The organism is Bacteroidota bacterium (assembly GCA_016718825.1).
In the GTDB taxonomy this organism is placed as follows: Bacteria; Bacteroidota; Bacteroidia; order J057; family JADKCL01; genus JADKCL01.
This window is the reverse complement of the sequence record JADKCL010000021.1, coordinates 1-57,671: the sequence shown is the minus strand read 5'-3', so window position 1 is coordinate 57,671 and position 57,671 is coordinate 1. Positions and strand designations below refer to the sequence as shown.

At 50.6% G+C, this 57,671-nt stretch carries 38 protein-coding genes and 1 pseudogene (1 of these 39 running past the window's edge); 24 read left to right on the top strand and 15 right to left on the bottom strand.

The features are described 5' to 3' along the window. On the top strand, positions 1-661 hold the 3' portion of the coding sequence (locus IPN95_19910) for a hypothetical protein (protein ID MBK9451632.1). It extends 278 nt beyond the left edge of the window; only the last 661 of its 939 coding nucleotides appear in the window; its start codon lies off the left edge, out of view; its stop codon occupies positions 659-661. Positions 662-894: 233 nt separating this feature from the next. Here IPN95_19910 and IPN95_19905 read toward each other — a convergent pair whose 3' ends face one another. Both IPN95_19905 and IPN95_19900 read right to left on the bottom strand, forming a co-directional pair. Beyond that, positions 895-2,523, bottom strand: a complete 1,629-nt coding sequence (locus tag IPN95_19905; GenBank protein ID MBK9451631.1) for a prolipoprotein diacylglyceryl transferase — start codon at positions 2,521-2,523, stop codon at positions 895-897. An 88-nt stretch (positions 2,524-2,611) separates the two neighbouring features. Next, the gene (locus tag IPN95_19900) at positions 2,612-3,925 is read right to left on the bottom strand and encodes a hypothetical protein (GenBank protein ID MBK9451630.1); all 1,314 of its coding nucleotides are present in this window, start codon (positions 3,923-3,925) and stop codon (positions 2,612-2,614) included. 216 nt (positions 3,926-4,141) lie between these two features. On the opposite strand from IPN95_19900, the gene IPN95_19895 reads away from it, so the two are divergent. From IPN95_19895 to IPN95_19855, 9 genes are all read left to right on the top strand, one after another. Beyond that, positions 4,142-4,633, top strand: a complete 492-nt coding sequence (locus tag IPN95_19895) for a MarR family transcriptional regulator (protein MBK9451629.1) — start codon at positions 4,142-4,144, stop codon at positions 4,631-4,633. Between the two features lie 10 nt (positions 4,634-4,643). After that, entirely contained in the window at positions 4,644-7,040 is a 2,397-nt protein-coding gene (locus IPN95_19890; protein MBK9451628.1) for a 3-hydroxyacyl-CoA dehydrogenase/enoyl-CoA hydratase family protein, read from the top strand. Between the two features lie 106 nt (positions 7,041-7,146). Next, positions 7,147-8,319, top strand: a complete 1,173-nt coding sequence (locus tag IPN95_19885) for an acetyl-CoA C-acyltransferase (GenBank protein MBK9451627.1) — start codon at positions 7,147-7,149, stop codon at positions 8,317-8,319. Positions 8,320-8,423: 104 nt separating this feature from the next. Further along, on the top strand, positions 8,424-10,220 hold the full coding sequence (locus tag IPN95_19880) for an acyl-CoA dehydrogenase family protein (GenBank protein ID MBK9451626.1): 1,797 nt from the start codon (positions 8,424-8,426) through the stop codon (positions 10,218-10,220). A 153-nt stretch (positions 10,221-10,373) separates the two neighbouring features. After that, positions 10,374-10,526 (top strand): hypothetical protein, encoded by a 153-nt coding sequence (locus IPN95_19875; GenBank protein MBK9451625.1) that lies wholly within the window; start codon positions 10,374-10,376, stop codon positions 10,524-10,526. Between the two features lie 345 nt (positions 10,527-10,871). Continuing rightward, positions 10,872-12,176: a hypothetical protein gene (locus IPN95_19870; protein ID MBK9451624.1), complete on the top strand. Its 1,305-nt coding sequence runs from the start codon at positions 10,872-10,874 to the stop codon at positions 12,174-12,176. Continuing rightward, a complete protein-coding gene (locus IPN95_19865; GenBank protein MBK9451623.1) occupies positions 12,176-13,087 on the top strand; it encodes a PKD domain-containing protein in 912 nt (303 codons plus the stop codon). Before IPN95_19870 ends, IPN95_19865 begins: the two co-directional genes overlap by 1 nt. A 128-nt stretch (positions 13,088-13,215) precedes the next feature. Next, a complete protein-coding gene (locus IPN95_19860; GenBank protein ID MBK9451622.1) occupies positions 13,216-14,238 on the top strand; it encodes a T9SS type A sorting domain-containing protein in 1,023 nt (340 codons plus the stop codon). Between the two features lie 119 nt (positions 14,239-14,357). Next, positions 14,358-16,064, top strand: a complete 1,707-nt coding sequence (locus IPN95_19855; protein ID MBK9451621.1) for a T9SS type A sorting domain-containing protein — start codon at positions 14,358-14,360, stop codon at positions 16,062-16,064. A gap of 39 nt (positions 16,065-16,103) precedes the next feature. Here the strand turns inward: IPN95_19855 and IPN95_19850 are convergent, their stop codons facing one another. Beyond that, positions 16,104-17,531 (bottom strand): T9SS type A sorting domain-containing protein, encoded by a 1,428-nt coding sequence (locus IPN95_19850; GenBank protein MBK9451620.1) that lies wholly within the window; start codon positions 17,529-17,531, stop codon positions 16,104-16,106. A gap of 8 nt (positions 17,532-17,539) precedes the next feature. Next, complete coding sequence (locus tag IPN95_19845; GenBank protein ID MBK9451619.1) at positions 17,540-19,843, bottom strand: hypothetical protein; 2,304 nt, start codon at positions 19,841-19,843, stop codon at positions 17,540-17,542. 417 nt (positions 19,844-20,260) lie between these two features. Here IPN95_19845 and IPN95_19840 point away from each other — a divergent pair, with 417 nt between their 5' ends. Further along, positions 20,261-22,705 (top strand): hypothetical protein, encoded by a 2,445-nt coding sequence (locus tag IPN95_19840; GenBank protein ID MBK9451618.1) that lies wholly within the window; start codon positions 20,261-20,263, stop codon positions 22,703-22,705. A 3-nt stretch (positions 22,706-22,708) separates the two neighbouring features. Here IPN95_19840 and IPN95_19835 read toward each other — a convergent pair whose 3' ends face one another. The 6 genes from IPN95_19835 to IPN95_19810 form a co-directional block, all read right to left on the bottom strand. Next, positions 22,709-22,873: a hypothetical protein gene (locus IPN95_19835; protein ID MBK9451617.1), complete on the bottom strand. Its 165-nt coding sequence runs from the start codon at positions 22,871-22,873 to the stop codon at positions 22,709-22,711. 489 nt (positions 22,874-23,362) lie between these two features. Beyond that, positions 23,363-24,733, bottom strand: coding sequence for a hypothetical protein (locus tag IPN95_19830; protein ID MBK9451616.1), 1,371 nt, complete (start codon positions 24,731-24,733; stop codon positions 23,363-23,365). A gap of 405 nt (positions 24,734-25,138) precedes the next feature. Next, complete coding sequence (locus tag IPN95_19825) at positions 25,139-25,339, bottom strand: hypothetical protein (GenBank protein ID MBK9451615.1); 201 nt, start codon at positions 25,337-25,339, stop codon at positions 25,139-25,141. 37 nt (positions 25,340-25,376) lie between these two features. Further along, entirely contained in the window at positions 25,377-25,562 is a 186-nt protein-coding gene (locus IPN95_19820; protein ID MBK9451614.1) for a hypothetical protein, read from the bottom strand. A 12-nt stretch (positions 25,563-25,574) separates the two neighbouring features. After that, positions 25,575-27,440, bottom strand: coding sequence for a site-specific DNA-methyltransferase (locus IPN95_19815; protein MBK9451613.1), 1,866 nt, complete (start codon positions 27,438-27,440; stop codon positions 25,575-25,577). A gap of 2 nt (positions 27,441-27,442) precedes the next feature. Beyond that, a complete protein-coding gene (locus IPN95_19810) occupies positions 27,443-30,331 on the bottom strand; it encodes a DEAD/DEAH box helicase family protein (protein ID MBK9451612.1) in 2,889 nt (962 codons plus the stop codon). Positions 30,332-30,668: 337 nt separating this feature from the next. Here IPN95_19810 and IPN95_19805 point away from each other — a divergent pair, with 337 nt between their 5' ends. The 3 genes from IPN95_19805 to IPN95_19795 all read left to right on the top strand — a co-directional run bounded on the left by IPN95_19805 (position 30,669) and on the right by IPN95_19795 (position 33,211). Next, positions 30,669-31,319: a hypothetical protein gene (locus IPN95_19805; protein ID MBK9451611.1), complete on the top strand. Its 651-nt coding sequence runs from the start codon at positions 30,669-30,671 to the stop codon at positions 31,317-31,319. Positions 31,320-31,324: 5 nt separating this feature from the next. Then, positions 31,325-32,533 (top strand): T9SS type A sorting domain-containing protein, encoded by a 1,209-nt coding sequence (locus tag IPN95_19800; protein ID MBK9451610.1) that lies wholly within the window; start codon positions 31,325-31,327, stop codon positions 32,531-32,533. A gap of 72 nt (positions 32,534-32,605) precedes the next feature. Next, positions 32,606-33,211 carry a hypothetical protein gene (locus IPN95_19795; protein ID MBK9451609.1) on the top strand — a complete coding sequence of 202 codons (606 nt, stop codon included), beginning with the start codon at positions 32,606-32,608 and terminating at the stop codon, positions 33,209-33,211. A gap of 143 nt (positions 33,212-33,354) precedes the next feature. On the opposite strand, the gene IPN95_19790 is transcribed toward IPN95_19795, so the two are convergent. After that, positions 33,355-33,921, bottom strand: coding sequence for a hypothetical protein (locus IPN95_19790; GenBank protein MBK9451608.1), 567 nt, complete (start codon positions 33,919-33,921; stop codon positions 33,355-33,357). 2,156 nt (positions 33,922-36,077) lie between these two features. On the opposite strand from IPN95_19790, the gene IPN95_19785 reads away from it, so the two are divergent. Together IPN95_19785 and IPN95_19780 are read left to right on the top strand one after the other, a co-directional pair. After that, the gene (locus IPN95_19785; GenBank protein ID MBK9451607.1) at positions 36,078-36,296 is read left to right on the top strand and encodes an efflux RND transporter permease subunit; all 219 of its coding nucleotides are present in this window, start codon (positions 36,078-36,080) and stop codon (positions 36,294-36,296) included. A 261-nt stretch (positions 36,297-36,557) separates the two neighbouring features. Beyond that, entirely contained in the window at positions 36,558-37,274 is a 717-nt protein-coding gene (locus IPN95_19780) for a PorT family protein (GenBank protein ID MBK9451606.1), read from the top strand. A gap of 175 nt (positions 37,275-37,449) precedes the next feature. On the opposite strand, the gene IPN95_19775 is transcribed toward IPN95_19780, so the two are convergent. After that, on the bottom strand, positions 37,450-39,591 hold the full coding sequence (locus tag IPN95_19775; protein MBK9451605.1) for a T9SS type A sorting domain-containing protein: 2,142 nt from the start codon (positions 39,589-39,591) through the stop codon (positions 37,450-37,452). Positions 39,592-40,258: 667 nt separating this feature from the next. Here IPN95_19775 and IPN95_19770 point away from each other — a divergent pair. From IPN95_19770 to IPN95_19740, 7 genes and pseudogenes are all read left to right on the top strand, one after another. Then, positions 40,259-44,608, top strand: a complete 4,350-nt coding sequence (locus tag IPN95_19770; protein MBK9451604.1) for a CusA/CzcA family heavy metal efflux RND transporter — start codon at positions 40,259-40,261, stop codon at positions 44,606-44,608. Positions 44,609-44,620: 12 nt separating this feature from the next. Continuing rightward, positions 44,621-45,688: pseudogene (locus IPN95_19765) on the top strand (efflux RND transporter periplasmic adaptor subunit). 393 nt (positions 45,689-46,081) lie between these two features. Further along, on the top strand, positions 46,082-46,465 hold the full coding sequence (locus IPN95_19760) for a hypothetical protein (protein ID MBK9451603.1): 384 nt from the start codon (positions 46,082-46,084) through the stop codon (positions 46,463-46,465). A gap of 67 nt (positions 46,466-46,532) precedes the next feature. Further along, positions 46,533-47,984 (top strand): hypothetical protein, encoded by a 1,452-nt coding sequence (locus IPN95_19755; protein ID MBK9451602.1) that lies wholly within the window; start codon positions 46,533-46,535, stop codon positions 47,982-47,984. Between the two features lie 31 nt (positions 47,985-48,015). Next, positions 48,016-49,908, top strand: a complete 1,893-nt coding sequence (locus IPN95_19750) for a cation-translocating P-type ATPase (protein ID MBK9451601.1) — start codon at positions 48,016-48,018, stop codon at positions 49,906-49,908. Positions 49,909-49,951: 43 nt separating this feature from the next. Continuing rightward, positions 49,952-50,653 (top strand): transglutaminase family protein, encoded by a 702-nt coding sequence (locus IPN95_19745; protein ID MBK9451600.1) that lies wholly within the window; start codon positions 49,952-49,954, stop codon positions 50,651-50,653. Between the two features lie 221 nt (positions 50,654-50,874). Next, on the top strand, positions 50,875-51,711 hold the full coding sequence (locus IPN95_19740) for an Omp28-related outer membrane protein (protein MBK9451599.1): 837 nt from the start codon (positions 50,875-50,877) through the stop codon (positions 51,709-51,711). A 116-nt stretch (positions 51,712-51,827) separates the two neighbouring features. Here IPN95_19740 and IPN95_19735 read toward each other — a convergent pair whose 3' ends face one another. The 3 genes from IPN95_19735 to IPN95_19725 form a co-directional block, all read right to left on the bottom strand. After that, positions 51,828-52,040 (bottom strand): hypothetical protein, encoded by a 213-nt coding sequence (locus tag IPN95_19735; protein MBK9451598.1) that lies wholly within the window; start codon positions 52,038-52,040, stop codon positions 51,828-51,830. A gap of 39 nt (positions 52,041-52,079) precedes the next feature. After that, on the bottom strand, positions 52,080-52,541 hold the full coding sequence (locus IPN95_19730) for a hypothetical protein (protein MBK9451597.1): 462 nt from the start codon (positions 52,539-52,541) through the stop codon (positions 52,080-52,082). 245 nt (positions 52,542-52,786) lie between these two features. Next, on the bottom strand, positions 52,787-56,590 hold the full coding sequence (locus IPN95_19725; GenBank protein MBK9451596.1) for a T9SS type A sorting domain-containing protein: 3,804 nt from the start codon (positions 56,588-56,590) through the stop codon (positions 52,787-52,789). 238 nt (positions 56,591-56,828) lie between these two features. Here IPN95_19725 and IPN95_19720 point away from each other — a divergent pair, with 238 nt between their 5' ends. Beyond that, the gene (locus IPN95_19720; GenBank protein MBK9451595.1) at positions 56,829-57,596 is read left to right on the top strand and encodes a hypothetical protein; all 768 of its coding nucleotides are present in this window, start codon (positions 56,829-56,831) and stop codon (positions 57,594-57,596) included. Positions 57,597-57,671 lie beyond the last annotated feature (75 nt).

Sequence of the window (57,671 nt, the reverse complement as noted above, 5' to 3'; positions counted from 1 at the left end):
CGTGGTCAAAAAGGAATGGGACCTCAGGCATTTTCCGTTTGACAAGCAAATGCTCGACATCCGGATTGAGGATGCGATTTTGGATGCATCCGCCTTGCGTTACATTCCTGATACTGCCCACAGCACCTATGATCAGAGTATCGAGCTCGACGAATGGGTGATCAAAGGATTTCGCCTGCGCAGCGACGACAAGACCTACGCCACCAACTTTGGCAATCCCAACCTCGAAAGCCAAAGTACCTATCCTGCGGTCACAGCGACATTCGAATTACATAGAAACGGAGTAGGCCTGTTTTTCAAGTTGTTTGTCGGAATCTATGTCGCCTACCTGATCTCCTTGGTCGTGTTTTTCATGGGGCCCGACAATCCCGAACGTTTCGGGCTTATCGTTGGCGCTTTATTTGCCGGGGTGGCCAACAAATACATCGTCGACAGCATCATGCCCCGCACGATCATGCTCACCTTGCCTGACAAAATCCACAATGTGACTTTCGCCTACATCATCCTGCACCTGATCATGACCGTCGTCGCCCATCGACTTGCAGCAGGCAATAAACTCAAGGCAGGTTGGCTCACCGACCGCACCGCATTCATGGCCTCCTTCCTCAGCTACGTGGTGATCAACTGGATCCTCATACAGAATGCCATCACCTATTTGTAAGTGAAAAGTGGTAAGTGAAAAACGAAAAGTTGAAAGCGAATAGCGGAGAACGAAAAGTGAAAGCTTTTTGGTGACAAAATCGGCGTAAACCACGCGCATTCAGCCCCAACACAACTTTTCACTTTTCGCTATTCACTTTTAACTTTGTAAGTGGTAAGTGAAAAACGAAAAGTAAAGACTTTTGGGTGAAAAGAGCGGCGTAAACCACGCGCTTTCAGCCCCAACACAACTTTTCACTTTTCGCTATTCACTTTTAACTTAACCCGGAGTCCCAATCCGAATTGGTAGTTGTCGCGTCCGCCGTAGGCGACGAGGGGCTCGATCATGTAGTCTTTTTGAAGCACGATGGTTGGATTGATATAGTAGCCACTCGACGAGATGCCGATTCGGAAGACGGTGCCGTTGTCCAAGCCAAAACCTGAACCGATTCCCAAGCGCATGGCCGAGCCCGGAATAGGTGCATAGCCGTTGTTGAATACACGGAATTCGGCGAAGAAAATGTCGGAGGGTCCGACACGCAGCATGCCTTGAGGTACAAAATTTCGCATTTGCCCATCCACGATCAAGTTTCCGCCATGTACGCCCAATTCGGCGCCGACCCAGCGGTTTTGATAGGCAAAATAAGGATTACCCCCAAAAAGGGTCACCAAGGTGTCCCGATCGTTGTCTTGTCCAAAGTAGGTCCGGATGCCAGCCTCCAACTGATGCCGACCATTGATGTTGTGGGTGTATTGACCGCCAGCACCGGCGACGCCGTAGGTGTGGGTATTGCCACAAGTTTCATTGTAACTGCCGAGCGCAGCGCCCATTCCGACTTCAACCCAGTTTTCGCGCGACCCGTCCGGCACGGTTTGGTCGATTGCAGCTTGGCTCATCAGCAAGGCCCCCGCAAAGAGGCTTGCAGGCACCATCCAGTGGATTTGCCGTAGTTTGCCTGCACGCATCAAGGCTACTACGGAGGCTGCTCCAAAAGCAAAAACCAACATTCCCAAGGCCAAAAATTCGCCGGTCGTCCAGAAGTTGCGGCATAGTAAAATCGTCAAAATCGGTACGATCAAAGATGCCGTTGGGATGCGGGTGGTGCTCATTTCAGGCGTTTTCGCTTGCATCCGTGCTCGAACGATAAGCGCAATCAAGAATGGAATCGCAATCAGCAAACCCCATTGCACCGGATTCAGAAAGCCATCGGTGACATGTTCCGTGCGGATGAATTCTTCGAAGAATCGGACGCCTGAATACGCCAAAATGCTGGTAAAAAAGATCGTCGCACGACTTGACCCACGCTTCAAAAGTTTGGCGATCCCCCAAAGCAGGAGCAAACCCAGCATCATTTCGTAAACGGGGACGGGATGGACGGGAAGTGACCAGGCACCATCACCCGCCCAAAGTCCGTGGGCATGTTGCATTTCGCAGGCCGGCGTGCCGGCTGCATAACTGAGCGCCCATGGGAGCCCCGTGGGCGTTCCCGCGCAGCAGCCTGCAAGCAGGCATCCAATCCGGAAGACGATCAGCACGGCAGGCCATCCCAAAAACCATCCCCAAACCGGAGCTTGGATGCGCATCACCCTGCGCCCGACAGCCAATCCGAAGATTGCGCCCAAAATGCCACCCAATGCGGTTTTTCCATTGTCAACTGCCCGACCGGTTTGGAAAAGATCCAGCCAGTCGTTTCCGGAAAATTCGGCCAGACGGGAGCCCATGATTCCAAAAACGGCCGCCCAAAGGAATAGGAGCAGGGCAGATTGCACTGGAAGGCCATCCCGTTTGGCGGCCCGAAGGACCAGAATCGCTCCCAAGCCCATCGCGAGCAAGTAAAACAAGCGAAACCATTCGAAGTCGAGAAAGAAAGTGGGTGATTTCATAGTGATTCTAATTCGGCCTCAAAGTAGCCAAAAGACGCGATTTTTGCTAATCCAGAAACGGGTTTCATCGATTGACGGACTGCGAATGTCAGCCAGCTTTTTCTGGCAAGTCCAATTCCCGCAGCATCATTTCCCGCAATTCGGTGCCGTCATAGTAGCCCAGTTTTGCCATCTCGCCGATGTAGCGCACGTCCGTCAACACCTTGGGCACCGCTTTTCCAGCGTAGAAGAAACTTTGAAGTCCGAGATGCAGGCGGTCAAACAAAATCGTAGAGGAAACGGCAACTGCCAGCTTGGGCTCGTAAATCGACGCCTGTGAATTTTGACTTTCCAGCGCATAGTGAATGCCATTTGCTTCGAGCAGCGGCAAGTAGGGGGGCTGAATGCCGTGTTTGTGGTACAAGTTCAATTCATGCGGATGCATATAAAACCCAACTTGGAGCTGCGGATATTCGCGTTTGAGGGCACAGACGACCTCCAGAATCACCCCCAATTGCAAATACAACGGATTGTCCAGATAACCTCCCTTGCGCAGGATCGTCAAGTCCGATGCGCGCCACAGGTCATGGGTGCGTGCCCAGCCGCCACTGCTGTAAATCCCAATGTCATAAATCGGAGGCGTGGGCGTCAATTTGTCATAGACAATTGCCTCCTCCAATCCCCAAAGTTCCACGCTACGCACTTGCATCCAACCGTGTTTGCGGTAGGCCTCAGTTTCTGCAACTTGGACTTTGGAGCAGATCTTGAGATCGGCTTTAGGGTTGTATAGGTAGCGGTTGTCGCTGAATAGCAGGCTGTTGCTCGTGACAATTTTGGGGAAGTAGTCGGGTAGAATGGCAGACGCAACGAGCGTGCCCAGATAAGTTTCTGGCTCGTAGCAGAAATAAAACAATTGGTCGCGGCCGTCGCCATGCCATAAAACTTGCTGCAAGAGGAGATTGCCAAACCGGATTTTCCAATGCGGATTAACGCGGGTTCTCCAAAATGCCGATCGAAACGTACCACGCCACAAGATCCAGGCTGCCCGCAGAAGTCGCACGATCTGCGTGAAGCCCAATCGTTGAAAATAGAGTTTGTCGAGCGGTTGGTTGTGATGCAAGGTCAGCACCTCGGCATCCTTGAGCGTTGGATTTTGATATTTCTGATAGTAATAACGTCGCAAGGTTGAATTGTCCGCGACATTGTAGACAATTGCCTTGGCCGACCGGGCGCGCTTCATCCGAAAGGGAATGCTCCAAATGAGCAAGGTCATTCGCAGCAAGAAACGAATGTGAACCTTCCAAGGATACGGCTTTGCGACCACCTTTCCCGGCAATCTGAACGCAGTCGATTTGAAGCATGCCCGAAAATCGAACTGCTTGTCGAGCGGCGTTGCACGGAGAATCTGGTGAATGAAGCGCATCCTGAAGCCTGATCACAGGCCAGAATTCGCGCCTGCAAGCCGCAAAACTAAACAAATTCGCCGTTTTTTCCCGCCTTTGCATTCCCTCCCAGGCTTCCAAACGCAGCACTTATCCAATTTCTCATTTTTCATTTCTAATTTTTCATTTCCGCTTGCACTTCCCAAAAACTCTCCCAAAATTTGTATGCATGCATACTATTTTTTTAATGCCTTCGCATGGACATCGACTTTGACTCAACGCTGATCGCCGATCAGCAAGATACCGTCCTCACCAAGCAAGACATCGGATTCGATGTCAAGGTGACGTGGTTGGCCATTGCGCGCATGTTTAGCCCGCTCGCCAACGAGCATGGCATCACCGTGGCCATGGGCTTCGCCCTGCTCAACATCAGCCGTGAAAAAGGTACGCCGGCCACCAAAATCGCTCCCCTCCTCGGAATGGAGCCCCGCAGCCTCACCCGCCTCATCAAAAAATTGGAGGAGGACGGCTTTGTGTACCGCAAGCAGGATCCTGAAGACAAGCGCTCGGTGCGCATCTTCCTGACGCCGCTCGGCATCGAGAAAAAAGACATTGCCCAGGCCCGCGTGGAACGCTTCAACAAGGCGGTCAGGGCTACAATCAAGGAAAAAGAACTCCAGACATTCTTTGATGTGCTGGAGAAAATACATCTGGTTATCAAGGAAAATACCCAAGGAAAGGCTCAGTAGAACTTTGATTATGAAAACAAGAACGATCAAAAAGGTGGCCATTTTGGGCTCCGGGATCATGGGAAGCGGCATCGCCTGCCACTTCGCCAACATTGGCGTACCCGTTCTCCTGCTCGACATTGTGCCCTTCAACCTCACCGAAGAGGAAAAGAAAGTTCCGGCGGCGCGCAACCGCATCGTGAACGAATCCCTGCAGAATTGCATCAAGGGCAAGCTCAATCCGCTGTACAGCAAGAGCTTCGCAAGCCGCATCACCACTGGCAACTTTGATGATGACATGGCCAAAATCAAGGATTGTGACTTGATTCTCGAGGCTGTGATCGAGCGCCTCGACATCAAGCATCAGGTCTTTGCAAAAGTCGAGCAGCACCGCAAGCCGGGCAGCATCATTGCCTCCAATACCTCCGGTATTCCGATTCACATGATGACCGAAGGCCGTTCCGAAGACTTCAACAAGAACTTCGTCGGGCTGCACTTTTTCAATCCTCCCCGCTACTTGCGCCTGTTGGAGGTGATTCCTACGCCGCTCACCGATCCTGCGATCACCGATTTCATGATGCACTACGGGGACCTTTTCCTCGGAAAGCGCACGGTGCTTTGCAAGGATACCCCTGCATTTATCGCCAACCGCGTCGGCGTCGCAGCCCTCCTTCGTGTCCTCGAACTCGTCAAGGAACTCGGCCTCACCCCTGAGGAAACCGACAAGCTTACGGGTCCGGTCACCGGCAAGCCGAATACCGGCACTTTCCGTCTCGCCGACTTGATCGGCAGCGACACCACATTAAAGGTGAAGCAAGGCCTCGCCCAAAACCTGCCCGACGATGAACTCCACAGCATGTTTGCCAATGCAGGCATCCTCGAGGCCATCTGCGAAAAAGGCTGGTACGGCGACAAAACCAACCAAGGATTCTACAAGAAAACGAATGAGCGCGATGCAACCGGTCGCCCGGTCATCCTCACGCTCGACCTCGACACGCTCGAGTACCGCGCCGGAGCAAAGGTCAAATTGGCATCGTTGGAAGCCGTGAAGCAGGTCGATGACCTCAATACACGGATGAAGATGCTCTATGACTTCAAGGACAAAGGCGGCGAATTGGTGCGCAAATCCGCACAAAGCCTCTTTGCCTACGTCTCCAACCGCATCCCCGAGATTGCCGACGACCTTTACAAGATCGACGACGCACTCAAAGCAGGTTTTGCCTGGGAACAAGGCCCATTCGAGCAAAGTGACGTGCTCGGCGTCGAAAAACTCTACAACGATGCCGTCGCTTCCGGTTGCAAAGTCGCGCCTTGGGTCAAGGAAATGTTGGATGCAGGTCACAAGACCTTCTACAAATCCGCCAATGGTCAGCGTTTGTACTATGACTTGGTTTCCAAAAGCTACAAAGTCATTCCAGGCACCGAAAGCCTCATCATTCTGGACAACTTCCGCGACAACAGCGTCGTCTGGAAAAACTCCGGCACGACCTTGTTTGACGTGGGCGATGGCGTCTTGAACCTCGAATTCCATACCAAGATGAACAGCATCGGCGGTGAGGTCCTCGAAGGCATCAACAAAGCCATTGACATTGCAGAAAACGAAGGCTGGAAAGGCTTGGTGATTGGCAACAACGGGCAGCATTTCAGCGCCGGAGCCAACATTGCAATGATGTTGATGCTGGCGATCGAGGAGGAGTGGGACGAATTGGATTTTGCGATCCGCATGTTCCAAAAAACCGTTTCCCGCTTGCGCTTCTCGAGCATCCCGACCGTCATGGCCCCGCATAGCCTCACACTCGGCGGTGGTTGCGAACTCACGATGCATGCCGACCAAGTGGTCGCTGCAGCAGAAACCTATATCGGTCTGGTGGAAGTCGGCGTGGGCCTCATCCCCGGCGGTGGCGGTACCAAGGAATTCACCTTGCGTTTCAGCGATGCCTTGGAATCGGGTGACGTCGAATTGAACGCTTTGCAAAGCCGTTTGCTCACGATTGCGCAGGCAAAAGTGGCCACATCGGCTTGGGAAGCCAAGGAACTCGGCATCCTCCAGCCCAAGAACATCATCAGCGTGAACCTCGACCGCCGTCTCAAAGACGCCAAAACGGAGGTGCTCCGCATCGCCGACGAAGGTTATACCCAACCGTTGATGCGTGAAGACATCAAAGTCATGGGCCGCACCGGTCTTGGCCTCGCCTACAGCGGCGTTTACGCCATGTATGCCGCAGGTTACATCAGCGAGCACGACATGAAAGTCGCCAAAAAAGTTGCCTACGTCATGTGCGGCGGCGACCTCACCGGCAGCCAACTCGTCACCGAAAAATACCTCCTCGACCTCGAAAGAGAAGCCTTCCTCAGCCTCCTCGGCGAAAGGAAAACCCTTGAGCGCATGCAGCATACCCTCAAAACTGGTAAACCACTTAGAAATTAGCAGTTAGCGAGTAGCAGTTAGCAGTTGAGAAACGCTGAAACTGCTAACTGCTACCTTCTAACTGCTACCTACTTTTTAACTTTTAACTATTCACTTTTCACTTACAATGGAAGCTTATATCGTCGCAGGATACCGCACCGCAGTAGGCAAAGCCTCACGCGGCGGATTTAGATACGTTCGCCCAGACAACCTCGCCGCCTCCGTCATCAAACACCTCGTGCAATCCGTTCCAGCATTGGATCCGGCTCGGGTCGAAGACTTGATCGTGGGTTGCGCCGTTCCAGAGGCCGAACAAGGCCTTCAGATTGGCCGCATTATCTCGCTCTTGTCCTTGCCGTTTACGGTGCCGGGCATGACCATCAACCGCTATTGTGGTTCAGGTTTGGAGGCCATCGTGCTTGCAACCGCCAAAATCAAGGCGGGAATGGCCGATTGCATCATCGCAGGTGGCACAGAAAGCATGTCGCTCGTCCCAACCGTGGGTTACAAAACCGCTTTGAGCTACGACGTCGCGATCAGCCACCCCGAATGGTATTTCGGCATGGGTCAGACCGCCGAGGAAATCGCCAAAGACTACAAGATTTCCCGCGAAGACCAGGATCAATTCAGCTACAACAGCCACATGAAGGCTGCTGCAGCGATCGATGCGGGAAAATTCGCTGAGGGAATCGTGCCAGTCGAGGTCATCGAAAAGCTGTTTGAAGGCGGCAAGGTCAAGGAAAAGAAATTCACGGTCAAGGAAGACGAAGGCGTTCGCCGTGACACCACAATTGAAGGTTTGGCCAAGTTGAAGCCTGTGTTTGCAGCGAATGGCAGCGTCACCGCCGGCAATTCCTCGCAGACATCCGACGGTGCAGCCTTTGTGATGGTGATGAGCGAAAAGATGGTCAAGGAGCTCAATTTGGAGCCGATTGCCCGCCTTGTAAGCTACAGCGCCAACGGTGTCGATCCGCGCATCATGGGCATCGGTCCTGTTGCGGCGATTCCCGTAGCACTGAAAAAGGCTGGCTTGACCTTGGGTCAAATCGACCTCATCGAATTGAACGAAGCCTTTGCCGTTCAGTCGCTTGCGGTCATGCGCGACCTCAACATCGACCCAGCCATCACCAACGTGAACGGCGGCGCCATTGCGCTCGGGCACCCGCTTGCCTGCACAGGCACGAAACTCACGGTGCAGATCCTCAACGAACTGCGCCTCCGCAAGAAAAAATACGGCATCGTCAGCGCCTGCGTCGGCGGCGGACAAGGCGTTGCTGGGATCTATGAGTTGCTCAATTGAGAATTGAGAATGAAGAATTGAGAATGGAACAAGCGTGACATTTTCAATTCTTCAGACCCAATTCTCCTTCATTTTTCATTCTCAATTTTCAATTCTCAATTACAATGAGTACTGCAATCGCAACATCAGCACGCCTCAAGGGCGGTGAATTTTTGCTCAAGAGCACCGATGCCATGAGCATTTTCATTCCAGAAGAATGGAATGAAGAACAAAAGATGATCTCTCAAATGTGTGATGACTTCTTGGAAAAAGAGGTGTATCCGCACTTGGCCGAACTCGATGCCATGACCAATCCTGACTTGATGCCTTCGATCATTCGCAAGGCAGCCGATTTGGGCTTGTTGGGCGCAGGCTTGCCCGAGCAATACGGCGGCATGGGCCTCGATTTCCTTTCGCAAATGCTGCTCACAGAGCGTTTTGGTGCAGGCCATTCCTTTGCCGTTGGATTCAGCGCGCATACGGGAATTGGTACATTGCCAACACTTTATTACGGCACCGACGCCCAGAAAAACACCTATTTGCCCAAGTTGGGTTCTGGCGAATGGTTGGCTTCCTACTGTTTGACTGAGCCGGGTTCAGGTTCAGACGCTTTGGGTGCCAAAACGACCGCTACCTTGAGCGAAGACGGCAAACACTACATCATCAACGGCCAGAAAATCTGGATCACCAATGGTGGATTTGCCAACTTGTTCACGGTATTCGCCAAACTCGACGGAAAATTCACTGGATTTTTGGTTCCCGGTGACACCCCCGGTATCAGCCGCAGCCCTGAAGCACATAAAATGGGCATCAAGGGCAGTTCGACCCGCGAAATTTTCTTCCAAGACGTCAAAATCCCAGTCGAAAACCTGTTGGGCGAAATCGGCAAAGGCCACAAAATCGCCTTCAACATCCTCAACATTGGCCGAATCAAATTGGCAGCTGCTGCGATCGGTGGCGGCAAAAAGGCCATTGATGTGGCTGTCAAGTATGCCAATGACCGTCAGCAATTTGGGGTTGCCATCTCGACATTCGGAGCGATTCAGTACAAATTGGCTGAAATGGCCATTCGGATGTGGGTGATGGAATCGGCGGTTTACCGTGCCTCCTTCGACATCCAAAACAAGGAGCATGAATTGCAAGCCGCAGGTGCTTCTTATGCCGACGCCCTTTTGGGAGGTGCTGAGGAGTATGCCATCGAATGCGCATTGCTGAAAGTCTTGGGTTCTGAAGTGGTGGATTACATCGTCGACGAAGGCGTGCAAATCTTTGGTGGCAACGGTTTTTCCGCCGATTTCCCGATGGACCGCGCTTACCGCGACGCCCGTATCAACCGTATCTTCGAAGGCACCAACGAAATCAACCGTTTGTTGGGCATCGACATGATCATGAAGCGTGCTTTGAAGGGCGAACTCGACCTTCAAACGCCGATCATGAAGATCATGGGTGAGCTCACAAGCATTCCAGAATTCAGCGGCGAGATGGAAAACACTCCGCTATCTGAATCCAAAAAAGCCATTGGCAACCTGAAAAAGGCGCTGTTGATGGTTTCGGGTGCAGCGGTGCAGACGTTCATGGCCAAATTGGAAAAAGAGCAGGAAATCATCATGAACATCGCAGACATGGGCATTTATGTTTATGCTGCCGAGTCCGCCTTGCTCCGTGCTGAAAAGCTGATCGCGATTCGTGGTGAGGCTGCTTGTGCAGATCAAATTGCGATGGTCAATGCTTATGTTTATGACGCCGCCGACCATATCAACAAGGCTGGCAAAGACGCCATCAACTCGTTTGCCGAAGGCGATATGCAACGCATGATGTTGATGGGTCTCAAGCGCTTCACGAAAGTGGCTCCCTTCAACGCGAAGAATGCACGCCGTCAAATTGCTGCCTCGCTGATCGCAGCAAATGGCTATTGTTACTAAGATCGAGCAATTCGTTCAATCATAAGAAAGCCGTCTCCTTCAGTGGAGGCGGCTTTTTTTGCCTTTTGGATAGCATGGAGCCGCATTTCGAGTGTGCGAAGGAATCTTTATAGTTGCTTCGCAGATGTCTCGAATGAAATGCTGCGAATTGAAATGAAACCAAAAAGGGTACATCCTGATTCAGCCGCTGGCAAGCTCCTATTGAAGATGCTGGAAGACAAGAAATTGATCGATGCCTACTTGCGCGACGAAATCACCAAGGAAGAATTGGAATCAGAAGGTGTGAAGCTTGTCAACCCCTTTTAATTTCAAAAAGTTGGAGAATCGAACTTCGAGTTCATTACTGATTTCGGTCTTTAGTCCGTGCTTGTTTCCATTCCTTTACGTGACCATCACCCGCAAAGCGACGAGATTGTCCAAGCATTTGAGCAGCTGATCGTTGAGTCCACTGTCGAGCCGGAGGATTGAGGTTGATTCATTGTGATCTTTACTGCAAACTTTGTTTTGTCACCCCGCTAGCTCAATAGGAGAGCCAAATGATCTCTCATCCAATTGCACCCGTTTCATCTGCTATGTTGGTGCCCGAAATTATTGCATTTCCATTCAATTCCTGTAAATTGTTGCTCGGAGAAAAGGCTCCTTAATTACAAAATGAGAAGAAAACTACGATCAGAATTTTCGCCCTTACCCGTATCATTCCTCCTGCTAGGGATGTTGATGGTGAGCAATTTCCTGCAAGGACAAACAGCCCTCTGCAACGGCGACAGTCTCACGCTGAATTTGTCCGGGCAAACGGGCGTCATTCAATGGCAGAGTTCCACAGACGGTGGCACGACTTGGACCTCGATTCCAGGTGCAAATTCTGCAACGCTGCTCGACTATCCCTTGCAGGCAACGTGGTACCGTGCGGTTGTGACCAACGGAACCTGTAATCCTTTTTATTCAGACATTACGCATATTCTGCGTTCCAATTTGGTGATTGATGCAGGGACCGACCGCCAAATCTGTACTGGAAGCCCCGTGATGATCGGCGGTAGCCCAACTGCGTCAGGCGGATTGGGTTCCTATACTTATTTGTGGTCCAATGGCGGCACGCTCAGTAGCACCTCGGTTGCCAATCCGACCGCGAATATATCGTCCCAAACCAGCTACGTTTTGACGGTCACGGACAGTGCCGGTTGCGCTGCAATGGATACCTTGACCCTCGACGTAGGCGGTGTTGCACAACCGGGAGCAGATACTTTTGCTGTAACTGGAAGCGCACAATCCTTTACGGTTCCCGCATGCGTGGATTCAATTTGGATCGAATGCTGGGGTGCTCAAGGCGGTGCAGTAACCGTGGAATCACCGTTCCCACAAGGTGGTCTTGGAGCAAGAATGCGTGGCAAGTTTCCGGTGACGCCAGGTCAAGTGCTCAATGTCGTGGTAGGCGCGCGTGGAAATTCCGATCCTAGCAGCAGCGGTGGCGGCGGTGGATCTGGTGTTGGCGTTGGTAACACACCGTGGATTGTAGCCGGCGGCGGCGGTGGTCATGACTTCCAAGACCCCAACTTTTCGGGTGTGCATGCTGTCACGACCACGACGGGTGTCACGGGCAATGGCTCTGGAGGAGCTGGTGGAACAGGCGGCGCCGATGGTGGTGACAATATCTATTCTGGTTCGCATATCAGCAGGGGAGGACGTGGTTGGAATGCCGGTGCAACAGGCTCGACCGGTCAGAACGGCGTGAGCGGAAGCACCACGACGACCAACGGAACCTTCGGACTTGGCGGCGGCGGTGGATCTGTCGGATACGGTTATTGCAACTGCGGTGGCGGTGGCGGCGGCTACTCCGGTGGCGGCTCTGCCAACATCAATCAATCTGGCGGCGGTGGCGGCTCGTACAACATCGGTGTGCAGCAAAACAATTCCGGTGGGGTTTGGACAGGCAATGGCCGTGTGATCATTTCCTGGTAATGGTTTCATTCAAAGCGAATACGACAATGAAAAATATAGCTACATATTTCCGCAATGGAATGGTTTTGCTTGCCGGACTGGGTGTCGGCTTGACAGCAGCGGCACAAATGGTGGTGGTCAATGTGAACATCAATCAGCCTGCTGCCTTGGTGGCCAATGCAGGCTCGCCCAATGGCATTCAACTCTGCGAAGGCGATACGGTCACCCTTGGCGGCACTCCTGCGGCTTCGGGCGGCACTGCTCCCTTCTTTTATCTCTGGAGCCCTTCGACCACGATGAGTGGTGCTACCTTGGCCAATCCACAGGCTTGGCCCGGTACCAACCAAGTGTATTCATTGATGGTGACCGATTCCAACAATTGCACGAGCAATGGCTCCGTGAGCTTGACGGTTTCAACTGTTCCTGTTTCTGCATACAATTTTAATGCGAATGGTTTGGCGGTGACATTCACCGATCAAAGTTCGGGGACGGTCACCGATTGGCTTTGGGACTTTGGGGATGGCAATACGAGCACCTTGCAAAATCCAACGCATACCTATGCCAACGCCGGACAATACACGGTCTGCTTGACGGCAAGCAACAATGGTTGCGGCCAAGAATCTTGCATTCCACTCACGGTCATCGTCGGCGTGGAAGATGCGATGACGTTTTCTGGATTGCAGCTTGCACCGAACCCCTTCCAAATCGAAACGCAATTGCGCTTCACGATGACGGAGGCCAACCACGTGCGCTTGGAAGCCTATGACTTGCAAGGCAAGATGATTGCCTTGGTCTTTGATGGGTTGGAAAGCTCCGGCGACAAGGCCATTGTCTTCAATCCTTCGAAGTTGGGGGCATCCGCAGGCATTTATCTCTTGAAATTGACCGTCGGCGAAAAGGTCGGATGGATCAAGGGAGTGAAAAGTGAATAACGAACAGTGAAAAGTTAAACGTGGGCAGGTAGCAGTTCTTTTGGGGACTCCTACCTGCTTTTTGTTTGTCAAACGAGGGAGTTTGTTGTAAATTGGTAAGTCTTTCATCAATTGCAGCTTACGGATATATGAAAAATCGTCTCCTCTCGGTATTGTTTGTTCTCTTTGCGATCTACAGTCAAGGTATTTATGCTCAATGGGTGTCTAATGCCTGCCCCGGAGTGACGATTACGGCATCGCAGAGTTCTGGAATGGCCGGGCAGCCCGATTGTGCCGGGATCAGTGCAGTTTTGTTGCCGGGTGGATGGACCGGAACCTCGGGAGCTGGATTTGTGCGCTACAATTGGCTTTCGCCAATATCATCGGTGCGCATTGAGTTTTTCTCAGTGAATACGAACGACTACGGCACGATTTCGACCAATAGCGGTGGTGCACTTTCTATTACATCCGCTAACGGTTGCGCGCCCGTTTCCGGCGTTGTGGTAGGCCCATATACCGGCGGCGGTGCGTACGGGACGACTGCCTTCCAAGTCACTTCGACGATTCCCTTCACCCAGCTTAACTTTATCAACACCGGCGCCTCCTCCGGATGGGTCTGCGATTGCCCGGTCAACGTCATCCTAGCCGTCGAAATGGACTTTTTCCAAGCCAACTATCTCGAAAATCACGGAAATGTGAAGCTGGACTGGCAGACTTCTACGGAAAGCAACAGCAGCCACTTCGTCGTCGAGCGTTCCGCAGATGGCAACGAATGGCAGTCCGTGGGCTCGGTCAAGGCAGCTGGCAATTCGACGTCATCCGTCAGTTATACCTTTGAGGACGCATTGCCGATCAGTGGCAAAAGTATGTATCGGTTGCAGCAAGTCGATCTCGACGGATCGTTTCGCCTCTCAGGTGTAGAAACGGTGTTTGTGGATGATTATCTCAAGGCATATCCCACCATCGCGGATCAAGTTGTGCATGTGACAAGTCTGGCGAATGCTGCTTCCGTAACGATCTACGATCACCTTGGCAAACAACATGAATGCCCAGCCATCGCAGAACCAAATGGTTTTGCTTTTGATGTATCACAACTGGAAAATGGCTTTTATTTCTTGCGCATCGCCGATGCTGGTGCAGTAGTATCCCGCAAAATCTGGGTCCGGAGGTAATGGACGTCCCGTTTTAGGTTTCCGTTCGATTCTCAGCTTTGAATGCCGCTGCAGGTTGGCTCTGAGGCTGATGTACGTCATGCGCTGAATTCTGCCAAGAATTTGGTATTATTGAGCCTATGAAATCTCGATTCGCACACGCTTTGCTGCTTGTATTCGCCTTTTTGAGCTGGATTCCGAATACGCTTCGTGCACAGACCATTCCAAATCCGGCCGGAAATCCGCTCGAAATGGAACACGAAGTTCAGGACGATCCCTATCGCCCCAATGCCTACGGCAATCTGCGCACCACGCCGCCCTATCGTTTTGTCGGCGGTTCGGCAAATAAAGTCTCTGCATCCTCGATTTTCACACATCAAGCAAATGTCGATCCTGCCGGCAACAACATTGTCGGGGACGCCGCCAACGAACCCAGCATCGCCGTGAATCCGCTCAATCCGGATCAGATTGCCATCGGATGGCGGCAGTTTGACGATGTCAGCAGCAACTTCAGGCAAGCCGGATGGAACCGCAGCACCAACGGCGGGCAAACTTGGGGATTCGTTTCAATCATTGATCCGGGCGTCTTTCGCTCGGACCCCGTTTTGGATTATGATATGGCGGGCAAATTCTACTACAATAGCCTGACCAACGTCCCAAACTACTTTTGCAAAACATATGGCAGCACAGATGGCGGCTCGAGTTGGGATGTAGGCACGGATGCCGGCGGCGGAGACAAACAATGGATTGCGATCGACCGCACTTCGGGCGTCGGCGCCGGGAACATCTACTCCTTTTGGTCCGAATTTTTCACTGCTTGTTCACCGGGATTTTTTACACGGTCCACCAACGGAAACAGCAGCTACGAAGCCTGCACCTATGTCGATGGCAGCCCTTGGCGCGGCACAATTGCGGTAGGCAGCAACGGAAACCTCTACATCGGCGCGATGAGTTCGCTGACGCAAGACAGCGTGGTCTTTTCCAAATCCACCAATGCTGAGACGCCAGGCTCCACCATCTCTTGGACGACACGTTTGGTCTTCATGGACGGCAAACTGGAACTTGGCTTGCCGATCAATCCTGCCGGGCTCACGGGGCAAATCAACTTGGAAACCGATGTTTCCGGCGGCGCCACCGACGGGAATATCTACATCATGGGTCCGATGACCAGGTATTCCAACAGCGATCCTTGCGACGTGATGTTTGTGCGCAGCACCGACGAAGGCGCCACTTGGAGCGCTCCGATAAAGGTCAATGACGACAATTCCATCACCAACAACCAATGGATGGCGACCATGGCCGTCGCACCCAACGGACGCATCGATGCCGCTTGGCTCGATACCCGCGATGCACCCGGGTCGGATTTTTCCGCCCTTTATTATTCCTATTCATTGGATGCGGGCGTCACTTGGTCGGCCAATGAGAAGTTGTCAGACGCGTTTGACCCCCACGTGGGCTACCCCAACCAAAACAAAATGGGCGATTACTTTGACATGGTATCGACCAATTCCGGCGCCCACCTGGCATGGGCAGGGACGCTCAATGGCGAGGAGGATGTGTATTACAGCTTCATCCAACCTGCTGTGATTGCTGGGGTGGCGGCATCGGAAGCGAGTGTCGAGTTTTCGATTTCCCCAAATCCGACCGATGGACAGTTGATCCTTGAAGTCGCTGAAGGCAAAACGGAATTGGTCATTTTGAATCCGATCGGGAATATTGTGCACCAACAACAGCTTCGGAAAGGCGCCACCGAATTGGACCTCCGAACGTTGCCCGCTGGGATGTACTTGTTACGCATCACGGCGGCCAATGGGACATCGAGCACCAAACGGATGGTGAAGTTGTAAGTCCGAAAACCGTCGTTCCAGCGACACTAGAGCGTGTCGTTACAGCACCATCAATTTCTTCACGACAGATTGTCCAGCGTTGGAGATCTTTACAAAATAGGTGCCGCCGGCAACTTGTCCGAGGGAGATATCAAACTGGAATTGGCCGGAATGGATGTCGACTTTTCGTTGTAAAATCAATTGACCGTGCATATTGGTGATTTCTACGAATGCCTCCCCGTCAACCCATCCGGAGGTTTCAATCTGGAAGTTTCCATTGCAAGGATTCGGAGAAATTGTAATCACAGGTATAATGGCCGCCGCCGTTCCCACCACGCCGATGTTTTGCAGGAGGGTGTCATGGCCACAAGAATCAGTGGCGATTAACTGTACGTTGTAGTTGCCCGATGCCGTATAGGTATGGCTGGGATTCTGAAGATTACTCGTGGTTCCATCACCAAATTCCCATTCCCAAGCCGTCGGATTTCCCGAGGATGCGTCGGAAAATGTCCAATCAAGACCTGACCCTGGGTTTTGGACGAAGCTAAAATCGGCAATCACAGGTGGTAGGGTGGTGACCACAAGCGCGGTGCTGTTGGCGCAACCATTGCTGTCGGTGGCAGTCAAACCGTAGGATCCCAACAGGGTCGAATCAACTAGCACGAAGAACGGATTTTGCAGCGTGGAGGAAAAGCCATTCGGGCCATTCCAGGCGTAAATGTTGCCACCCGCAGCGTTCAAGAATATCGTGTCGCCCATGCAAACGGGCGCGTTGCTGCTGGTAACCAAGGTTGGTAAGGAATTTAACGTAAGCGTGACGGGCGTCCGACTCGCGCTGATACAGCCTCCGACGTCCAACCATGTTTCCGCATAGTAGGTTGCCGTGGCCCCGCTTGTCGGTAGGAAGGTGTTTCCACGAATTCCGGAAACCGTCCCACTCGCGAGCCCGCCGCCGACAGGCGCTGCGAACCAATAAACGGTCTGCCCGACCGGCGGTGCAGCAACGGTAAGGCTCGGGACAGGGTCTCCAATACAATAGCTCCCATCATTCGCTCCGGAGGGCGTTGCAGGAGTTGGGAGAAAGTTCACGGCAAGGGTATCGGTCGCCGTGCAGCCATTGCCGCCCGTGACCGTGATGAAATAGTTACCCGCCATATTGGACCCAAAATTGGGGATGGAGGGGAATTGATTGGTTGCGTTGAATCCCGCCGGGCCTGACCAAGCATAGCTGCTGTTGACCACAACGGACAAATTGAGAGTATCTCCTTGGCAAACAGGACTGTTTGAACTTGCAATAACGGATGGGCTTAAGTTTTGTGTCAACGTTACAGGGATACGTGTGCTTGCGACACAAGGCAGGTTTATCCGTGTGGTAGCGGCATAATAAGTGAAGGTCGCCGGATTGGTTGGCCGAAATGAACTCCCTCGCGTTCCCAAAATGGTACCCACGGCAGGCGCACCACCCACGGATGCGGTGTGCCAAACCACCGAATCTCCTACCGCAGGAATTGCAACGGAGAGTGGGGAATCGGATTCCCCTCGCAATAACTGGCATTCACAGCCCCGGTGGCAGCAGGAGGCGATGTGCAAGGCCCTTGTGTGATCTTGGCAAGAAAAGAATCGTAAATCCCCCCCCCATATACCGGCTGATGCGGACCACCATTCATATTGGTTTGCAGTGCAGAGGGTCCACATACAAAAATAGAATTCGAAGGAATCACCCGGATTCCATTGATCTGCGTTTGCATAGGAAATCCAAAATAGGTACCCCAGATGCGTGTGCCCGCGGGATCGAATTTTGCAATGAAAGCATCGCCCCACATAGAAAGCAGTGTATTCTGGTAGCCGCCCGAAGCAATAAATCGAGAAGATCTCGTAAAGCCAACCAAATACACGTTGGATGCCGCATCCGTAATCACAGCGCGCGTATTGTCAATCAGGGTATCGCCGTAATAGGTCGCCCACAAACGATTACCGGAAGCGTGAAACTTTGCTAGGAAGATATCAATTTGTCCACCAAGTTGATTTTGATGCCCTCCTGAGGCAATATTGGCTGGGCTATTGGTTTGCCCGATCAGGTAAACATTGGACTGCGCGTCAACGGTAACATCTGGAGTATCCTCAAGGGAGGTATCACCATAGTATGTGCACCAAAGCAATGCTCCCAAGCCGTTGAATTTCGCCAGAATCAAATCCGAGTTACCCCCATAGGTGTTTTGATGCCCCCCCAAAGCGATGCCACTACTGCTTGCTGCCCCACCAGCAACATACACATTGCCAGAAACATCGGTCGCGGAATGCGTAAGGTAATCAAACTGTGTTCCGCCCAAATAGGTTGCCCACAACCGCACGCCGGCGGCATTAAATTTCACCAAAAAGCAATCGCTATCTCCTCCGGAATTATTCTGATAACCTCCAGCAGCAATTCCACTGGTACTGTAGGTATTTCCCACCAAGAAAACGTTTCCAAGGGCATCGGTGGAAGGCCTGCCGCCACCAGCCGAACCATTGCCGCCGTAATAAGTCCCCCAAAGTCGAAGACCTGAGTCGTTAAATTTGACCAGAAAAGCATTTACGCTGCTGCCATTGAATGTATTTTGATGACCACCCGCCCCAATTCCTGTCCAACTGCTCGTATTTCCCGCTATATAGACGTTCCCAAAGGGGTCTGTAGCGGCGCCATAGGCAGCATCTGTCTCCATTCCACCGTAGTAGGAAGCCCAAATCCGGATTCCATTGGTGTCAAATTTGGCAATAAAAGCATCTGAATACCCCCCGAACGTATTTTGGTGGCCACCCTGAGAGATCGCATTCGTGCTACTTGTCTGGCCAGCAATGTAGATGTTGGTGCCTCCAAACGTCGCCATGCTTATCCCATTGTCATTCCCAGCGCCACCATTGTAAGTCGCCCATACCAACAGCGGATCGATCACCAAGGTTTCTGTGCTGTCAAAAACTGCTATATCAAAGGTCAACTCACCATTTTCCAAGTTGAACTTCGTGTCCACTTGCGCGCCATTGTCCAAAAAGGAAACCGGCGCGTCTTCTACAATCTCACCCATCGGGGTTCCGATTTTAAGCTTGCCATCTGCCAAAAGCGACACGTCCGTCGCACCCGCGTAGTGCAGACGGATCATACGGGGGTCGGCGCCCGGATGTACAACAAAGTCATATTTCAATGCACCTGTTTGGCTGTATATCTTCCAATCTATGCCAGGATAGACATTCACCAAAGTAATCGCCTCATAGGATTGCACCTCCAAGATACCCTCTGGCGCATGCGGGGTATTGTAATAGTTTTCATAGTAACCAGAGACCGGACCATGGGTCACTTCTGCTGCGGTATTGCTTCCAATAAGATCCAAGTCAATGCGGTAGGTTTCCGTCATCGTTGGCTTGAGTGCGGCAGTATCTTTGAGCAAAGAAGAAAAGGTCGCCAAAGCCTTGGTCGCGGCTTCGCGTTTTTCAAACTGAAAGGAAATGCCGGTGGTACGGATCGCCACTTTCATTCCACCGTTTTGTCCCAAAAAGAGAACATCCGGCCGCAAATTGCCTTGCAGGTCCGTCACTTGCCCTTTGTTTTCCATCAACAACAGTCGACTGGAAACCTTATCTGGATCAAACCCAGGACTTGGCGGATTCGTGCCGGAGGCCATTCCCCAGAGTGGGAAAAGGAAGACCACGATCAGCATCAAACAGCACCATCCGCCGAAACGTGCACACCGCAAAATGGCAGGCCTCATGGGCAAGCCGCTGAAAATGCACCTAAGGGGCACAGCAAAACCTTTGTCTTGTTTCATTGCTAGTAAATTGAAGTACGGCAAGATAAGGATTTTCCCAATCCGAGTTCATCAACCTGTTGTAAGCATCGGGATGGATTTTCATCGGCACCCAATCAGCCTTGAAGGTTTCTGAAATTGAGCGAAACGGATGCATCTGTTGGTTTGGCAGCCAACACGCGAGTGTGCCAAGAGGATTAACCAACCTAGGCTTGAAGCGTCAGAAAACTCCTAGATCATTGATCCATTAGGAGGAAGGATTTGCACCTACGCGATAGCGGCGAATGCATCTTGAACCGCCCGATTGCATCCAAAGATCCCAAGTCCCTTCACGCTTGAATTGGGGTCGCCGTACCTCGCCCAAAGTATGACAATTGTCTTTGGCGTGCATGACCACTATCAAATCGTGCAAGCTAGGGTAGGCCGACCTTTGCGGCAATGAAAAAGTCAAGCATTATTCTAGTCGCGATCAACATGCTACTGCTGTTGCAGCTTCCAGCGCAATTTGTGGCTCCACGACAGACCTTGGATGCAGCGCAATATGCGGCGGTTGAAAAGGTTGCTGCCGGATTGCTTGCTAGCCCCAATCTGGTCTTTCACCTGCCTTGCAATCATTCGCCCGATTGGAACAAAAACCTTGCCGTCTCCTCAGGTATTACTTGGGGAGAGGATCGATACCAAAAGCCAAATGAAGCGATCGTTTTTGCAGAAGGTCACAATGGCTTGTTGGCCAATCGAGGTCAATATTTCAAAGACAACTTCGCCATTTCAGCTTGGGTAAATATTGACAAAGTGAGCAGATGGAGCCGAATTCTTGATTTTGGAAATGGGAAGATGAACTGCAATGTCGTTTTTGCGCCCTCGCTGCTGACCACAAGTCAACCTGCAATCGCGGTTTATAAGGGGCGCGGACCGGAATTGACCTTGCTGCAAAGCCCCGAAATGCACAAGCTCCAAGAAGGACGATGGTATCACCTCGCCACGACACTCGACAACCATACCGCCCGTCTGTATATCAATGGCATCGAGGTCGCCAAGGCGGAGCAATTTAATTCGCCCGGTTCGATCAACCGAGACAGTTGTTGGATTGGACGCAGCGATATGGGGCAACTCAATAACTTCCTGGGACGCTTGGACGACTTGCGCATCTACGACCGCGCCCTCAATGACTGGGAAATCAAATTGCTCGCCGACTGGACCTTTGTGCAAGAAAATACAAAACAGGTGATCGCTCTGGTGGAGAAACCGCAGGTTGATGACGTGCAGCCCAAGCCCATTGCCTCAAATTCACCCGAATCCACGCAAGCAAATGGCGCAGCAACAAACGGTGGCGGCAATGGCAATACAGGATCAGGAGGCTCAAATCAGCCTGTCGGAGATGCTGATTCGAATGGAAACGATCAAACTCAATCCAATCCAACGAAGCCCATCACAGCAATTGGATCTGAACCGGCAGCACCCAAACCCGTCACTGTCGTTTCCGACAATAAACCCATCGCATCGACACCCGCCCTATCGACCGGGGCAATCCGTTCCAGCAGTCCCGACAGCGTGTTGATCGACAGTTTGGTCGCGCCCGCACCCAATGGCGAAAAGCCTCCGCATTCCTACGGAAAGAGCAACATCGTTACAGCGACCAACTGCCCGCCCGCCAAGTACAAACTGGCTGACTTCGAGCAATTCAGCGAGGAAAAGGATGTGATCGCGGCCATCAACAACTACTTGGCTACGGAGGGCAAGGCCGGATGGAAGATTCGCGGCGATGTAGGGGGAATGGCCTTTTATCAACCCAATTCGGGCATCACAGGCGCTTGGGAGCATGTTTTTTTGATGGGCGGCCAATGGAAAAAGTTGGATTCTTTGGGTGCCCAAGGTTGGGAATTCAGCGCGTCACACTTGTTTGGGATGATCTTCAGCCGCCCCGCCGAACAGAGCAAAAGACAAGTTTGGGAGTACAAAGTAGCAAAACTCATCCAATTCGGTAAAAATGAGAGGGTTCTTGCTGCCAACAAGGAGACTGTGACTGAACAACTGGATTCATTGGGTCACGACGGATGGGAAATTATGGTGATGCCTTCTGAAACCGGTATTTTTAAACGGCCCCAATCCGCCGATGTTGCCCAACGACTCGTCTGGACCTACGACGTGATTGACATGAATGGCGTAGAAAATCCATCTTCCCTGTTTTCCACCTTGGGATTGTCCAATTGGGCATTTGGAGCCGTCCCCATGGAAGGCCATATGGGCAAACACGCATTGCCGGTCGTCGTCAAACATTCCGGCGGTGGCCGCATCGTGCCTTTGGTCTATACGACTTGTTTCCTTCGGAGCATGAGCTTGGGCGGGGGTGGCAACGCCAAGGCATTCAGCGACGCAAATGACTCGATCGCCCAATATGCCGCAAAAGGCTGGGAATTTGTCGGCACCTTTGAACCTTCCGAGATCATCGGCAAGCAGATGTTTGCCTTGCTATTTGCCGCACCACATAGCTGCTACGCCAAATCCGGCACGATTTATCTAGGCCTTTACCATCCAAAGGAACGTGGCATGGCCTATCTCCTTTCCAATATGTTTGGAGTCTACGTCAGGCGAATCGCGGGAATCATCCCACTTGCCAGGTCCCACAAGGCCCTTGCTGCAATGAAATTGGAGTATGCACTCACCGAGGCGGGATTGGTCAAAGCCGAAACACAAGTGAAGAACAACATGGTTCGCGACAACATTTCGATCTTCTTTAAGGATCTGGAAAATGGTGCCGTACAAGCCATCGTGAAGGGCGCAAAAGGCGAAAAGGTTTTTCAATTCGCTGGCAATGAGCGCCGTTGGGACCTGATCCACGCCCAATATGATCAAATGGTGGCGGCAGCGTGGGCACTGAAATAGCCATCATTCAGCCGTCATGATTGCAGTTGCACTTTCGTGGCCCACGGGCCGTTCGCTGCCTCCATTCTCAGAAAGCAATGCCTTTGGCAATGGCGGTGATTCGAATACTTCATCCACATGGTCACCCGACCAATTCAGGGAGAAGGTGAGCAATTCTTGGCCCCTCATGCAGAAAGCTAAGCCACAGTGTGCATGGGCTAAAAGTTACGCTGTCGGGCAACGTGCTCTCCGCGACGCAGGCTTGGAGCAACTACCGGTGACTTTTCAATTCTGCGCAATATTTGGGGCGAATGTGAAAGGTTATCCGATGGGACTTATGCTTTGAGCGTGACCGGCACCGATGGTTGCGTTGGTGAGCGTGCCACTGCGTTTGACATCAGGGCGCTTGAGGCTGGGACTTATTGGATGGAGGTAAAAGCACGGCGATTCAGCTGCGGAAGTTGTTCGGATTGATAGTGCAGTAATTGATACTTAGCAGGAGTGATCAAAGGGAATGATAACACTATCACCTCGTTGAAATCAGCAGTCGAAAATCCGGAGGCTCATGGCAGCCCTACAAGGCATAATTAAGCGTAACCGCAGGTGTCAGGTACACCACTCAGTCCCAGATGCTCACCATGAAGGAAGAATCACATTGCTAGGCGCTGTAGGCTGCGCCTACGCGCGGGGCACATCCATCGCGCCGTAGAGCATTCCCCAGACGTCCTGACGGCGGTTGAAAACCCAGCGTTTGAAGCTTTCACTGTTGATTTCCCTCCAAATCCAGCCATCGACTGGCATCTCGCCGCTGCGAACGCCTGCATTGAATTTGCCACGTTGGCTCAGGAAATACTCAGCGGCGCTGCCGGTCGGTGCAGGGGTATCAGATTCTCCATCTGCATGCATGACGCGCAACATGTAGTCAAACATGGCCCTTCCGCCTGGCTCGATGAGCCAATTTACGCTGTCGTAATGTCCTAGGGCGATCATGCCACGGTTGTGGGTACGCGATCGCATATCTGCGATGCGGTCGATCATGACCAAGCAGGCGCTCACCATTGGACCAATGTACAAGTTGGCGTACAGGGTGATGCCTGCTGAAGCACCCAACAATGTGCCACCGGCACTGTAAATGGTGGCCATGGCACTGACGCCATTGCTCGCAGCACCGAGTTCTGTGGTGCTACCAGAAAGGAGTTGCATGCCAGTCCGAAGCAGTTGGAAGGCTGCGTAGGCTTGGTTCACACGGGTGATTACATGCATGATGCCTGGGAGTCGTGTATTCGCCTCCACATAAAGGCCGGTGCGTCCCGCGGCGAAGTTGCGCACATTTTCCAAGGCAGCGCGTTCCTCCCCGATTGCTAGGATCACTGACTCTAGGGTCAATCCGCAATCCACGGCGGTCATAATCGTATCTGCGGTCTGCGCAAGGGCGCTGCTTTCGTCTGAGCGGAATGCCGACCGTTGCCGCTCGCGCAATGCAGGGATCACGTTTTCCGTAAGGTCGCGTTGCTGTGCTCTAAAACGCTCGTTGGCTTCGCGCAGGTCGCGTTGTGCCTTGGCAGCAATCGCAGCGTTGCCCGCGATCATGGCCCTGCTGAACTGCGTAGCCCATGCTTGCGCGTCTTCGCGGATGCCTTCTGTGATCGCTTCTTCACCTCCCCCGATGAAGAGGTCAATCAACTCCTGTGCATGCGTGATCGCCGTGGGTATCGTATCAGGCACACCCAATGCAGCTGTCGTGATCTCCGTTTGAAGGTTTTCCAGGCGGTTTTTACAGGTGAAAATCCACCAAGAAAGTTGGGCATACGACAGAATCGATTGCCCTTCGACCATGTATGGCTCTGTGATGGGATCGTTGACTGCACGCTGGATCGGAGCAGCATTGCCACCCCCGACTTTGGCCTGCACGGGAGATGCGGATAAGCTGAATGCGGGCGGGCTTTTGAAACTATTACCTAGGCTTTCTTGACCTTCGGATTCCATGCCATCAAAACCACTGGGAGTTTTGGAGACATTTTGCTTTTGAGGGGTAACTGGCTCTGACATAGACCTTCTAGTTGATAAAGGGTGAAAAAACAGATAAATATACCCGACATTGTTGAGATTTACAATGCATGTAAATGATCCGTTTCCACATCTTCATGCCAACCACGCACAAATCTTCCGCTACTACCTCTGATAGGCGGGTCAGCCCTCTCCAAGCGTTTGTTTTATATGGTGCTGAGAGAAACGTTTTGCGGAATTTTCTGCTGAATGTGGTGTCGATACACCGAGCGCAGCGAATCAGGATTACCATGTTCACCCTGCCTAGCTGACTCACAAAGGGGAATGGTCGGTCATGAGATGAGGGGACCGATTGTGATGGTCCTTCAAAAGTTAATTAAACAATATTGTTGTATTCTGAGAATACAAAACTGCAATGGCGCAGAACCAGTCCCAGAACGCCCTTTATCACAACGCAAAATTAAACGTCACGCCTGGGCTCAAGTACACCACGCGGTCCCAATTGCTCACGGTCAGCGAAAAATCCCATTGTTTGACGCTGTAGGCTGCGCCGACGCCATATTCGATGAAGCTGTGGTTGGTGCCGTAGTATTGTCCCCATCCCGCTACTGCGAAGCCTTTGACTGCGCCGACGAGAGTAGTAAACACAATATGCAGGTGATCACAGCATGAATCCAATCCCCCCTCACAACATCCCCACCATCCGCTTCACGGCATCCACAGTCCACGCCCCGTCAATCGGATTCCGCTCAAACACCATGATGTACTTGAACTTATCCCCGGCAAGCTCATGAAACTTGTTTCCTAAGTGACCCTTGTTGAGATTGGAGGGGTTGTTCAGATGCTCACTTCTGGGTTCTAGCAAAATCACGGTGCCAAAACATCAAGAAACCTTCACAATCGTCTCATCCCCACTGATATTTCTAACCTTGATGCGTAGCGGTTTCGTCGGAGATAGGATCTTCCCGTCCCAAAAGTTCTTGGATTTCACCCCATCAACGATGACATACCCGAGTTTGTCGATTTTGATTTCCGTGGTGCTTTTCCATGGGCCTTCGGCATTTTGACAATCGACGGCGATCAACTCGATGAGTTCCAAACCTTCTTCACTGATGGTGATGGGGTCAAACTTCTTTCCTTTCTTGATGGATTGGAGATTGCCTTTTTCATTGAAATCGTGAATCTTCTGGATCAGGCGATCGCTGATGAACTGGGTCACGGTCGTTTCATGGCTCTCCTCAGATGCTTTGATTTCCAACTTCACGATGTCTTCGATCACGACTTCGTGCAAGAGGTTTTTGAGGTCACGAAGCTCTACCTCGGTTTCTGTGGCGTTGTTGTCACGGATGAATTTTTCCAAGCCTTCGCGGTCGTCGATGTCGATATAATAGACAATCACACGCTTGGCATCAAAGCTCAGGTTTTGGAGCTCTTGATTGATGATCCTATTCATGGCGGGAATGTCCAGACACTTTTCTTGGCTATTGATCAGGTCAGGGACATAAACGGGGATGGTGCCTGTTTTCGTATCGAGGATCGCCCCAAACCAAAACTTGCTCAAGCCTGCCGTGTTGCGTTGCAAGCCAGGGATGAATTTTGCGAGCTTATCCATAGTCTGCTGCGGATTGCGGAAGAGGCTCACCCCATCTTGAACTTCCAAAATTTGAAAGGAAGCCTTGGCCTCTAGCAGGCGGTCACGAACAGTTTGGATGCTGTTGATACCAACATCTGAGTGGATGAATCGACGACCAAGGTCGTGGGCTACCTTTGCGGTGACGCCGCTCCCGCCGAAGAAGTCGGCGACTAGCATTTTTTCATTACTGCTTGCTTTGATAATTCGTTGTAATAGTGCTTCTGGCTTTTGTGTTGAATAATCTTGTCGTTCATTTGCTACTGGATTTACTGGAGGTATATCATTCCAGAATGATTCAACAATATCTCCATCGGATTCATAAATAACTCTTGAACCACCACCAGTTGGATTAACATCGTCTCTATAGCGTTTGCCATTCTCATCAACTTTAAATCTATCCAAATACTGTTCGCTATGCGGTCTTAATTGAGTATTCCAGGTATAGTTATCATCATTTTTTACGTAATAGTATATATCATCGTGTTTTTGAGGAAATTTTTTGGTGGTATTCCTTTTGAAGCCAAAGTAGCACCAAACAATATTATTTTTAAAATTACTTTCGCCGAAAACTTCATCTAATAAGATCTTGACATAATGCCCAATTTTTGAATCAAGATGAACATAGATGCTTGCAGTATCACTCATGACACTTCGAATGGCAATGAGGTTTTCGTACATCCAATTCAGGTACTTCTCTTTGTCCCAGATATCGCCGTACATTTTTTCTTCAAATGCTCTTAATTCATCATTATCCATTTCTTGTTCAGCGGCGGCAATCTTTTCCGCTAATTTTGGACTTTTTCGGATGTAAACATTCTTCGCATAATCCGCTCCACTCGCAAACGGTGGATCAATATACACCAAATCCACCTCAATCCCCTTGTCTTTCAGGTAAGCACAAGCCGAGACGCATTCCCCACGGATGACCAGATTCTCGGAAGGCTCACCCACGGCCTCCACAGGTGTCACCTCATAGTAGGGCATGCCCCGCAATATCCGCTGCACGACTTTGTCGCTGTCACGGTAGCGCAACAGCCGCTGCGTACGCGTGATGTTGTCGAGGATCGCTTGGCCCTCGATGGTATTGGGTACGTAGGGTATATAACGAAGTGGCATAATCAGTCGTTGAAAAATTGCGTAATGCGGGAATTGAGTTGTAAAACGTTCGTAGACAGATCATTGCTGTCTTCCAAATACAAAAAGTCAAAACGCTTGTAGCCAAAATTGGCTTTGTTCTCCTCAATAAAGGTCGTCTCCAAGAATTTTTTCTTCCGAATAAACACAGGATCATTGGCATAGCCTGCGCCCTTGGTTTCCAAAATCAGGGCCTTGTGAATCTTGTCCTTGGCCTTGCGTTGTATGATGAGAAAGTCGGCGGTGTATTTGCCGATGTTTTTCCAGTAGCGGCCTTCCTTGGCGAAACAATGAATCACAAAACCTGTCAGGCCACGCTCGCCATTGTAATAGATTTCGAGTCCACGTTGCTTGAACTCCTCCAAAGCTAAGGCTCTTTGAAGCATCAACATTTCAAAGGTGCTTGCCTTGAAATTGTACGGCAAATAATGGAAGCTGCTGTCTTTGTTGGCGATTACGGGCGTGAGCTGATTTTGTGCGCGGAAGGCATCGAGCGTTGGGACCCAAGCTGCCATTGCTGGATTTGAATCCAAGATTGCCTGCTTCATCATGTCATAGGCCTGCAAGATTTCAGCCTCGCTGCGTTCAACCGCAACACCGTGGGGATCAAGACTCAATATTTTTGCAACATCGGCATCATTGGGAAACAAATTGGGGTTGCGTTCGACGGCATCCAGATTTTCCACGATCAGCAAACTCGCTGCTTGTGGCACCACCTCCTTTTTTGTTTCCAACTCCCGAGATGTCACAAAAGCAAGCCTGATCTTGGAGGCAATCGCCGCACGGTCATAGCGGTCATCAAATACTTTTTTCCCTTCCTGATCAAACGTGATGGACTGGAAAATAGCTTTCAACGTGGATTCATAGGGCAACAACGCATCCAAGCCCAACGTGCTTAAACTTTCCCTACAGATCGCAAACTTCCACTGATTGAAGTTTGCAGTTTCATTCCCAGATTCACCCAAAATGGCAATGTCGCCCTCGCCGATATGCATCAATTCACTGCTACTCACCGAGGCATTGGACTTGTAACTGTCCAGATTGGTACGCAGTTTCTTGAGTTTTGCCGCCGTTTGTGGATCCGCGGCCTCTTCGATGGCCTGATAAGTCACCTTGAGCTGGTAAAAATCGACCGTTGGTAAGTTCAAATAGTCCATACGAGAAACACGCATCACCAAATCCGTGATTGGAACTTTTTTGAGACCATTCAGCTCCTGAATGCTTGTTTCTTGCTCCTTCTTGAGTTGGTCATTGAGCGTTTGCGCATTCTCCTTGTTGAGCCAAATCAGTGCAGTTTCTTGGCTATTTTTGTCCACTTGTCTGAGGCATCGGCAAGAAGTTTGCAAAACCATATTCTGCGGACAGTCGCCTTTCTGAGACAGGACAACCCCCGTCAGGCTTGGACAATCCCAGCCTTCCTTGCCCACCTGCACCAACAAAATGTACTGTTTCCGCGAAATAGGAAGGTCGAGTGACCTAAACTCCAGCTCATTTTCTTTGGGCAATTTGTAGGTCGCATTGCCCCCATGATATTTCAGAATCTCAGAGGGATCAATCTGCATGGTGCCCGTGAGGAAGGGATAAATTTCCTCCTCTAGCACCTCAATGTTACTGCAATAGATGGCAATCTTGGCAATGGTGCCATTGCCATACCGTTTGGTTTTGTACTGCCCGTCAAAGTCCCGGATGCCCTGCTCGATAATCTGCAACCTGTCCAAGCTTTCCGCCACCCTCACCGTCGGTGATTTTAAAAACTTCCTGATGGCAGTCACCAAGGGATAGAAATATACGGTATTGGTGATCTGCGCAAATTTGAAGGCAAAGTCACCTACGGGAATGGTCTCAGCCGAAGAAAGGTAAGGCGTACCTGAAAAGCCCAAGACAGTGGTGATATTTCCTTTGCTCTGCCAATAGTTGACTGCTTGGCGGAGTTTGATGTCGTCACTTGCGGCATGATGCACCTCATCGATCAGAATCGACATGTTGGGAATCTGCCCAAACAAGCGCTTGAGGTCATTGGTGGTGTCCTTTTCCTCTTCGTCCAACGCCAATTGAAGCTGTGCATCAAATTTGAAGCTCTCCAAGACGACTTTCTCAGCATTGACCACAAAGACTTGCCCAAACGGATTGGGAAGGCAAGCATTTACTTTCTGCGCATTCGGATTGCGTGCCTTGTTGCTTTTCTTTGCGGTCTTGGCTTCATCGAGCACATCAAATTTGAGCAAACGCTTAAGCTTGCTTGCCGACGGTTCCGGCAATACCCATGACGGATCGAAGTTTTGGATCGTCCGCAAGCTCGGAATAATCGATGATTTTAAGCCAGATGGTACAAGGACGAGAAAATTGTGTGCAAAAGCCTTATTGTCAGGATCATTGTCCGCAAAGTAGAGGTCCAGATAGATGATGGCCGCCATGAGGAAGGTTTTGCCCGCTCCCATTGGCAAACTCATCAGATAGTCGGCATAGCTCACGTTGTAGAAAATCGCACGAATGATCCTATCATAGTCCAGTGTCTCTGGATGATCGACGATTGCTTGGGACAGATTGGGAATCAGTTGTCCCTTGCCGTTGGGTTGCCGCGCAAAATCGTACAAGGCCTGGGCGTTGACGTGTTTTTCCAGATATTCCCGAGCAGCTTGATTGATGTTGAGCTTGTTCAAGTCAGTGCCATGCTTGAAAAAGCCTTCCGAAAAGAGCTGCCACAAAGGTTTGTTTTCCCCTTGAATCTTTAGAAACAGGTACGTCTCAATCGCCTCAATCTGTGTGTCTCGGAGTTGTCCCTTTTCCCGAATGTAATTGAGCAAGGATGAAACCGCACAATCCGGCGACTGAATCCATTCGTTTTTCTTGCTTTGGATGATGGTATGGAGCATGGTGGGTCAGTTTTGCTTCAGGATGTTCACGTGGAAAGCACCGCAAAGCCGTGACGCATTTACTTTTTCGCAAATGAGTTCCTCTATCTTGCTTTCTCCGCGATCAATGGACATTTCTGAAAATCTTGTAACTTTAAACTTTGGGGCGAAGATAGGAAAAAGGGGTTGGAAAGTACTCGCTTGATTTTTTGGAAGTTCAAAGAAGCGAGGCCGCATCAAGCCGCCTAGTCGGTCCCCACAAAAGGCCAGAGATTCCCTAAATCTGTTTCAAGACCAGCACAAACTGATCATTAAATTGCTATATTCGTAGCACAAAGTATCACCCTTATCACCTACAATGAATCGAAAATTGAGGCTTTTTCTTCCCATCATCGCCCTGATAGCGTTCTGCTTTTGGGGCAGTCCGTCTGCCCAAGCCCAAGAAACAGGCGGTACTTGGGCGATCAAGTCTGGTGTAGGCGGCATCTTTACAGGCCATATCACTGGCGAGGTGGAAGTCTTCCTGAAAGGCCGAGTCTCCATAGCACTGCGCGGAGCTTTGATCCATCCCAACATCGATTCCTTGCGCGGGCCAGCCGAAGGCTTCTTTCTCAAAGCCGGGCCAAAGTTCTACCTTTCAAAGGAAAAGGCTTCGAACTTAGCGGGGTTTGCCTTGAAGCCAGAATTGGTGTTTCAACATTGGCGTGACTGGGATCGTGAACTTTCTGGATTTTCTGGTCCAGAGTGGCATCATTCCCTTGGTGTGACCTGCAATTTGAGCTACAACCTATTGTTTGGAAACTTCTTCCTTGAGCCTAGTGTGGGGATTGGGTACGTTCCAAACTTTGATAGTTACACTTTTGTCAACGATTCACCACCTTACGAAGTAACTGAACATCGGTGGGTTCACTACGCCAGATATGGGGAGAAACCTTACAACCAATCTCATCTCTCGATCTATGGTGATGTTGCGTTGACTGGTGGGTTGCTTTTTGGAGTTAAATTTTAGTTGACATGAGAAAGTTCACCCTCTTTACCACGCTGTGCTTGGTCGTGTTTTATACGCGTTTGTCTGGGCAGGAATTGACATGTGGCACCAAGAATCCAGATGTTCTAAGCCCGAGCGATATTCAGTTTGGTTTGGCTGCCCAACAGCGGGCAAATAAGATTACAGGCATCGTTAAGGTTATCCCAATAGCAGTTCATGTGATCTATTCTATTGAGCCGAACGACCCGCACAACATCAGCCTTGCCCAAATCACCTCGCAAATCGACCAGCTAAATGCTGATTTCAGGGGTGAATCGGGAGGGGTGGACACTGAGATTCAATTTTGCTTGGCAGGTGTCAATCGGGTTCTATTGCCCAATTTGATCAATATTGAAAGAACGACCAATGCGGCCATTTTGAAAGATTCTATCCAAGAAGACCCGAACATATTCCTTAATGTGTGGGTGGTAAATACTGTGACAGTATCCAATACATTTGTTTACGGCTATTCTAGCTTTCCTCAGCAACTTGGAATTGCCCCGCAGTTGGACGGCATTGTCATCAGGAGTTACTTTTTTGGGACAACAGGTAATATCGCAACCAATGACGACTACAACATGGGTCGTACGATGGTGCATGAGGTTGGCCATTGGCTAAGTTTACTTCATGTGTTTCAAAATGGATGTGACGATGCAGCCACATGCGCGACGGAGGGCGACTGCTGCTGTGATACCCCGCCTCAAGAGGAGGAATACCGAAAATGTCCACTTGCAAGGAATACGTGCCACGGCGATAGCCCGGATAAAAAGGATCCATTGCACAACTTCATGGGCTATGCCAAGGATGATTGCCGCACAGAATTCACTGAATGTCAAAAGGGCAGAATGCAGCTTTGCCTTGAGACGATGCGCCCGACAGCATGGTTTCAGCAAGGGGGTGACTGTCCAGCCTTCAAAAGAAAGCCAACCGTAACACGTGACCTTGCCGTGAGTGTTTACCCAAACCCTTTTGGCTCAGAGGCGAGCATTACCATCACGGTTATCGGCAAAGAAACGCCTGTCACAGTGACCGTTGTCGATGCAAAAGGCATGGAAGTGGCTGTTTTGCTTCATAACAAGTTGCTAGCAGTGGGAAACCATGCACTCAGATTTGATGCACCCACGTCGGGAATTTACCTTGCAAGGGTTGTGAGTCCGTGGTCAACGAAGACAATCAAAATGGTAAGCAATCGATAATCAGCTGAATTTGGAAGCAAACCTTTTTCTAGGCGTATCTGTGGCAGTCAGCTTCATCTAAATGAATCCGTCATGAAATCCATTTTCGTTTTCCTAGCAATCGTAGTTGGCTTTGGCATCAAAGGCTATTCGCAGGAAAGGGTCAAACCACAACATCGCTTTGCCATTCGTGTGAACACCCTTGGAGCCTTCAACCTTGACCTGATCGGCGACATCGAGTACAGCCTGAGCAATCGAATCGGTGTATTTGTTGGTGGCGGTTCGGAGTTCATTCATCCGACATTTCCTCCGATGCGCAAACTATTCTCGAAGGATCCCGAAGACTATTGCCAACGCAACAATTGGGGTGTCTATGCTGGCATGAGAATCTCCATTCCTGTCTGGGTACTCAAGGAATTGGCGCTCAGGCCAAACTTGTTTTATCAGCGGTTCAACATGGAAGGCGACTGCTGGGGGAGCCTTCCCACGAATAGCCCTGGGATTTCTTCGATCAAAGGCACCGAATTCGATCTCATTGTGAATCTTGCCTACACCCAAAGCTTTGCGAAGCGGTTCTTTGTCGAGCCAGTGATCGGCTTTGGTTGCGGAATCATGACGAGGCAAGTAGTTCCCTACGGGTCGGGACGGTACTTTGGCCCATATCTTCCCTTGCAGCTGAACCTTGGGATCAGGCTTTGATCCCGCTACCCCCAAAAAACAGCGATAGCCCACAAAAAGCAGGCTATCGCAATATTAAAAAAATAGAATCCTTGGTAAGAGTAGGCTCCTGCAAGCAGTCGCCCATCGCTTCCGGTTAGGGAAGTCGGGGTAGCAAGTGCGGGTTAGGAGTTCTGCTGTTCGTTGCCTGGAATCAGGACCTGGATGTTGCCACCGTTGGTTTTTCCGTTTTCATTGACGGTTTCGGTCTCGGTTTCAGGTTCTTCGGCCAAAACCTCTTTGCCGTTTTTGCGCACAAAGTGGCTTCCCAATTCCTTGCAAATAACTTCGGTGCCGGGCTCATCGCCATCCCTTGCTGCCTTCGCATTGTCGTAGAAGGTCAAGGAGTAGTCGATGTAGTTGCCACCGATTTGCATCACGGTGTCGTCCAGCTTCTCATACAGCGTCTTCACGCGGTCAAAAACTGGAAGCAGACTGGAATAGTCGTTTGAAATCCGAACGAAGTTTGTCAGGTTCCGGAACCCCGGCAAGAGGTTTGGAAACTGCTTGGCAAAGCGCAACGCCTTTTCTACAAAGCTGAAGCGGCTATTGCCAATGGAGTACATCTTGCTGCGTTGCGCTGCGGTCAACTTGATCACAAAGTCCAAGTCGGCCTCCAAGGCAGTAAGGTTCTGAGCAATCCGGGCGAGCCTAACGGCATCAAGCCCGGTCTGAACGTCTGAAAATGCCATAGGTTAATGGTATTTTGAGATGATAAAGATTTGTTCAGGTAAGCGTCCTGATACGGGGACCATCGGTTGAGTTAATGAAAAAGAACGCGGAATTGGCCTTTGTCCCTTGCGGCCGTTCCCGAAGACTTTGCAATGATAAACAATGTAAAAAGTGAAAATTGGACAAATGTACAAACGGTACACCTGGAAGGACGAAGTGGTCGTTTGACTTAACGAACGGGCATGTCATCCAGAGCGAAGCGAAGGATCTGCGCTGCCCAAATCTGTGCTCTCACACTCGAGCTCACACTGAAATCAGCCTCTACGCCCATTAGATGCCGCAGACCCCTGCTCAAACCGATTTCAGGATGAACGGTACATATTCTGGACAAACGGGCACGGGCCGCTAGCGCGGCGAGTGAGTGTAAAGTGTGAGTGTGTCTGGGAGTTTTGCCTCAAAATGCCCATTTTGAGCCGTTTCCAAACCGAATGCCGTGACCAAATCATCTCTCACACCCTCGCCGTTGCTCGCACCGATTCTGGACGAACGGTACATATTCTGGACGAACGGGCAGTTTGGCGGATAAACTGGCAGGATTGCCTAGCAGCGATGTGTGGGTATGGGCATACGGTTTGCGGCTATTTGACCACACCCTTGCCCACACCGTTTTTCCCCAGCGGGGCGGCGTCTAGGTAGCCGGCAATGAACCATTTTTTTATTCCCTTCCCGATTTTTGGCGCGGCCGAAAATCGGGAAGGGGGATCATACAACACGCGCCTTGCGCTACCTAGACTGCGCACCGCTGGAGCAAAGCAAAAGCGAAGCGGCTTTGATTGCATTTCGCATGTTTAGCCCGCCATTCCCTCAGCAATCCCAATTTTTCCAGCAAAAAACCCGAAAATATCAGGATCGAACCCCTGACATTGAGCATCGAAGGAATTTCATTGACGCTTGAAGCGTTTTCATTCATCGGCCATGCTCCGAGGTTGAAGTGCCATGCCCGAGGGGTTGACCGTTGATGCACAGCTGTCAACAAGTCATGCTCCGAGCATCGATGTTGAATGTTGGTGGTTCAAAGGTCATCCTCCAAGCATCGAATTTGAATGTTCAACATTCAAATTTGAATGTCTGAGGTTCAAAAGTTTTGCTCCAAGCATCGATGTTGAATGACGGAGCTTCGCCGTTCATGCCCTTGGGGTTGACCGATGATGGCCCGAGGTTCATGCTTCATGGACAGCGCATCACGCTTGAAGCAAAATCATTCAAAGGTCAATGTTCAACGTTGAATGGTCTTTGTCAGGGGTTGGAGCTTGAATGTCTGAGGTTCAAAAGTCAACCTCTGAGCATGGAATTTGAATGTTTGAGGATCAAAAGTCATGCTCCAAGCATCGAATTTGAATGTCTGAGGATCAAAAGTCAACCTCTGAGCATCAATGTCGATCGTCAGAAGATGAGAAGTCAACCTCTGACCATCGATTTTGAATAACCGAGGTTCAACTTTGATGGTTAGAGGTTCAAAAGTGAACCTCTAAGCATGGAACTTATCTATCTAAGGATGGAAAGTCAACCTTCCTGCATCAATTTTGGATCGCCAAGTTTGGCATTTGGAAAGTAGAAATTTCAATTTTGAAGGCTGGCGCTTGCTCTAAAAATTGGCATGGACATTGCCACGTCGCAAGTCTGGCAATTAGTCATCTGCGTTTGGAAGCGTACGAAAAGAGTATATCTTTGCACCAATGAACTGGGTAAGATTCGTGCTTTGTATTTACTTTATGCTGCTGAGCGTCATGCCATGCAGCGATGGAGAGGAATGCAATGCTCCCATTCAAACCAGTATTTCAGCAATTGATGATCATGGCAATCATTCACATGAATCAGAAATGTGCTCACCCTTCTGCACTTGCCTCTGTTGCGGACAATTTGTGTCAACTGCCTCGGATGAGGCATCGATCAGCCAATTAAAGTTTCATTCGACGCCAACACTTGCGATCTACCAGTCTGGCTTCTCCCTTGAAGTGGATTTGGCGATCTGGCAACCCCCCAAGATTAGTTAATCGTTTTTCCATTGTCCGATATCATCGGATCGATGGCATATTCCCATGCAAATGCATTGGGAAAGTCATGCATTGAGGCAAGCGCCAAATTGCATCCCTTTAACGATTAGCATATATCCCAAATGTTAGACAAGATCATTTACTTGAGCATCAAGAACAAGTTCATTGTTGGCTTGTTCACGCTGGCATTGGTGGTCGTGGGTGTTTACGCTCTGTCGAGGTTGCCCATCGATGCCCTGCCGGATATCACCAACAACCAAGTCCAGATCATTACTTTATCTCCCACGCTAGCGTCGCAAGAGGTGGAGCAGAGTTTAAATGAGCTTTCTGAACGACAATGAAGCGGCCTACCAATGTAAAATCGGGATTGCAAGTGGAAGGCAGCTGTGAATATTGGTTAATTTTTGAAAAGACTGACTGATTTTACCTCTATTGAAAGGAGCTCTTCACGTAAATCATGCTGCTTTGGAGGCAAGGGAAAAAAAATAGGCGTGTGTCGATAAATTAGCCCCAACTTTGAGGTGGAAATTGAAGTCAGAATTGAAAACTTCGAAAATCTGTGCTTGCAGGATGCGCACGCTTAAGCCATTGATGTTTTGTATATGCATGTTGAATCTATTAGAAAAGTAATCCTTCCTCTGGGATTGGTGTGGTGTTTGGCTATTTGCAATTTGCAGGCTCAGACCTCACATTATTTTGACCAACGCCCTTTCAATCTGGGCTTTACGATGGGGATGTGCCTCGCCCGCTATGACATGACTGCTCAGATTAACCAATTTGATCAATCCACGGGCATCGTGGTACATAGTGTGCAACTGGTTCCTAAGCCTGGTGTATATCTGGGCCTGATTACCAATTTGAACTTAGCCGACCATTGGGATCTGCGTTTCATGCCATCCGTTTCCTTGGAGGAACGCGATTTCCTTTTTTATTTGGACTCCACCACGACCAATGCGGAACCTGTGGTACGCAAAAAGATCGAGTCGAGCAATTTGAACATGCCATTGGCGATCAAATTTAAAAGCGATTTCCATAAGAACCTGCGGGTTTGGGTGATGTTTGGCCTACAACCATCCCTGAACCTAGCAAGCAGCAAAAAAGTGCTAAACGATCCCGACTTGCTCAAGGTTAAAAGCTTTGACCTGCAATACCTGGCCTCTGTGGGGGTGGATATCTATGGAGAAAAACTAAAACTCTCACCCGAATTAAGGTTTACTCGGGGCTTGCAAAACATTTATGTTCCAGAGCGTACACGATTCCCCCGTGCTATTTCTGACCTTTTCTCTCAGTTGCTCGTGCTCAATATCAATTTTGAATAGGCCCGGCCTTCGGGTATCGCAACCTTCAGTGGATTCCTTCAAAGGCAAAGCCATCCTTAAAATTGGGCTTTCACCATGGATGGGCAGCCGTAAAGTCGGCACTCAACGTCTGACCACCTAAACAATACTAGGCATGTGGTGCACTTATGACATGACCAACGACTTCTTAGAGTAACTAACGAAGAATCACTAGCCGCTTTACACGCTTGAATCTGCCATTCATGTCGATGTGCAAGAAATAAATTCCTGGCAAGAATTTTGACAGGTCCAATTCTATCTCTTTCTTCGCGGAACTTAGATCATGGATTAGAATTTCCCGTCCTTGGAGGTCACAGATGGTTAAGCATAGGCTACCACGTGCATCGGAATTCGTTTTTACTGTCACGGTTCCCGTGCTCGGGTTAGGATAAATTGTCCAATCCAGTTTAGTGTTCAATTCACTTTCAGCTTCATTTGTAATCAGGCCATTGCCTTCAAAAAACCCAAGGCCACCTCGCACGTTTCCCACAATCCAATCCCAAACACCATTCCCATTCAGGTCTTGCCCCACGATTGCTGTGCGTTGTCCTTCGTCTATGTCACCAAAGTTGGTCTGATCAACAGTGAAAATGCCACCCAAGTCACTTTCAAGGTCATTGTAATAAAAAAGATTCCCGGTTTCAGATCCAACTATCATGTCCAAGCGGCCTGACGCTGGATTTTCAAAGATGAACGGCACGCTGAAACCAGTGCAGCAGATGGGATCCACGTCCACGGCACCCCAGGCTGCATCGGTTGGGCTGCTACTGAATATTGGGGCTTGAGGGGTACCAGTATTTTGAAAATAATTCAAATTGCCTGACAATTCGCCCACGATTAAATCAGGGTCACCATCCCTGTCGACATCTGCAATCGCTGGCGTAGCAAACTGGCCAATGTCAATGCTGAAATATTGGGAAGTTACATTTGGAAAACTGGCTAGCTGCCCAGGGCCGGCAGTGTTTTCGACAAAGTGAATATAGCCGTCAGCATCTCCAACAATGAGGTCTTTGTCACCATCACCATCCAGGTCGCCAAAGGCAGGTGTCATCCCAAAGTTGGCAGGGATGAAGGCATTGGCGAGGTTTGCATAGTTGCGGGTGGTGAGGGTAAACTCTGGAGATGTGGATGTTCCCGTATTTTCATATAATGCAAGGCCAGAACTAATACTTGCATTATTGAGCTTGCGGGAATAGTTCCCGACAATAAGGTCCAATAACCCGTCTGCGTTGTGATCAAAGAGTACAGGATAAGCGCACATGCCAACGTCCACCATTTCTGCCGTCAGGAAATTTTTGGTGATGCGCTCTAGCAGTACGCCGTTGCCTTGATGGATGTTCTTGTAAAACCAGCTATTGTCATAGTTTGCAGAGACAATTGCAACATTCGGGGCGACAATCATGTCTCTTTTGCCATCATTGTCCACATCCAAGAAAAATCCAGCAACAAAGATAGGGATTGAAACGGAGGCATCGTATTCTGGAAAGATTGAATCAAAAGAATCCACTACGGCATCTACGGGCGTACCGGAATTGTGGACATAGGTAAGTCCATCGTAAACCAAGTCACCGATGACCAACTCAAGATCGCCATCTGGTTCTTCGTCAAATGCGGCCAAAGTACTGCCTGCATGGGCATTCGGCTTCTCAGGCTGTACATTTTGGGAAGAAGTGCGGCAATTGATCCCCAGCGTTAGACTTTGGTTGAAGTTGTCTTCTAGAAAATTACCCCAACAACGGTCTGCTGCCACTAAATCCAATCCATCGCACCCCCCGGTATTTTCCAGAATCATATTTTTATGCCATTCCACCATGGACCCTGTGGCATTGAAGCATAGCAAGTCTAGGTCTCCGTCACCATCAACATCCACCATGTCTGGCAAATCACCCTGTAAAATGTAAAGAAAGGCTGGTCCAGCACCATAGTCGGTAAGTAAGGTATCGGCATATAGTCGGAAGCTCAAAGATGCTGTTGACGTATTTTCATAGACTTTGATGCCGTTTGAAGTGCCAATAAAGAGGTCTGCCTTGCCGTCACAGTTGAAATCCCTGCAAAGGGCAAAATCCGCGTTATCTGAAGGAAATGCGGCGATGTATTCTGGGGCAAAGTCGAAGTCGATTTGTCCAGCAGTTCCACGATTGAGGAAGGTGAGCCTCTTGCGACCCGACCTGTCAAAGACAAACAAGTCTTGAATTCCATCCAAATCTAAGTCAATTTTCGAAAACTCTGGCAAATTGAAGCCACCTGCATCTGGATTGCGAAGTAGGGTAGCGTTTTCAACGACCCGGACTGAATCCATGCGGGGGATAGCAGTTTGGGCAAATAAGCACGACATCGAGATAACCAAATGGAAAACAACTACAATTGAGTACCTCATAGCTTCGAATTTATAAACAGTGAAGAAAGTGCACCTTTTTGGGATTACGAATTTGCTTCATTTTTGCTAAGCTTGCTAAATAACTCTTTAATTTGTAATTTTTTAGTAGTAGAGACAGCATTCGATAAAAATCTGTCGTATATTTACACGATGAATTGGGTAAGATTCATGCTTTGTATTTACTTTATGCTGTTGAGCGTCATGCCATGCAGCGATGGAGAGGAATGCAATGAACCCATTCAGACTACGATTGCTGCAATTGATGATCATGGCAATCATTCACATGAATCAGAAATGTGCTCACCTTTCTGCACTTGCCTCTGTTGCGGACAATTTGTTTCAACCGCCTCGAATAAGGATTCAATCAGCCAACTAAAGTTTCATTCGACGCCAACACTTGCGATCTACCAGTCTGGCTTCTCCCTTGAAGTGGATTTGGCGATCTGGCAACCCCCCAAGATTAGTTAATCGTTTTCCATTGTCCGGTATCATCGGATCGATGGCATATTCCAATGCAAATGCATTGGGAAAGTCATGCATTGAGGCAATTGCCAATTTGCATCCCTTTTACGATTAGCATGAATTCCAAATGTTAGACAAGATCATTTACTTGAGCATCAAGAACAAGTTCATTGTCGGCTTGTTCACGCTGGCACTGGTAGCCGTGGGTGTTTATTCCCTGTCCAGGTTGCCCATCGATGCCCTGCCAGATATTACCAACAACCAAGTCCAGATCATTACCTCCTCACCTACATTGGCTACTCAGGAGGTCGAGCAATTCATTACCTATCCGATTGAACTATCGGTGAAGCCCATCCCAGGGATCATCGAGTTACGTTCCATCAGCCGATTTGGGCTAAGCGTAGTCACCGTGGTTTTTGAGGAGTCGGTGGACCCCTATTGGGCGCGTGCCCAAATCTCGGAAAGGCTTAAAGAGGCCGAGAGCGTCATCCCCCAAAGGCTGGGAAGCCCAGAAATGGCCCCGCTGAGCACTGGGCTTGGCGAAATCTATCAATATGTGGTATTTCCCAAGGAAGGCTACGAAGACAAGTTTGATGCAACCGAGTTGCGCACGATCCAGGATTGGATCATCAAGCCGCAGCTCATCGGCACGCCAGGTGTGGCTGAGGTAAACACCCTCGGAGGGAGCCTCAAGCAATACGAGGTTTCCGTGCAGCCTGACAAGCTCAAGGCCATGAACACCACGATCGCTGAGATTTTTGACGCTTTGGAACGCAACAATGAAAATACTGGTGGCGCCTACATCGACAAAAAGCCTTATGCCTACTTCATCAGGGGCATCGGCATGGTGAGTGATACCAACGACATCAAGAAGATCGTCGTGAAGAATCAAAATGGCATTCCTATTCTCATCAGGGACGTGGCGGACGTAAGGATAGGAAGCAGCATCCGGTACGGGGCAGTCACCATGGATGGAAAAGGAGAGGAAGTGAGTGGCATGGTGATGATGCTCAAGGGAGGCAATAGCGCAGAGGTGGTCGGTCGCGTGAAGGCCAAAATGGAGCAGATCAAGAAATCGCTCCCCGAAGGCGTAGCCATTGAACCATTCATGGACAGGACCAAGCTCGTGGACAAGGCAATCGGGACTGTCGCCAAGAACCTCCTCGAAGGTGCATTGATCGTGATTTTTATCTTGGTTTTGCTGCTAGGAAACCTACGCGCTGGTTTGGTGGTGGCATCTGTGATTCCACTCTCCTTGCTGTTTGCAGTGACAATGATGAATCTTTTTGGCGTCAGTGGCAACCTCATGAGTCTAGGCGCCATCGATTTTGGGCTCATCGTGGATGGGGCAGTGATCATCGTCGAGGCAATCATTCACCGGCTGCATGGCGGCAAAGGAGGAAAGCTTACCGCAAATGAGATGGACGACGAAGTGTTTGGCGCAGCGTCCAAAATCAGGAGCAGTGCGGCATTCGGGGAAATTATCATCCTCATTGTGTACCTGCCGATTTTGGCATTGGTGGGCATAGAAGGCAAAATGTTTGGGCCGATGGCCAAAACAGTTGCCTTTGCAATCTTGGGAGCCTTTATACTTTCCCTCACCTACGTGCCAATGATGAGCGCACTGGTCCTGAAAAAGAAGACCGGCCACAAGCTCAACATCAGCGACCGCATCATGGCTATCTTACAGAGGATCTATGCGCCTGTGTTGCGGGGTGCACTCAAGATAAAGGTGATCGTTGTCTCACTTGCCGTTTCCCTGCTCACTGCCGCGGTACTGCTATTCAATACCCTAGGCGGTGAATTCATTCCCACGTTGGACGAAGGTGATATGGCAACGCACCTCATCATCGCTTCGGGCAGCTCCCTCTCGCAGGAAATCGAAGCTACAACCAAGGCGGAGCAGATCCTGAAGTCGCGGTTCCCCGAGATCAAAATGATCGTTTCCAAAATTGGCTCGGCAGAGATTCCTACCGATCCCATGCCCATCGAGGCCGCAGACATGATCATCATCCTCAAGGACAAAGAGGAATGGACCTCGGCAGACTCCAAGGAGGAATTGATGGAGAAAATGGAAGAGGCATTGGAGGAAATCCCCGGGGCGATGACAGAATTTTCCCAACCCATCCAAATGCGTTTCAACGAGTTGATGACCGGGGTTCGCAGCGATGTGGCCATCAAGATTTATGGTGAGGACTTGGATATGCTCGTGAGCAAGGGCGACCAAGTCTTGCAACTGATCCAAGGGATCAAGGGCGTTGCCGACGCAAAGGCCGAGCGCGTGGCAGGCCTTCCGCAGATCACTGTGCGTTACAACAAAGACAAGCTTGCCCTCTATGGCCTCAACGTGGGCGACCTCAACCGCGTGATACGAGTAGGGTTTGCCGGTGAGGCTGCTGGCGTGGTGTACGAAGGTGAAAAGCGGTTTGACCTCGTGGTACGACTTGCAGAAGCCGATCGCCAAGACATCGGCAACCTAAAGACCCTGTTTGTGCCGCTCCCCTCTGGCAACCAGATCCCCTTGGAGCAGGTGGCCGACATTGATTACGAGCCCGGACCGATGCAGATCAGCCGCGAAGACGGCAAGCGCAGGATCGTGGTTGGCTTCAATGTCCGCGGCAGGGATGTAAAGACTGTGGTGGACGAAATCCAGGCCAAACTCGATCAAAGCTTGAAGCTGCCCGCAGGTTATTACATCACCTACGGCGGGCAGTTTGAGAACCTTGTGGAGGCCAACAAGCGGCTTTCCATTGCAGTTCCAGTTGCCCTCTTGCTGATTTTCATTCTGCTATTCTTTACCTTCCGATCCGTCAAGCAATCCTTGCTCATTTTCACGGCTATCCCCTTCTCGGCAATTGGGGGTGTTTTTGCGCTTTGGCTTCGCGACATGCCCTTCAGCATTTCTGCTGGGGTGGGCTTTATCGCCCTGTTTGGCGTGGCTGTCCTCAATGGCATCGTGCTCATCGGGTATTTCAACCAATTGAAGGAGGAGGGAATGGAAAGCATTGAGAACAGAATCCAGGAAGGCACCAAGGTGCGCTTGCGCCCCGTAGTGATGACCGCTGCAGTTGCCTCGCTTGGATTTCTTCCAATGGCCATCAGCCACGGAGCAGGGGCGGAAGTGCAGAAGCCGCTTGCCACGGTCGTGATCGGAGGTCTGATCACAGCCACCTTCCTCACACTCATCGTCTTGCCAATCCTCTACTTTTACTCGGAACAAGGCATGAAAGGATTGAAAAAGCTGTTCAGGATTGTCAGTTCGTCGGCAGGGATGCTGCTTCTTGCCTCCGCCTTGAATGCGCAAAATCCACCCAACCTCGACCTGCAATCGGCTATCGACCTAGGCCTGAAAAACAACCAACAGATGCAAGCTGCATTGTTGGGGGTCGAAGCGCAAGAAGCCTTGCGTGGCGCGGCTTTGAACTTGCCCAAGACCAACCTGAATACGACGCTTGGGCAATACAATACACGGGCTTTTGACCAAAATTATTCCATCTCCCAATCGTTCAGCCCCTTCCAATACGGGCCCAATCGGCAACTAGTCGAGGCACAAGTCAAGGCAAGCGCGCTAGAGGCCCGCATGACACGGCAGGAGATCATTTTGGGCATTCGGCAGGCATGGAACATCATTCAATTCAGGATGGCCATCGATCAATTGTTGTTGCGACAAGACAGTCTGCTCCAGGGTTTTGTACGTGCGGCAACCATCAAGTTTGAAGCGGGTGAAACCAATTTGTTGGAAAAGACTACCGCCGTCGCCAAGCAGCAAAAACTGCTGCAAGACATCCGCCAAAACACCACGACTGTGCAGATGGAAAAAGCCCGATTGAAAGCATTGATGGGAAGCAAGACGGAGTTTGACATTCAACCATCCGAATTTATTCCGTTGATCGTACCCGCAATGACGGATAGCACTACGCTGTCCCAAAATCCGGCCTTGTTGCAGGCGATGCAGCATGTGCAGGTGGCCGAGGCCAACCTGAAGGTGGAGAAGGCGGCCATCTTGCCAGACTTCACGGTAGGGTATTTCATCCAATCTTTGACGGGCAACCAAGATGTGAATGGGCAACCCGTCTTCTACAACGGTATTCCGCGCTTCCAAGGATTCACCGCAAGCGTTGCCATCCCCGTCTTTGCAGGGAGCTACAAGGCCAAGGCCCAATCGGCTGCCATCGAAATGAAGGCAGAGCAAAAGAATGCCGACTACATCCAGGCACAGCTCGCCAGCGAATTCCAGCAGCAGCTCCAACAGATCACCGCTTTGAAGGCCCGCCTCAAATACCACAAGACGTCCGCACTCCCCAATGCAGAAGTGATTGCGGCAAATGCGACCAAGGCCTACCAAAATGGAGACGTTTCCTACATGGAATATCTCCAAGGATTGGAAACGGCCTTGGGAATCCAGACCGACTATCTCCAAACCATCCATGACTACAACCAGGCTGCAATCAACTTGCAGTATTTGTTAAACCAATAAGATCGCATCACAATGAAAAAGAAAATAGCCATCATCATCATAGGGATTCTTGTCGCGGCAGCAGTCGCGCTCGGATTGTATCTCTTGCTGCGCAGCCCCAAAGCAAACGGAGCAAGCATGGTTTTACCACAAGAAGAGGAGCATCATGAGGAAGAAGAAGGTGCCATCAAGGAGGTAGAACTCAATATGGCGCAATTTACCGCCTCGGGCATCGTCTTAGGGACATTTGAGTCCAAAAATCTGAGCGAAGTGATCAACGCCAACGGCTATACCAAGCTGCCACCGCAAAACCAGGCGGATGTTTCTGTGATGAACGGCGGGGTGGTAAAAACTATCAAGGTGATCGAGGGGCAGCAGGTCAGCGCAGGCCAGACACTTGCCACGATCGAAAGCCCTGAGTTCACCAAGCTGCAGGAAGCATTCCTTACCTCAAAAAGCAGCCTCCAATATCTCTCATCCGAATTCCAACGGCAAAAAACCTTGAGCGAGGAAAACGTGAGCGCACGCAAAACCTTTGAGCGCACAAGGGCCGACTATGAGATTGAAACCGCACGTTACCAATCCCTTCAGCGGCAATTGGGGATGTTGCGACTCGACACCACGCGCATCGGCGGCGGGGCAGTGCAAGTCGTCGCACCCATTTCCGGCTTTATCACAGAGGTTTATATCAAGATCGGGAGCAATGTCGAGCCGGGGAAACCGCTCTTTAGCATCGTGGACAATAGCCAGATGCACGTGGATTTGCTCGTCTATGAAAAGGACTTGCAAAAGGTCAAACCTGGCCAAAAAGTCCGTTTCGTCCTCACCAACCAAGACAATACCGAGATCATGGGTGAAATCTTCAGCGTAGGGAAGGCGTTTGAAAACGAGACCAAGTCCGTGGCGGTTCATGCCGACATCCAAAATGACAAGCAATTGCTCATCCCGGGCATGTACGTAAACGCGCTGATCGACATCGGCAGTCAGCCTGTCAATACCCTGCCAGTGGATGCCGTAATCAAAGCCGATGGCAGGGAGTTCATCTTTGTCTTGGAGGAGGGTCATGGAGAGGAAAGTGGTAAGGAACACGGTGAAGAAGGCCATGCGCATCAAGACGGTGAAAAACAGGAGGAAGTCCATGACCATGCTGAAGGGGAGAAGGAAGCACACGAGGAGGAAGGCCATGACCACGCTGAAGGCGAGGAGGAAGCACACGAGGAGGAAGGCAATGACCACGCCGAAAGCGGTGAACACAAGGACACACACGGTACCTCCTTCCACTTTCAACGTATCGAGGTCAAGACTGGAACCGCACAGCTTGGATTCGTCCAAGTCACTCCTGTGCAGCATCTCGAGCCAGGCGCCAAGCTTGTTCTGAAAGGTGCCTATTACATCCAAAGCCACCTGCTCAAAAGCGAAGGCGGTGGTGGGCATGAGCATTGAGAAAAGCCTTATCTTATTGCTGTTTTTGTAAAACACTAATACCATTTTTGTATGAAAAAGACATTGCTGTTTTTCCTACTCGTGACGGTTGCGATCACCTACTCCGCTTGCAAGAAGTGCAAGGCAGGCGACGATGGCACGCTCACCATCGTGGCTTTTCCCAGGCACCATGGGGCGGATACCAAGCCATTGTGGGCTTATGTTAAGTTTGATGCTCAGGAATTCCCAGGCACCGATTCCAATAGTTATGATTTGGTCATCAAAGGTGACTCGACTGAAAATCATATCGAGTTGCCAAACCTCAACTGTGGCAACTATTTCATCTACGAAATCGCTTATGACCCAGCCATCCAAGCGATCGTGACCGGCGGAATTCCTTATTCCACCGAGGAAACCATCGGGGAGGTCAACGTGGACATTCCCGTGACCGAATAAACAATTTAGTAATCTAAGGGACGGGCTGGGGTATCTCCCCAGCCCGCCCAAATCACTGGAAATGGAAATGATAAGACAGTCAAGAAATTTCACCAAATTCCTTTGCCTTGCGACCATACTTGTATTGACCCATGCTTGCACATGGAACAAGGAAGAAGTTGTATTTAAAGAGTCAGGGTATCCCAAAGAAGTGGATGCCATCATCACCGCCAAATGCTCAATCAGTGGCTGTCACAACGACAAAAGCAAGGGCGCTGCGGCGGGCCTTGCGCTTGAGACTTGGGACCACCTCTTCGAAGGTAGCCGAGGTGGTGCGGTGGTCATTCCTTTCAGATCCGATTTCAGTACCTTGTTTTACTATGTCAACACCGATTCAACGTTGGGCCTCACGCTTTTGCCTACGATGCCTATCGGAAGGCCCGCATTGAGCAGGTCTGAAGTACTCACGCTTAGAGATTGGATCGATCAAGGAGCTCCGGACAAAAACGGTTTCGTGAAATTCTCGGACAATCCAGCGCGAAAAAAGTTTTACGTCGCCAACCAGGGTTGCGACGTCGTAACGGTCTTTGATGCTGCCTCGATGCTTGCCATGCGTTGCGTGAATGTCGGGAATTCTGCCGCCATCGAATCCCCCCACATGCTCAAGGTTTCGGAAGACAACCAGTTTTGGCACACGGTGTTTCTTACGGGCCATTATTTCCAGACATATTCAGTGGCAGAAAATGCACTTGTCAGTGAGGTTAACATCGGTTCGGGAAACTGGAATACATTTTCGCTTTCCTCCGACGGGAAATCGGCTTATGTCATCGACTTTTCTGGAGGGACCATTGCAATCGTTGACCTCCCAAACGCAACTGCCCAAACGATTTTTGGCTTCACAAACCCGCATGGCTCAGCATTGAATCCCAACAACGATACATTGTATATAGTGAAACAGACGCAAAGTGGATTGTACAAGCTCGATGTTGCAAATCTCTCGGGCTTTGATGAAATCGACCTCGTGCAATCGTTTCCTGCCTCACAGGAGCTGAGGCCGCACGAAATCGCATTTTCACCTGATGGCACAAAATATTTCGTGACCTGCCAAAGCACCAATGAAGTCCGCGTCGTTTCGGCAGCAAACGACAGCGTGATTGCCGCCATTCCAGTTGGCATTTTCCCCCAGGAAATGGCATTTTCGCTCACCCATCCCTACCTATTCGTGAGTTGCATGGAAGATGTCGGCTCCAACCCCGATCAGGTTGGCTCCATAGCGATCATCAACTATCAAACGAATACTTTTGTCAAGAAACTCTATGCGGGCTATCAATCGCACGGGATTGCTGTCGATGATGCCAACAACCGCGCTTATATTTCCAATCGCAACGTCAGCTTTTTAGGCCCGGCACCACACCATTCGTCAATATGCGGAGGTCGTAATGGAAACGTGACTGCAATCGACCTCAACACCCTTGAGCTTGTGCCTGACTTCCAGGCCGAGGTGTCGGTGGACCCGTATGGTATTGGTATCATGCATTGAATACATTTAATCCTATCCCAAAGCATTTAGTATGAAATTCCCGATCAAAGACAAGAAATTCATCTTCCTACTCACTGCGATCGTGATCGTGGTGACCTTGGAAATACTCTCCATTATCGGCATTCACATTCCGATGCCATTTGCGCCTTTCGTTTTTGCCGCGTTTATCCTTGGCATCGGCTATGGGGTGCTCTGGAATGGCCTTAAAGCATTGGTGAAGCTTCAGTTCAGCAGCATCAACCTGCTCATGACCATCGCTGTGGTCGGGGCTTTCTATTTGGGAGAATATCCCGAGGCGGCTGTGGTCGTGGTGCTGTATGTTTTGGGCGAACGCTTGGAGGACATCGGCATTGAAAACAGCAAGTCGGCCTTGGACGAATTGGTGAAAAAAGCTCCCAAGACGGCAGTTCTGAAATCAACAGGCGAATCCGTTGCCATTGACAAGATTGCAATCGGCACAATTTTGCAAGTGAAGCCAGGCGAGATGATCCCGATGGATGGCAAAATTGTCGCAGGCGACACCACCGTGGATGAGGCGGCGATCACAGGTGAACCTATCGCCAAGGACAAGCGCACGGGCGACATCGTGTTTGCGGGTACCCTCAACAAAAACGGCTTCATTGAGCTAGAAACTACCAAAACATCGGCAGATACCACCTTCTCTAAGATCGTCAGGCTCACCTTTGAGGCACAGGCCAACAAGTCTGATACCCAAAAATTCATCCAGAAGTTCTCCAAGTACTATACTCCTGCCATGATCGCATTGGCGGTATTGGTGTTTTTGATTCCTGTCTTGGTACTTGGATTGGACGTGAACCATTGGCTGCAACAGGCGATCACGCTGTTGGTGATTGCTTGTCCCTGTGCCCTGGTCATCTCCACGCCCGTTGCAATCTATGCCGCAATCGGAAACGCCTCCGCCAAAGGAGCCTTGGTCAAGGGCGGAAAATACATCGAGGCATTGGCAAGGATCAAGGCTGTGGCACTCGACAAGACACGTACCATCACTTACGGCAATCCAATTGTCTCAGACGTGATCCCCCTCAATGGCACGAGTCTGGAAGAATTATTGGCTTGTACCGCTGGCGCGGAAATGTTTTCCGAGCATCCATTGGCACAGGCTATCGTGGATCATTCCAGGAAAGAAGGATTTGAACCACACAAGGCAAAGGACTTTAAAAGTGTGATGGGCAAAGGAGCCACTGCAAAATGTCTCGTTTGTGAAGACGAGACGGTTTTCCTTGGTAAACTTTCCTACATCGAGGAATTGCAACCCGCAAGCGAAGAAGCACAAAAGATAGTCCATGAACTCTCGGGACAAGGAAAAACTTGTGTGGCTGTGAGCTTTGGAGAGGGCGTTGCAGGGATCATCGCCTTGATGGATGAGATCAAGCCCGATAGCGCGGAAGCCATCGTGAAGCTCAAGGAACTCGGCATAGAGCCCGTCATGCTCACAGGCGATAGCCAGAAATCTGCCAATTATGTGGCCGCGATCGTGGGCATCGAAATTGCGAAGGGTGGGCAGTTGCCAGAGGACAAGGCCGAAAGCATTCGTGGGTTGTTGGGGCAATTTGGCAGCGTGGGCATGGTGGGCGATGGCATCAACGATGCGCCAGCGTTGGCACTCGCATCATTGGGAATTGCCATGGGTGCTGCAGGCAGCGATACGGCTATCGAAACCGCAAACATCGCTTTGATGAACGACAACCTCTCGCTGATTCCTTTCCTAGTACGCCTCGGCAGGGCGACCCTGAAACGGATCAAAATTAATACCGTCAGCGCCATTCTTGTCAAAGTGGTGTTTGTCGCATTGGCAGTCGCGGGATACAGCAACCTCGTTTTTGCCATTGCTGCCGATGTTGGCGTGACCCTCGTAGTGATCGTGAGCAGCTTGGGGTTGATGCGATTTGGTCATGAACAATAACTTGCTTTGAGCGTTTTTGATCGTCATACCAATTTAGTTCATCATGGTAAATTACTTAAAGGAGACCGCTATTCTCAATTTCTCGCATCCCAGCATCCAATCTGTCGTCCATCAAAGAAATTGGATAGCCATGCCCATCGTGAGTCGCGTAAAAGCTGTTTACAACTTCGTACGCGACGAAATTCGGTTCGGCTATAATACGGGCGATGACATTGCCGCTTCGCAAGTCTTGGAAGACGGCTACGGGCAATGCAATACCAAGGCCACCCTGCTGATGGCACTGCTAAGGTCTGTGGGCGTACCTTGCCGCATCCACGGCTTTACGATTGACAAAGCCTTGCAAAAGGGTGCCATTTCCGGGATATGGTATTGGCTGTCTCCTCGAAACATTCTGCACAGTTGGGTCGAGGTTTTTGTCGAAGAGAACTGGTATTATCTGGAAGGCGTGATTTTGGACAAGCCCTATCTCAATGCACTGCAACGAAAAAATAGCGATTGCAAGACCACCTTTTGCGGCTTCGGTGTCTTCACCGACAAGTTCCAAAGCCCGGACATTGAATGGAACCTCAGCCATACCTTCATCCAGGACAAGGGCATCAACCAAGATTTTGGTTTGTTTGACGCTCCGGATGACTTCTATGCAAATCACCAACAGAAGTTGGGATCATTCAAACGGTGGATGTTCCAGAAGATCGTGCGGCATAAAATGAACAGCAATGTGAACCGAATCAGGGAAGGCCAATGATATTGAGCGGAGTCGTCGCATTGCCAATCGCGGACTACAGCATCGCCGTTGTTGCCAGTGCTGTCGATTGCCGCCTGACCCTCGTGGTAATCCTTGCAAGCCTTGCCCTGATACGGTTTCGAAGATGTTACAACGTTTTGATATTTTCGCTTGTTGCCGACACTTGCATTGTATCTTTTCTAGAAATGGTGCTAAATTTCGTCTATCAAAGATTGCAAAATATGTTCAACAAGGTCAGCGCAATTTGCTTTTTAGTCATTGCACTTTTTGGATCTGCCTGTGATGTGATCGAAGGCCCGAAAGTTGATCCAAACGGCTTCACTGGGACAGAAAACAAGGTTTTGATCGAAGATTTTACTGGACAAATGTGCGGCAACTGCCCCAATGCACATCGCCAAGCTGCTTTGCTAAAGGAAACCTATGGTGAAAACTTGGTCATCATCGCAGTGCATTCAACCGGATTTGCGACTCCAGTTCCGGTACTAGGTTTCCCGATAGATTTCAGGACACCTATGGGCGACGAATTGGCGCTGTATTATGAAGCCTCCAACGCTGGTCTTCCTGTCGGCATCGTCAATCGGCGCGATTGGAATGGGAGTCCGCTGACACGCTACGCAAATTGGGGCACCTTGGTCAGCGCAGTTTTGTCTGAAGCCCCCCAATTGGGTATCGGCCTTGCAAAAAATTACGACAACGGAACTCGCAAGCTCGATATTCAGGCAAATTTGGAGTATTTTACTGCAGGAGATGCCAACCACCGCATCGTGGCGGTAATTACTGAAGATAGCCTGATTTCAAAACAATATGATTTTTCGATTCCCGCACAAGAAGTTGACGCGTATGTCCAAAACCACGTTCTCAGGACGTCGATTACTCCGGGAACTTGGGGAATTCCTGTCAAGGGCAACACCATTTTCATAGGGGAGAAAATTGAGCATCAATTTTCAATTACCCTTGACCCCGCTTGGCGTCCTGAAAAATGCCATGTGGTTGTTTACGTGATCAACAATTCTACAAGGGAAATCCTACAAGTTGAGGAGATCAAGGTGCTTGATTAATCTTATCATTGCTAATTGGAACGCAAAAGTAAACGTCACACAAGAATTCATTCACTTCCGCATTTGTTAAATGTTGAAAATCCTTATGTGGGGGGGTATCTGCACAAACCTCAAAATCAACGATCCGTGGTGAGCACGGCGCAATTGGAATCTCCCTCAACCTCCATGCAACATGTGTCACAATTGTTCAATCCACGCAACATCATCTCTTTGGTCGTCTGTAGCTTCTTGATTTTAAAATCAAGCAGATCGACCTTGTCCTGCATTTGCTGTGAAACGACTGCGCAGGTCGCATCTTGCTCCTCCATCAAGTGCAAGGAAAGCTCCACATGCTGGAATCGCTGCCTCCCCTTCCCCAGACACCCACCTCACAACGCAAAATTAAACGTCACTCCCGGACTCAAGTACACCACGCGGTCCCAGTTGCTCACTGTCAGGGAAAAATCCCATTGTTTGACGCTGTAGGCCGCGCCGACGCCATATTCGATGAAGCTGTGGTTGGTGCCGTAGTATTGTCCCCATCCCGCTACTGCGAAGCCTTTGACTGCGCCGATCGGCAAGCAGGCATAAGCCTTGACTTCGAACCAATAGTCTTGAATCCCGGTCGTACTGAAGTCCAGATTGCCGCGACCGGAGGCCACGCCAAACATCAGGTTTTTGAGGCAAACTCCCAATTCGAGACCGGCGTAGGAGCCCTGCTTAAAATTGTCGTTGACCGAGGTGGAAAATGAGCCCGAGACATAGCAATTCAAATGCTTTTTGGTGCTGTCGGCCTGCGAATAGACACTCAAGGTCAACAACGTAAGGGCAATCAAAAGAAACGTTTTCATGCTGAACGTGGATTAAGCTCCGCGATAATGCAAGATATTGGGTTCAGAAGCAATTTTTATTGGGGAATGGAGGGATTTGACTACCTAGTGCTGCCTCAGTTACAATGTACAAGCGCATGCTGAAATTAGCGTTGCCAACCCACACACCAACCGGTCATAGGGTTGGCAACGCGGTGAAGTTGCCCAATTAGCGTTGCCAACCCATACACCAAACTGTGATAGGGTTGGCAACGCGGAATCAATTTTTAGTCTATTTCTACCTTCCAAGCCGTTAGGCCTTTTTCCGTTTCCATGCGCAAGAAGTACATGCCTTTCGCGATGGCGGTCACGTCAAATACTGCCTCCAAATGGTCGCCCGTCCAAGTTGGTGCAATCGTCAGTAATTCGCGGCCGGTCATGTCCCAAAGGCTGAGTTGCAAGCTGCGAGGACGTTGCATGGCTTCCACGCGGATGTGCAGATTTTCCGTCGCTGGATTGGGCCAAATTTGGACATTGAGGCCGGCGAGTGGGTCTTGCGTTGCGACGCAACTCGTCACTTCGATGGTGTCGCCGCTCGCGCAGCCGAGGTTGTTGCTCACTTGCAACCAATAGGTGCCGGGTTGGGTGACCGTGAAGGTGTTTCCTGTCGAACCGTCCTGCCAGAGTGCATTGCCGGTGAAGGTGCCTGGATTCAGCAGAATGCTCGGACTACACAAGGCGGTATCATTCCCAAGATTGATCTGTGCAATTTGACTGTGCAAAATTTGCGCTTGGTCCGTGGCGCTGCCGTTGCATTGGCTGCCCGTCACGGTGACGCTGTAGTTGCCAGCAAACCAAGCGGTAAATGTCTGATTGGTCGAACCATCCTGCCAGAGATAACTGGCAAAACCCGGTCCGGCATCCAAGGTTGCCACTTGCCCCGAACAGACCGTTTGGTCGGGTCCTAAATTGACGTTGAGCGCAATATTGCTTTGGCTCACGACGACCGAGTCACGTGGACGGCATTGACTGCCGCCGGTGACTTCGCACCAATAGGTGCCGGGGGTATTGACCGAAATAGAAGGCGTCGTCGCGCCGGTATTCCACAAATAACTCGTAAAGCCGGAAAGCGCTGTCAATGTGGCTGTTGCGCCTGTGCAGAGGCTTACATCCGGCCCGAGGTAAACGGTGGTATCACTCGGCATGACCGTAATATGCCAATCACCCGAACCCGCACCGCAAGGTGCCGATTCGACGATGGTCAAAATCACATTCCCCGGAGCACCAAAAGACAAGGTTGCAGTCGTATCGGTAAAGCTGATCACTTGGGCATCGCCCGAAACTTGGTAGCTCACCGTGCCGCCACCACTGCAGGCATTCGCTGGGCGACGGAATACAATCCCCTGCGAATTGGCACAGACGGTATCAGGACCCTCCACTTCAGGTGTGGTGGTCGTGAAAAAGCTGGAATTAAACAGCGGGAGGCCGATGCTGCTCCAATGCTGATTGTTCTGCCCGAAATAGAAGCCGTTGTAATTGAAGTTGCAGGCCAATCCGAGGGCATTGGGGTTTTCGATGCGGGCAAGGTAATATTCGTTGATGGCGGTTTCGTAGCGGCCCATGTAGATTTTGCCGTCGGGTGCCAATTGCAACGTACCAAAGGAGACATAATTGCCACTGACTTTGGTGAGGGAAGCCTCAATGGCCGCATACGAACCCGCAGTCATGTCCAGTTGCCAAAGCGATGCCGGCACCTGTTGGCGATCCCCGTCAATGTCCACATAAAGGCGGCTGCCATCCGGTGAAAATTCGACAGAATAAGGCTCCGGCAAATTCGGTGAAACGATGGTATAGGGATTGCTCACCACACCCGTTGCATTGTTAAAATCAAACAATTCGAGTTTGGCGTAGGACGGATGGTAAATCGCAACTGCCAACTTTTTCCCATCCGGCGAAGCCTTCATGGCACCCAAGGAAGTCGTATTGTTAAATCCGCCGGCATGCACCCAACCGATATTGGAGACGACAGCAGGCTGAATGCCGTTGGGCGTTACAAGAAATGCATTGAAGGCATCAGTGCCATATTCGTGGTTGATGACCCAAACATCGCGGCCATTGCAGTGGTTCACAGCGGTCAATTTTTCGGTCGCAATCCGCTGCAAAGTATCGGTTTTGATGGTCACCGCGCCATTGCCGTTGTCCAAGGTCATGTCGATTTCGGAAACATACAATCCGTCCCCGTCATTTTGTGATCCGCCGAAATGCGCCTGGGTAAAGAGATAATAAATCGTGGTGCTGCCTGGCTTCGGAATGGCCATGGCGCCCTGCGTGCAAGAATAGCCACCCATCATATTCGTGCCGTTGACCATCACTTGGTGCAGCTTATTGTACACATTTTGGCCGTCGCAGTAAAATTGCAGGTTGCCTTGTGCATCGGAAATCGAACAAATTGCTTCGGCTGCATTCATCGTTGGATTGCCGTCATACACCGCAACCGGCTGACCCGTACTGAAGTCGATACCGCCACGGTGCCCGAAGTACCAGCGATTGGCATATTTAGGCTGACAATTCCCGACCGTAATGTATTGACTCAAAGAAGTATCCGAGCAATTCGTCCCGATCTGAACCAGCGAAACATTGTAGCCGCCCACGGTTGGGAAAGTATGCGAAAATTGGGTCGTGGTCGCCATCGGAACGCCGTCCAGCAACCACTGAAAATTGGTACTGCCGCCCGTACTCGTATTGGTGAAGTTGACCGTGCCACCGACAGGAACGCTTGTGACGGAAGCCGTGAAGGAGGCGTTTTCGGAGCATGTCACGGTGATTGTCACGGAAAATGTCCTTGTGCAGCTCGGGTCGCCATTGCCTGCGGTCAGCATGATCACAAAGGTTCCGGCTGCATTTGGAATCCAGGTCGGATTGGCATTCGTCGAAAAGGAGACCCCATTCCGTGTCCAATCATAAGTCGTGGCGCCGGTGGTATTGTTGGTGAATGTGACCAAGGTTCCAGCAGTAACGTTGGTGGCATTCGGCGTAAATGTACAGTTGATGGGATTGGGACATGGCGAAAGGCAACCGAGGCTGCTGAGCAAACTTGCCCGCGTACCGCTCAATGCTGCATTCATCCGGTCGGATTGGCCTTGGGTAAATGCAGATTGGCAGGATTGGAAACCATAATCCATGTAGTTCATGATCATGTCGGGTTGATCGCCCAAGCCGCCATTGACCACGGGCCGAAAGGGATTGTTGTTGCTCAAGTCATCGTCATCCGTGGCGCAGGTATTCATCGCATTCGTACAAATCGTCGCAGCCGTGCTGTTGTCCGGCGGGGTATCGCAGACGTGGTCACCGTCGGTCAAGCAGTTGTTGTTGGTACATCCGCCTTGGAAAGTATGGTAAAGGCCAAGGTAATGCCCGGCCTCATGCACGTGGATTTTGCTGTTGTGGGGATTGCTGCCAAACCAACGGGCTTCGTTGACGATGCCGTCTTCGGGTTGGCCATGCGAACTCGGAAAATAGGCGTAGCCTGCGACGCCGCTACCCATGGACTGCGAACTGATTTCGGCGACGAGCCAGATATTGAGGTATTTTGTCGGATCCCAGCGGCTCAAGGCTTTAAGGCTGAGGTCTTGGGTTTCCATGATGACGTTGGTGAGGGGCGATTGCACACGCACGATGCCCGTGGTGCCTGCGCCCGAAGGATCTTGCGATGCGAGACAAAACTGAATGTCGGTATTCACACCCGTAAGCGGATCGTAAATGCCGACATTGGCAAAGGCGTCGTTCATGTCTTGGATGCCCTGCTGAATGACGGTATTGCTCAGATTTTCCGGTCCGCCGTTGTGAATGATGTGCACGACAACGGGAATGGTACGCACGGTGGTAATGCCGGATGTGCGCTGATTGCCACGGATCATGGCAATGTCGGCCAATTGCTGATCAAATGCAGCCTGAAAGGCCGCGGCCTTGGGATCATTGGCGAGAAGGCGTTGCAGCATCTGATCGGATGCGCAGCCATCATGCGGGGCTTGTTGGGCATTCAAAGTGCATGTTACAAGCCCAAAAAGAAGTAAAAACAGCAATTTTTTCATGTGGGGTCCAAGATTTCGAGAACGAATTTTGAAGTTCAGGTTCAGAATCGAATGTTCCAAGAATGCAAGGTTGAAAGGTCAGAATTGGGTGTTGTGTGGTTGTATCCCTTCGAATTCCGTTGATTTTGATCTACGATTTTGACACACCCTGTCAAAACCCATCCCTAACTTACCCTCAAGGAATTCGGCCACAAAATGCCGCCCTTTTTTCTAAATTGCCTTCATTATCCAAGAATCCATGAAAAAAGCATTGTTGTTTTTCCTGACGGCGGTAACACTCACCGCTTGCACGCCTCCGGCCACCACGGATGGCGGCACCACCGTTCCCGCCGACTCGTCGCTTGCTGCGGCGGATTCCACGCCTGCGCCGCAGCCCGTCGATAGTACCACCGCCGTTGCCGACAACGGTGAAGGTTCCGATGCCGGCAATACGGGCACGACGCCTACGCCCAAGGTCGACAATGGTAACAACACAGCAACTGACGCCGGCAACACAGGTGGTGGCCGCGTGCGCGACCCCAATCTCGCCAACACCAAAATGTTCAAAGTCACCGGCAACATCCTCGTTGCAGGTTCCTACTGCGGCGGCGCAGCACCTTCGAAGGAAATGGAAGAAGAAGCCCGCCGACCCAAACCCTTCGCCAACCAAGGTTTCCTCATTCGCTCCGGAAAAATGAACGCACTCGGCACGGCCATGGCCACCCGCACCCGCACCGATGCCAACGGCACATTCAACGTCGAACTCGCGCCGGGCACCTATTGCATGGTCCTGGAAGAAAAGGAAAGGGTCCGTGATGCCGCCTTTTACAACAATCAAGGCGTCGTCGTCGACAAACCTTGCGACCAAAAGTGGCTCAATACTTGCGACCTCAGCTTCACGGTCGCCGATAAAAACATCTCCGGCCTTCGCCTGACGCTCAACAAAAAGTGTTTCATCGCATCCTTCAGCCCATGCCTCACCTGGAATGGCCCCCTGCCTCCGGCCGCCGCACCGCGGGGGAAGTGAAAAGTGAAAAGTTATTAGTGAAAAGTTTTGACACTTATTGTGCTGTGGTGGAGAGTTGAAAGTGGATATTGAAAA

Coding starts and splice junctions, on each gene's coding strand:
- IPN95_19800 (MBK9451610.1), top strand. CDS start 31,325: ATGAGAAAGTTCACCCTCTTTACCACGCTGTGCTTGGTCGTGTTTTAT.
- IPN95_19830 (MBK9451616.1), bottom strand. CDS start 24,733: ATGTCAGAGCCAGTTACCCCTCAAAAGCAAAATGTCTCCAAAACTCCC.
- IPN95_19835 (MBK9451617.1), bottom strand. CDS start 22,873: ATGAGGGGCCAAGAATTGCTCACCTTCTCCCTGAATTGGTCGGGTGAC.
- IPN95_19755 (MBK9451602.1), top strand. CDS start 46,533: ATGATAAGACAGTCAAGAAATTTCACCAAATTCCTTTGCCTTGCGACC.
- IPN95_19855 (MBK9451621.1), top strand. CDS start 14,358: ATGAAATCTCGATTCGCACACGCTTTGCTGCTTGTATTCGCCTTTTTG.
- IPN95_19780 (MBK9451606.1), top strand. CDS start 36,558: ATGCATGTTGAATCTATTAGAAAAGTAATCCTTCCTCTGGGATTGGTG.
- IPN95_19870 (MBK9451624.1), top strand. CDS start 10,872: ATGAGAAGAAAACTACGATCAGAATTTTCGCCCTTACCCGTATCATTC.
- IPN95_19875 (MBK9451625.1), top strand. CDS start 10,374: ATGAAACCAAAAAGGGTACATCCTGATTCAGCCGCTGGCAAGCTCCTA.
- IPN95_19805 (MBK9451611.1), top strand. CDS start 30,669: ATGAATCGAAAATTGAGGCTTTTTCTTCCCATCATCGCCCTGATAGCG.
- IPN95_19770 (MBK9451604.1), top strand. CDS start 40,259: ATGTTAGACAAGATCATTTACTTGAGCATCAAGAACAAGTTCATTGTC.
- IPN95_19845 (MBK9451619.1), bottom strand. CDS start 19,843: ATGAAACAAGACAAAGGTTTTGCTGTGCCCCTTAGGTGCATTTTCAGC.
- IPN95_19895 (MBK9451629.1), top strand. CDS start 4,142: ATGGACATCGACTTTGACTCAACGCTGATCGCCGATCAGCAAGATACC.
- IPN95_19810 (MBK9451612.1), bottom strand. CDS start 30,331: ATGCTCCATACCATCATCCAAAGCAAGAAAAACGAATGGATTCAGTCG.
- IPN95_19785 (MBK9451607.1), top strand. CDS start 36,078: ATGTTAGACAAGATCATTTACTTGAGCATCAAGAACAAGTTCATTGTT.
- IPN95_19745 (MBK9451600.1), top strand. CDS start 49,952: ATGGTAAATTACTTAAAGGAGACCGCTATTCTCAATTTCTCGCATCCC.
- IPN95_19840 (MBK9451618.1), top strand. CDS start 20,261: ATGAAAAAGTCAAGCATTATTCTAGTCGCGATCAACATGCTACTGCTG.
- IPN95_19790 (MBK9451608.1), bottom strand. CDS start 33,921: ATGGCATTTTCAGACGTTCAGACCGGGCTTGATGCCGTTAGGCTCGCC.
- IPN95_19760 (MBK9451603.1), top strand. CDS start 46,082: ATGAAAAAGACATTGCTGTTTTTCCTACTCGTGACGGTTGCGATCACC.
- IPN95_19900 (MBK9451630.1), bottom strand. CDS start 3,925: ATGCGCTTCATTCACCAGATTCTCCGTGCAACGCCGCTCGACAAGCAG.
- IPN95_19720 (MBK9451595.1), top strand. CDS start 56,829: ATGAAAAAAGCATTGTTGTTTTTCCTGACGGCGGTAACACTCACCGCT.
- IPN95_19865 (MBK9451623.1), top strand. CDS start 12,176: ATGGTTTCATTCAAAGCGAATACGACAATGAAAAATATAGCTACATAT.
- IPN95_19890 (MBK9451628.1), top strand. CDS start 4,644: ATGAAAACAAGAACGATCAAAAAGGTGGCCATTTTGGGCTCCGGGATC.
- IPN95_19725 (MBK9451596.1), bottom strand. CDS start 56,590: ATGAAAAAATTGCTGTTTTTACTTCTTTTTGGGCTTGTAACATGCACT.
- IPN95_19775 (MBK9451605.1), bottom strand. CDS start 39,591: ATGGATTCAGTCCGGGTCGTTGAAAACGCTACCCTACTTCGCAATCCA.
- IPN95_19860 (MBK9451622.1), top strand. CDS start 13,216: ATGAAAAATCGTCTCCTCTCGGTATTGTTTGTTCTCTTTGCGATCTAC.
- IPN95_19880 (MBK9451626.1), top strand. CDS start 8,424: ATGAGTACTGCAATCGCAACATCAGCACGCCTCAAGGGCGGTGAATTT.
- IPN95_19750 (MBK9451601.1), top strand. CDS start 48,016: ATGAAATTCCCGATCAAAGACAAGAAATTCATCTTCCTACTCACTGCG.
- IPN95_19905 (MBK9451631.1), bottom strand. CDS start 2,523: ATGAAATCACCCACTTTCTTTCTCGACTTCGAATGGTTTCGCTTGTTT.
- IPN95_19740 (MBK9451599.1), top strand. CDS start 50,875: ATGTTCAACAAGGTCAGCGCAATTTGCTTTTTAGTCATTGCACTTTTT.
- IPN95_19795 (MBK9451609.1), top strand. CDS start 32,606: ATGAAATCCATTTTCGTTTTCCTAGCAATCGTAGTTGGCTTTGGCATC.
- IPN95_19730 (MBK9451597.1), bottom strand. CDS start 52,541: ATGAAAACGTTTCTTTTGATTGCCCTTACGTTGTTGACCTTGAGTGTC.
- IPN95_19885 (MBK9451627.1), top strand. CDS start 7,147: ATGGAAGCTTATATCGTCGCAGGATACCGCACCGCAGTAGGCAAAGCC.
- IPN95_19815 (MBK9451613.1), bottom strand. CDS start 27,440: ATGCCACTTCGTTATATACCCTACGTACCCAATACCATCGAGGGCCAA.